The organism is Alteromonas sp. 5NW40-0090, assembly GCF_057552975.1.
Genome location: NZ_BAAJLT010000003.1, coordinates 173,015 through 230,685, shown reverse-complemented (window position 1 = coordinate 230,685; position 57,671 = coordinate 173,015). Strand labels below are relative to the sequence as shown.

The following is a 57,671-nucleotide window of genomic DNA, read 5'->3' as shown; positions in this document are numbered from 1 at the left end:
GGGCCTGGCCTAAATCGAAGTGAAATGCGTAATTACTTCAACGATAACCGCGACAGCCTTGAGTTAGACAGCCTGAATTCTGAAGTGGAATCTCGCGGCGCGACCTATGTGAATGAAGAGGATATCTTTGCCGCATATATCATGGGCAGCGTAGATATAAATAAACTTCATCTGGTAGCAGGTGTTCGCTATGAGCGTACTGACTTTTCTACATCGGGTATGCGAGTAGAGCTTGTAGAAAACGAAGAAACCGACGTGGAAGAAGTGGTAAATACGCCGTGGGAAGCAGAACGTGACTACGATCATTGGTTACCCAGTGTAAATGCCAGATACACCGTTTCAGACAAACTTCAGCTTCGCGCTGCCTACACCCACACTATTTCAAGACCAAAATTTGAAGATGTAGCGGCATTTCAAATTATCGAGAGTAAAACAGAAGAAGATGATGGCGTATTTGTGACTGAACGAGCGGCAGAAGTTGGCAACCCTAAACTTCAGCCTTATGAAGCACAAAACGTTGATCTATCGATTGAGTACTACCCGGGTGACATTGGTGTAATTTCAGCGGGGCTGTTCTACAAAAACATCGACAATTTTGTTGTGTACGCTGATGTTGCAGGCACTGCTGGTTGGGAAGGCTTTGAAGAAGTCATACAGCCGATAAACGGCGACTCTGCCGATTTAACCGGCTTAGAATTATCTTGGGTGAAAGCCTTCAACAATGGCTTTATTGTGTCTACCAACGCCACTTTTACCGACTCTGAAGCGACAACTTTCTTAGATGGCGAAAAATTTGAAACCCAATTACCGAATCAGTCAGACCGCATTGGCAACATCACTATTGGGTACGAAGCAAATGACTTCAGTGTGCGTCTAGCCACCACCTATAAAAGCGACAATTTCGAAGAGATTGATGGTGACATGCTCAGATTTGAAGATGACCATATACAGGTTGATTTCATGGCGCGCTACTACATCAACGACAGCATGCAGGTGTATTTCAACGGCATCAACTTAGGTGACGAACCCTTCTACAACTATTTCGATACCCGCAGCCAAAATGCGCAGTATGAAGAATACGGCCGCACGTTTGAGCTTGGCTTTACATGGCAGCTCAACTAGGCAGGTATATCGAAAGTAGTTTGTTAGGTTTGAAGGCCGGCGTTAGTTCGGCCTTTAGACCTACATTTAATAATCTGTAAGCCCTGCTTTAATAGAAAGGTAGAGCACGGTTTTAACTCAAGTAAGATTCAGGACAATAACAACAATGACCAATCAGCGTCACACCAAGGTAGTTTTTAAAACCAAAGCTACCGCAGCGGTACTTTCAAGCGTACTTCTCACGTTATTTAGCTGTGCAGCCTCAACTACTTCAAATAGCAGTGCAGATACCACTTTTGCGCACAGTGAAAGCCAGCCACAAGAAGCAGAAATTCAAAACAGCGCCTTACCGCTAACAAAGCTAGCAAACGGCCTAAGCCTAACGCTGCACTATCGAAACTACGCCAACCATCTCAATAACCAGAAAAAAGACGCTAACAAAGACCCCCATGCCAGCAACACCAGCATAGACACTCAACATGATGCTTACATAGACACCCATGTTAGGGATGCTTACATAGACACCCATGTTAGTAACGCTTACGCAGACACCCACGCTATCAATATAAATATTAGCGAACACAAGGGTATTTCACTGAGCAACTCTGCAGGGAAAAAACACTTCATTGCGGGACATTACAGCTTAGCAAGTGCCGAAGTTGTGGAATCTAATTCAAAACAATGGGTGTCTTTGGTCGTGTTTAATAACAACACTCAGCACATAGAGGTGTATCGCATTGACACTGCATCTCTTGAATTTGCTCAACCGCAAACCAAGATAACTAAAGGCTCTGAAGCCATTTGTGCTTCAACGTCAAGCGCTGGCGAACTGCAAATTATCAATATCGATGCTACAGGCACGCTGAATCAGTATGAAATTCATAGCGGGCGCTTTTTATCGCTGAGAGACTTTGCGATAGGTCCAGGCATTAAAAGTTGCGCTATAAATGCCAACACCGACACGCTATACCTTGCTGACGAATTTGCCGGTGTGTGGCAATTAGATACCAATATTGAAAGTGAGCTAGCAAAAACCCTTATTTTTCACGATCAAGATGTTGCCGTTGAAGGTGTAGCCACCCTATCTTCAACCGCGATAGATGGCTTGGATATCGCTGCCTGGGTAAGCCCGGATGCCAGCGGAGTATGGCTTAAAGCGCCATGTCTTACACAATTTTTCCCGCTAATGAATACGGCCAACGAAAGTAACTCAGACGATCGCCAATTAAAAGCAAACAACAAGTCTACTTCTATTCAGCCTGAGCTCGTTCACCTGTCGTTAGATGAAGATGGCAAAAATGTTTCTCTTGTTGTTGACGATGATGAATCAGGCGACGTGTTTTCTGCCGAACTTCCCTCAAAACTAATCGCAGCTTTACTTAATCGACAATGCGGCACCAATCATAAAGCGACCTCGCCAAAAGAAAATTACCTAGAGGGTACGCATATACAAAGCATAACATCGCAACATGCAGATCTTACCGTGAAGGTTAAGCCCGATGTTGAAACTTACCCAGTGGAAAATCATGGTGACGCCGCTGACGACCCTGCCATTTGGGTAAACTCGAATACCCCTTCACAAAGTCGCGTAATCGGCACCGACAAAAAAGGCGCATTGAATAGCTATGACTTAGCCGGCAAGCTAGAGCAAAGCCTTCCTGTTGGCAGAGTGAATAACGTTGATGTGGGATACAAGGTAGCTGTGGCAGAAACCAAAGCACAGCAAAGCGATGCATCATTCATTGATATTGCAGTAGCATCAAACCGGACGCAAAACAGCTTGTCTGTATTTGAAATAGATAAGCTTGGCACTATGACCCACCTTGGGCATATAAGCACTACACTTCATGATATTTACGGCATGTGTTTGTTTGTGTCAGACGGAGTAGCTCATGTATTAGCTAACGACACCAGTGGCCGCTTCGAACGCTATCGCGTGTCTATTGCTTCCAACAAAAAAGTTGATGGACACTTAACACAGTCCTTTTCACTGCCCTCACAGCCAGAAGGATGTGTTGTAGATACTAAAACAAGAACTGCCTACTTAGGTGAGGAAGGTGCTGGGATTTGGGCCTTAGATATAACGACAAGCAGCAACCAGCCTCAGTTCATTGCTGAGATAGAAGCCCCCGTAGAAGCTGATATTGAAGGGCTGGCTCTGTTTGACGTAGATTCGCAAACTTACCTAATCGCATCTAGTCAGGGTAATAACAGCTATGCCATCTATCACATACATAATGAAAACCCTGAAGAATTGGAACTGATGGGGCTTGTTCAAATTGCAGCAGACAAAGACAAGCAAATTGATGGGGTTTCAGAAACAGATGGACTGGAGGTCACCAACGCAAACTTGGGAGGAAGGTTCACTGAAGGGCTTTGGGTAGTGCAAGACGGTAGAAACGTCATGCCAAGCGAAACCCAAAACTTCAAGCTAATTGCTGGTACGTCACTTAAAGATGCGATCACAAAATTAGCGAACGCCAAGCCATAACACCACTAAAAAATATAACGAATAATACGTGCAGCAAATAAAAAGGAGGCGCTAAGCAAAGCCTCCTTTTTTATATAGAATAAGCCTACCGGCGCTTTAGTATTATGCTCTGTTAGCCCAGCGCCGCATCTTCACCAAAGCGTGCACTTGCGATGCTTAACACTAATATGCCAAGTCTTAAAGTACTAACTGATTGGGATTTAGCCTAAACGACGTTTAACCCGCGCGCTGGTAGCCATCATTTAATTGAACATCAATAGCACGCAATACAGCAGCTCGGTTAATTGAGCCTAAAAGCACGCCATCATCGTCTACGACAGGGTAAACCCGAGGTTTTTCTTTCAACAGCAATTGTGCCAACTCTATTACTGACATATAGGGTTTAACTGAAACCACGGGCGTTTTCATGATTTCCCCTACCCTACAAATTTGCTCGCGATAGTAGCTTGACGCAATCATTTGAGCGATACAGTCTTGCTCAGACAAAAAGCCCACTACCTTGCCTTTACTATCGAGTACCGGACCACCACTTTGCCCACTGGCTAACAACGCTTCGACAGCCTGCGCAACGGGCATATCGACATTAAGCTTCACTGGGTGAGTATTCATATAATCACTGACTTGCAACGATTCCATTTTCAATTCTCCAGCCGTGGCGCCTAATGTGACCGATACTGCGACTTATTTGGCGTTACGGCACTTCAATTATTTTTAACCACATGTGAAAGCAACTTTCCCCCACACTTTAAGATTAGACCTTTCGTTGCGTACAAGCCAGCACATTTAACATTAAAATAACAAATGGATTTTTCAGTGGTTAATCTTTGTAGATTGCCACTTTCACATTACCATTTACATCAATGCTAGCGCGGTACATACCCGCAGAATTAAATGGCATTGCTACGTTGCCTTTTGCGTCAATAGCAATTACACCGCCATCACCACCAGCTTTAACTAACACATCGTTCACCACGGTATTCGCAGCATCGTTTAACGACAAACCTTGGTACTTTATTCGGGCACAAATATCAGCCGCCACGTTGTATCGAATAAAATACTCACCATGCCCAGTGGCCGATACCGCACAGCTTTCATTGTCGGCATAGGTACCTGCCCCAATAACAGGCGAGTCTCCAATACGTCCGTATCGTTTAGCCGTCATTCCGCCAGTGGATGTTCCGGCAACAATATTACCCTCACTATCCAACACCACCGCCCCGACAGTGCCAAAGCGTTCATTGCCTTGCTGCGAACCGTAACCATTAGAAACCTGCTGCATACGCGCTTTCGCTTTATCTAAAGCCTGCTTGCGAAACTCGGTATCAAAAACGCTATTGTCTACCTGCTCAAGGCCGTTTTCTTTTGCGTAGTCTTCAGCCCCTTTACCGGAAAGCATTACGTGTGGAGATTCATTCATTACCAGTAACGCTGCCTCAATTGGGCTTCTTATTGTTTTCACACCCGCTACAGCACCTGCATTTTTGCTGCCGCCATGCATAATAGACGCGTCAAGTTCGTGCTCACCGTCGAAGGTGTACACTGCACCAATACCAGCGTTGAACAACGGCGAACTTTCAAGAATTTTGATGGTTTCTACTACCGCAACCTCACCTTTTTCGCCGTTCTGTAACAATGTGTAACCATGCTTTACCGCATGAGTTAATACTTTCTTGTAGTCCGCTTCTTTCTCTGGCGTCATCGATGATTTTAAAATGGTGCCTGCACCGCCATGAATAGCGATAGCTACAGGTGGTTTTCCTTGCGGTTCGAGATCTGCCGCCAATGCGGGAACACTTGTGAAAGCTAAAGAAACCGCCAGGGTGCTTATGGTATACAGAGTGCGGCGAATTCTATGTGGTTGGCAAGATAAGCGAGATGAGAACAAACGGGTTACTCCTTTAATGAAAAATACCGCTTCATGTATTGGTGTATGAAGTCAGTGCGTGGGACATTATTATGCTATTCACAATAGCGTACGATGACACAGAAACGACAGACAAGCTAGGCCACGTCAAGAAGCTCTAAAAAGGTATTAAGATCGTCGCCAATGGAAGGAAGCAGCGCTTTTACTTTCACCCAATCGGCAACTTTTGATAACTCCCACAAAGCTTCGAATTCTTTTTGCAGCTGCAAAGCGCCGATATCAGCTGACATGCCTTTAAGTTTAAGTGACAAAACTTGCACTTGCGTAAAATCTTGCCCTTCAACCGCCTTTTCCAAAAGCTTAAATTTCTCTGGGGCGCTTTGTGAATATAGGTCACACACCCGAGTAAAAAGCGCCTTGTCCCCCATAATACGTGCGATAGCATCGTCCTTTTCCCAGCATTCATTACTTAACGCGCTAGCCTTCTGGTTTGGCACGCTCTCAGGTTTAGCTGAAAGCTCACTGGGTTCAGCGTTTGCTAGGACATCGTCGCTCATATTGTGTCTCCCTGTTTCATTGAAATCATCGACCGCATCAACACTCTGTTTAACTTCATTATCTATCGCACTGAGTAGGCTATCCACCAGGGGTGGGCTATTCTCATCATTAATACCTTGTTTTGCATTTTCTAAAGCTGGGCTTTGGATACCAATAATCTCGGTGCTTGCCAGTGATGTAACCTGGTGAATTAGCCACTGCCTCACTTTGGGTATGAGTACATCAGCAATTATGGGTTTAGTGGCAAAGTCGTTCATTCCTGCCTCTAAGCACTTCTCTTTTTCACCAAGCATGGCGTTTGCAGTCATTGCAATAATCGGCACATTTACATGCATCATTCCTGCTTTACCCTCACGAATAGCACGAGTAGCCTCGTAGCCATTCATGTTTGGCATTTGGCAATCCATTAATATACTGTGGATTTGGCGTCCTTTACTTTCACATTTTTGAAGAAAAGCAATCACTTCTTCCCCGTCTGCGCAGGTAAATAACTTAGACGGTAAACACTCCAATACACCTTTAGCTACCTCTCTATTAATCATGTTGTCGTCAACTATCAGAAGACGTGTGTCCTCTATAGAGAAAGGTGACGTACCTGCATCTTCGCCACTAAGAATTTCATCTTCCTGTTTATTACATTCGCTTTTTGCCTTGGCATCTACTTTTATCCTGCCATCGTTTTGAACGGCATCTAAACCTTGTTTTAACGTAACAAACGTAGAGCGAAACAAGGGCTTGGGTAAATACAATGGGGTGAAATTCGTAAACTCATAAGGTGCGCCCTCTAGTTTTTGAAGAATAAATACCATAGGCATACTGCTAATATTGTTATCCCTAGCGTGGCGCTGCCAAATCTTGTCAATTTCACCAATTAATACGCTCGATTCATCAATTAATAGCGCGTCATAATCACGCCATTGAATATCATCCGCCTGACCTTCTAGCACTTTTGGCGAGGCGCCAACATGCTCAGCTAACTTAAAGATATGTGATTGTAGAGGTGAATATTCTGAAGCAACACCGAGGCTTATATTGCTAAGTAGCGTTCTCTCAGCTTGCTGAATCTGGACAAACTCCGTTGTTCTGTCTGAGCTTGTATCAGGAATTGAAATATAAAATGAAAAAGTGCTTCCCGTTCCTAGCTCAGATTCAAATGAGATATCGCCACCCAGCAACTGACATAGCTGTTTACATATGGATAAACCTAGCCCAGTTCCGCCGTATTGAGTTGCTACAGACGCATCAGCCTGCGTGAACGCAGAAAAGAGTTTAGGCTGATTGTCTTTCGCAATGCCGACGCCCGTATCTTGTATACTAAAATGAAGCTGCTGCTTACCAGATACCGATTCACTTAATGCTAGTTTTAATTCTATATGGCCATTTTCAGTAAACTTGATGGCATTGTTTAGCAAGTTACTTAATACCTGGTTAATTCTATGAGGGTCGGAACTGATTTCTATCGTCGGAACTTCAATGGTATCGACAAGTAACTGTAACCCCTTGCTTGCGGCCTTTACGGCGAACACTTTGGAAATTGACTCAATGAGGTCGATTAAATCGAAAAACTGATGGTTTATATCCAGTTTCCCAGCCTCTATTTTTGACAGGTCAAGTACATCATTTATCAGCACGCTTAAGTTATTACAGCTAATTTCCATCATCGAAACCAGTTGCTCCGCTTTTTCATTAAGAGGTTGCCGCTTCAATAACGCAAGAGAACCTACAACACCGTTTAAAGGCGTACGCATTTCATGGCTAATATTCGATATAAATGAACTCTTTACCTTGCTGGCCTTGCGTGCCTCTTGCGTTGCTTCTACCAGTTCTTTTGTTCTGCTCACCACTTTTTCTTCAAGCTTTAGGTTTACTCGTTCTATGGCATCCTTCGCTTTATGTTCGTCTGTAACATCGCGGATGACGACGGCAACACCAGAGAACTGTGACTGCTCGCCCCATATTGTTGAAGCAGTTATCAATAATGAATGTTCATATTTTTCATCATCAACGTAAGGCTTAGTAAAGGTGACTTGTTTGCCTCCTTTAGCAAGTACATCTTCAAGCCCTAGCAAAGACAATGGCTTAAAAGTCGAATAGTGGTGGTTAATGATAACCTGAGAAGGGATGCCAAAAAGTGACTCGGAAGCTTTATTCCAGCTTTTCACTATACCCATTGAGTCTACGCTAAATATAGCGTCCTTCGAAATATCTACAATAGCGACGGACTCACCGCGCACTTTTGCCAATTCAATATTCTTACTATTGCTGCGATACACAAACAGCAAAATGCTTATGAAAATAATTGAAACGATACCAATTACACTGTAAACACTTAAACGTTTTTCGTTTATTAACGCGCTGACTTGGCTTTGAGGTAGCAGTATATGAAGGTAAAAAGGCGTGTCACGATGTCTTGCACCAATAGCAAACGCCCGAGAAACCGCGAATTGCAAACCCTGCGGTTCGTTTTTAGGCATTATTTTCGAGCGCCCTATACTTTGCGTTACTGAGAACTCGCTCTGCCAGGTTACTGCGGGGTTTAAGTCTTTAGAAAACGATTTTTGACTGTCGGGGTGTAATACGAAATATCCATCTTGGTCAGTGACATAAAGCGCCTGATTTTCCATTAGTGCTTTAGTCATTTGGGAAAGCAAATACTGCGCATTGACGTTCATAATAATGAACCCGTAGCGCTCTCCCTCATCGCTAAGAATAGGCAAGGATAAACGAATCACACTTTTATAAGGGTACTCAAGTTTGCCATGTTCCCGATTCAAATTGATATCAGATATATAAAACTCGTTCTTGTTACTTTTTACGCTTTCAGTGAAATAATCGCGAGACGCTTTTGCCTGCAAATCAGCGTCACGGGCAATTAAAACGCTCCCGCCCTTGCGCTCAACCCTTAGAAATTCGGTCCCCTCTTTATCGGCCTTTATCACTCTTAACTGGTCTATTTCCTCGTTATTTTCGATAAAGGCAACAAAGATAGTTTCTAGGCGATGCTTCCATTGTTCAAGAGTAGTGCCGTCTTTAGGGTCTACATTGCTATTCTGGGTTGCACGAACAATACCGCTTATTGGAGGGGTCTGATGCAGAAATTTAAGCGCATTAAGGTATTTTATTACCTGCGTTTCTGCTACGTTTTCTGTATTCAACGTACTTTTTTCTAGCGTCTGAAAAGCCTGGCTTTCAGCCGTTGCTTTTATGTTACTTTCAAACAGACTTACGACCAGCACAATTAGCACCGCAGCGAGGGCGATGGCTAACGTAAATATGCTTTTCGCTTCATTGAGCGCAGGCTTTGATGATAGGAACGACAAGCAGGTAATTTCCGTATAACTTGTAATAACTTAAAGCTAGTAAGTGATTTCTTGTTACGCAAGTTGACGAGGTAAAAAGCACTGAAGGCTCCGAAAGTCGTAGCACTTACAGCCCAAAAGCCAAATTTATAAATTCTGCTTCAAACCTTTGGTATATAAAATCAACAGCATTTGGTATTCAATTTCTCGCAGTGTACACTGCGTGCAATATTTTTTTGATAAGCACTGGTGGTTATGCACACACCTACATTTTTGTGGTACGACTTCGAGACATTTGGCACAAGCCCACAAAAAGATCTTCCTTGCCAGTTTGCCGCGGTAAGAACAGATATGGACTTGAATGTTGTAGACAAGCCCATCAATATTATGAGCGCCATTGCCAATGATTACTTACCTCATCCAGAAGCCTGTCTAGTCACGGGCATCACGCCGCAGCAAACTATTAGAGATGGCTCGAACGAGGCTGATTTTGCCGCGCGAATTTACCAAGAAATGTCAACGCCAAATACCTGCAGTGTAGGGTTTAACAGCATTCGCTTCGACGATGAAGTGTCGCGCTACTTATTTTACCGTAACTTTTACGACCCCTACTCTCGAGAATGGCGTAATGGGAATAGCCGTTGGGATATTATTGATGTAGCAAGAGCATGTTATGCATTAAGACCTGATGGGATTAATTGGCCGCAGCGAGAAGATGGCACGCCCAGCTTCAAACTTGAGTCGCTTACCGAGGCAAATAATATTGGGCACGAAAACGCACACGACGCGCTTAGCGATGTTTACGCAACTATATCACTTGCCAAATTGATAAAAGAGAAGCAACCCCGTTTATTTGAGTACGCACTTTCGCTTCGCAATAAACACACGGTGATGCAGCAGATTGATGTGAGCAAACCCTCTGTACTTCTGCATATATCGTCTAAATTACCTGCATCTCAGGGTTGCTGTACCTGGGTGATGCCTATCGCAAAGCACCCTACCAATTCAAATGCCATCATTGCTATAGACTTGTCGCATGATATCGACAGCTTAATAAACGACTCAGCCGAAGACATTGGTCAGGCGCTATATGCGCCAGCAGATACCTTCTCAGACGCAAAAGAACGGCCTGGACTTAAACTTATTCATATCAATCGCTCGCCTTTCATCACAACTGCCAAAGCCATGACGGAAGAAAACGCTGTCAGGTTAGGGCTAGATCGTGAACGCTGCCTTAATAATTACAAGACCCTTGCAAGCACACCTGAGCTGGTAGCTAAGCTTGTTGAGGTATACAACAAAGAAATCAGCAGTTCAGAACCAGATATAGATCATGCTCTATATAGTGGTGGTTTCTTGAATGACGAGGATAGACGCTGGTGTGAGAGTGTTATCAATGCAAAGCCTGATGACCTTGCGACGCTTAGCGAAAAAACACAGCACGAGGGATTGCGCAAACAGCTGTTTAGGTATCGGGCACGAAACTTTCCAAATACGCTTACCGCAGATGAAATGACGAAATGGCAATATCACCGTCAAGCACGCCTTACAGACCAGACGTTTGGCGGCTCGATTACCATAGAGAACTACATGATAAGGCTTGAGTCATTGGCCCACGAGCACAGCGACAACCCTGACAAGCAGGCTATATTACGCGCGCTCTATCAATATGCTAAAAACCTTTGACGGAGGTTTTAGAACGTCATAAATTAAAGGTGCTTGGACAAAGGCGGTAAAGGAAAAAACGTAATCAAGAAATTGATAACCTCCGCCGATAATAACAATACACGTGCGCAAGGGAATAAGATGTCATGAACGGCGTAACAATAAGTTTCGATAAATCAAGAACCTATATCAACATCATGCTAAACCCTTCTGAGTTTACATCAGAGGTTGATATGCGTGAGGTTAGAAAGCAGCTAGAAACCGGTGAAACCAAGCGCCTTTATGTGTCTGAGAAATCACTTAAATCAGCCTGCGACACGGCGAACCATTACTTTAAAACCGGTGACGGCACCGTAGTGCAAGAACGCATTGGCGAACGCAAAAACGCCGAAATTGAATTTCGAATTCCAGAAGACGGCATGATGGCAAATTTAGTTCTTACCACGCCGTACGGCGGTAAGCTTCCTTCCCTTGCAACAGTAAAGTCGCTAGCCGTTAAAAATAGAGTTGTTCGCGGTGTCAGCACTAAAAAAATAGAGGCTATGCTGAAAGCAGCTAGAAATGCAGCACCTGGCACAGTTTTAGAAGAAACCATTGCCAAAGGCCTTCCCGCTAGAAATGGCAAAAATTCTAAATTTGTTCCACTTGTCCCCAACGCGCTAGAACGCGTGCTTAGGCCACAAACCAACGAAGGCGAGCGGGTTGATATGCGCAACTTGGGCGAAGTCATTTGCGTGAAGGTAAACACGCCTGTTCTGCGCCGTACACCGCCGACAAAGGGCCGTACAGGCTTTGATGTGAAAGGAAACACTATTCCTGCTGTTCAAGGAGAATGGATAGATTTCAAAATGGGGACAGGAACGGTAGTGTCTGATAGTGACGCAAACCTATTAATGTCGTCAATTTCAGGAATGCCGAAATACCGCGATCAAGTTATGAACATTGATGACACCTTTATCTGTAATGGCGTAAACGTTGGTACAGGGCACGTAAACTATGAGGGTGCTGTATTAGTCAATGGCGATGTTACCGAAAAAATGCAAATTAAAGCAGCGGGTGATGTCACAATAAACGGCTTTGTTGAATCGGCTTACATTGAATCTGGTGGCGATATTATTATCACTGAAGGCGCCATGGGAAAGGTGAATGATAAGCAAGGTGATTTCCAGTGCAGATTGGTGGCAGCGGGAAGTATTCACGTTCAGCATGGGCAAGGTATCGATATCCAGTGCTCTGGCAATATTACTGTCGGAAGACAGCTTGCCTACAGCCGCCTGCGCTGTGGCGGAGCGGTAATTGTGGGGCAAATTGACAAGCCTATGGGGAATTTGTTTGCTTGTGACATTATAAGCCAAGACCGTATTGAAGCGGGTACCCTGGGCGCCGTATCCGGCAGTACTTTAAAAGTTGATTTCAGCCCTGGTTTTAATCAGTTGTTAGAGCGTAAAGACTCGCTTGACGAACTATTAAGGCAAATTCGCGAAAACAACTTAAAACACAAAGAGAAGATTGATTTAATTCAAGCAAAAAAAATACCTAAAGAGCTACAGCGTAAAGCCGCTGAAGCCCTCGAGCTTTTTAACAACGAAAGTGCATTACTTGAGTGGTTAGAAAACAAAGCGAATGATGTAAAAGCAGCGAAAGAGCACTATCAAGCAGATATCAAGCTTATTGCTAATAAAAGGCTCTACCCTGGTGTTTCTGCAAAGTTAAATAACAGAAACTGGCGTTCTGAAAGGGAATATGACCGCGCTAAAATTCATTACGACTCTCATCAATGGCATTTTGAGCCAATCATTTAGTTAGTGCTTAGCTTTAATTTAACCTTTTAAAGCTAAGCTCCTTTCGATTTTAATCAAGTCGTTTAATTCTTATTCCCTACTGAGCAATGCTCACATTACCATAGCCTTGTCGCTTAGATTGATAAACGGCTTTAATGGTGCGCTCCAGCCAATCGGGAAACTCTTCTGCGTCTCGCAATTCAGACATACCAATAGCAACATTGAATTTATCCCCTAAAAGGAAGTGTGCAAGTAGGCATTCAAGTAGCCTGTCTGCGAGGATTTTTGCTGAATCTAATTGGGTCTGAGGGCAAAGCACCACAAACTGCTCCCCATTGAATCGAGATACAACGTCTACCTCTCGTACCGTATTAAGGCAGTTTTGGGCTACCGCTTTTAACGCGTCTTCTCGAATAGACGGATCGTGCGTATATAAACCTTCATTAACAGGCGTTAAATCGATGGCAATTAAGGTTGCAGTAGTATGGAAACGATGGAAACGTGAAATCTCTTCTTCCGCACGTTGGATCATATGATTACGATTATATAACCCAGTAACATCGTCGTGTGCCGAAAGAAAACCTAATGTTTTGTTTTTTTCCAGCAAGTTAGCTTGGAGCGCGCTTATTTCCTCATTCTTTTGCTGAATTATGCGCTTGTACCCACCAACATGACGGTTTCTCGAAATTAGCCATAGCAGCCCCATTAATACAATGATAGAGCTCAGTATCATTACAATATAATTGCGGCTGTATCGAATTTGCACATTATTCCATTGTTTATAAATTTCTACTTTTCGTGTCTCTGGAATGCGTTCTATTGCAGTGTTTAATTTGTCGACCAAGTAGCTGTAAGACTTGTTGATACCGAATGCTAGAGAGTCAAAAGGCTCAGCGTAACCTACGATGTCCAAATCTTCGAGTTCAAGATTGTTAATGTGCATATTTACGCTCATCAAAGAGCCTACCATCACATCAAATTCACCGTTTACTAGTTGCTTTAACCCCTCTTCTTCAGAAGGGATTAGCTTTAGTCGCAGACCAGGATAATAGCGCGAAATATACTCGACCTGACGATATCCCTGCACTATCCCAACTGTGCGGTTACCAATGCCGGAATAACCTTGTAACATCGGCATCCCTGCACGGGCAACAAGCACGTTGGGCGCTTCAAAATACGGCATACTAAAATCTAAAAACTGCTTGCGGTAATCGGACGTGTTCAACATAGGAATAACCTGGCATTTGCCTTGTTGAACAAATTCTAAGCTTTCCTGCCAGCTTTGTGTTGGGACGAGCTTAAACTTAAGGTCAGCAAGTTCAGCGATAAGCTGCATGTATTGGGCTGAAATACCAACGTGGATCCCATTTCTTATCGCTTCATAAGGCGCCCAGTTAGGGTCGATACAATAGGTTACTTCGCTTGCTTTTTGAGAGGCTGCTGGTTGCTGGGATTCCGACTGTGAAAGCGTACTAAAAAAAGTGGTTACCAGTAACAGCACCGTGCTGAGCAGGTTTTTTCTTGTTTTTTTCAACTGCACACCCAAAAATTGTAAATAGATCAACAACAAATCAACCGCGAAGTATTAAGGGTAAATTCAAAAAATGCAATAAATTCGCTTATTACATCATTCTTTGACTACGTAACACTCTGTCGCTGCTTGAATATAGCCTGATCATATCGCTTTTCCTTTATAATTGCTGCCAGTGACATAACGGCTTTTTCAATATCAGCAAAACTCAAATACAACGGCGCAAAGCCAATGCGAAGAATATTAGGTGCACGAAAATCGGCAATAACACCTTGCGCAATCCAGGCTTGGCAAATGGCATAGGCATCCTCATGTGCAAAGGCAACTTGGCTTCCTCTGTTATCCAGCGGCGGGCTTACAACTTTGAGTTCCTCTAGAAGACTCGCCCTTTTAGCCTCAGCTATGAAAAATGCCTGTAGTTTTTTCGACTTTTCATCGATAGCCTTCAGTGACACATCATCGAATACATCAAGTGCTGCATCTAAGATGCTCATGCCTATAATACCCGGCGTTCCGCACAGGTTTTGTTTAACAGAGGTATCGGGTGTGTAGTCGGGAGAAAAAGAAAATGGCGAGTTGTGACCCATCCAACCAGATAACGGCTGTTTGTATCTAGCCTGATGGCGACGAGCAACATAAATGAAAGCTGGCGCACCAGGGCCGCCATTTAAGTACTTATAGGTGCAACCTACAGCAAAGTCTACGTTACAATCATCTAGGTACACAGGGAATGCTCCAGCACTATGGGCCAAATCCCACAGCGTCAGAATTCCCTTACTCTGCGCCTGCTCAGTAATAGCTTTCATATCAAGCTTAAAGCCACTTCTAAAATTGACTTGAGTTAGCATTAGTACCGCAATATCGTCGGTCAGCTGAGTGCTAATATTACTTTCATCCACATATCGAATGCTGTAATCATCGCCCAATAAATCCAGCAAGCCTTGCACCATATAAATATCGGTGGGGAAATTATCCCTTGTTGTCGCAATCACTTTTCTTTCGGGGTGCATTTTCAATGCAGCGCTAAGTACCTTAAAAAGGTTAATCGAAATCGAGTCGCAACATATCACTTGCCCTTGTTTCGCACCGACGAGCGTACCTATTTTGTCACCCACCTGTTGCGGTAATGAGATCCACTGATGTTTATTCCAACTTGTAATAAGACTTTCACCCCACTGCATGTTGACCACCTCACTTGCCCGCTTTTCTGCGCTTTTTGGCAATGGTCCTAGTGAATTACCGTCAAGATAGATTGTATTTTTTGGCAGTAAAAAGGCGTCCGCTTTACAAGAAAGTGGATCTTTTTCATCAAGTTGCTTGGCAGTAAAAACCTTATTTATCATGTTCACCTAAAACCTCAAGTAAAGCATCAAAGGATGATGAGTCGGGGTGGAGCCAGTCGAAATGCCCACCGTTTGTTATTATTCTATTTTTTGCGCCGGGCATTGTAGCGTGGTGTTCGGGAACAATGCTATCTTTGTTACCTTGCAGTAAGGTGACGGAAGGCTGAATATCAGTAGCTACTGGCGTGGCCAGTTGGTACTCGTGTTCCTTTTCAGAAGGTAAGCCCTGCATAAATTGAGGCGTAGCGGTCTGACAACTATTGTCTCCAAGTGCATAACTTTGCACATTCGTAATAGCGGCAAGCCCTATCACCTGCTTGATGTTTTTGCCTAAATCACTGCGCGAAAGTTTCTGTACAGCAAGCAAGGCAAGATGGCCACCTGCGGAGTGACCTAGCACAAAAATATTGCTGTAATCATCTGCCGTAACTATTTTTTCTAGCGATGCTTTCACTGCTTTTGTTACATCATTCAGGCTACTAGGCCAGCCACCTCCCTCATCGCCAACACGCCGATATTCTATTGCGAAGACACCCATCCCTAACTCCGCCAACCCGTTATAAAATCCTTTAGCATGGTCGTATCCGTATGCGTTTAGCCAGCATCCACCATGCACAAAAATTATGGCGTCCCCAGCAACTCTACTCTGAACACCATTGCGGCCATGCCACACATACACTGTCTGAAGCGGGTCTTCGCCATAACTGAACTGCGAATCATGCTCCCTCGTTGGCAAGACACCCAAGGCAGAATATGGAACCTGAGTCAGGAAGTGTGAGTTTGCATTCGATTCTAGGTTTGGATGGATATTGGCGTGGGTGTCATTCGAAGAAACATTCAAGGGCGACTTCCGTTGATTAACGTGGGTGTCTTTGTAATTTAAAGCTGTTTGAAAGACATCCACCACAGAAGAAGCAGCGACGTTAGCGTGAGTAATCGGCGTTGAGTTTGAATGGGTGTCATTCAAACCATCATTCGAACCAGAGCTCAGTTTATTAGCGTGGATGTCTTTGTAACTTACCAATTTATTAACGTGGGTGTCTTTGTAACTTAATATGATATCCGCTTTCTGTATTGGCATCGCGAGAGTATAAGTTACAGGTGCAAAAGTAACGAGCGCCGTTAAGATTGTTGTACGGATTAGGATGAGAGGAACTTTCATATTTGTCGATTTTATTTTTATTAAACCACAGAGTACCAGCGATGTGATGGTACTCTATGATTAATTTTTTGACATATTTACGATTATTTCAGCCTATAGCATTTCAATTGCAAGCGCTACGCCTTCGCCACCGCCAATGCATAGAGATGCGATTCCTTTTCGCCCCCCGCGTTGTTTAAGTGCATGTAGTAAGGTTACCAAAATACGCGCACCTGATGCGCCAATGGGGTGACCTAATGCACACGCGCCGCCTTTCACATTTACTTTACTTTCATCTAGTCCAAGCTTCTTGACTGCTAACATGGTTACCATGGCAAATGCTTCGTTAATTTCGAAAAGATCGACTTCTTCTTTCGTCCAACCTGCTTTATCCAGCACGTTTTCCATAGCGCCAACAGGTGCAACGGTAAAGTTTTCAGGTTCAATAGAGTTTGTGGCATGGGCAACAACGCGTGCAAGGGGAGCTAGACCCAACTCTTTTGCTTTACTTTCGCTCATTACAACCAGTGCCGCTGCACCGTCAGAGATCGAGCTTGAATTCGCAGCCGTAACAGTACCGTCTTTTTTGAAAGCCGGTCTTAATGTAGGGATTTTTTCAGGGCGAGCGGAACCTGGGCCTTCATCGGTATCAACAACAGTATCGCCCTTACGAGACGAAACTGTAACGGGAACAATTTCATCGACGAAAGTTCCGCTGTTTATTGCTTCATGTGCCTTGGAAAGCGAGCTTAGTGCAAACTCATCCATTTCGCCGCGAGAAATATTTTCTATATCAGCAGTGTCCTGTGCGAAGCAGCCCATTGCTTTGCCGTCATAGGCATTTTCCAGACCGTCTAGCATCATATGATCAAGCACTTGACCATGACCCATACGATATCCTGTTCTAGCTTTAGGCAACATGTATGGTGCATTACTCATGCTTTCCATTCCGCCTGCCACGACTGCTGTAGCACTGCCAGCTTTTATCAAGTCGTGCGCCATCATTACCGCTTTTAAGCCCGAACCGCATACTTTGTTGATAGTTGTCACACCAGCGCTTAATGGAAGCCCCGCACCCAGTGAAGCTTGACGCGCAGGAGATTGACCAAGACCAGCGGGTAATACACATCCCATTATAACTTCATCAATTACAGAGACATCCATCTTTTCACAGGCTGCTTTAATCGCAACTTCTCCAAGTTTGGTCGCAGTAAGCGAAGACAAATTACCGTTGAAATTACCCATTGGTGTGCGTTTAGCCGCGACAATAACTACTGATTCGTTGCTCATAACCGTGCCCTTAAAATTCATTTAAATTATAGAGTTAAGTGAAGAAAACCACGTAGATGTATACAAAAGTAAACACCCCTAACAGCTACAACGCCTTACCTTCACCATGAAAAATTGACGTTAGTAAAATGTTACTTTACCTTAACGTAAAATGTAATTAACGTTAACGTAAACCTGTACTAAGTATGTGTCAACCAAACACTACGTTTTAATCTCACGGTAAGTAAAACCACCGTCCTTAAAACGATAGTGCTATTGCAATGACACCCAACCTACTACAGAGAATTTAATTACAAAGACACCCACGTTAAAACAGAGGTGTTAAACAGCGCTGAAATACAAGGTACGTGTAATGAGCAAGTACGACGACGAAACAACATATGCCATAGGCGAACTCGCTCGAGAGTTTGACATTACTCCCCGTTCAATTCGTTTTTACGAAGAACAAGGCCTAATGTCACCTTCAAGAACGGGACAGAATCGCGTTTATCTGAACAAAGATAGAGTGCGCTTAAAGCTAATCTTGCGAGGAAAACGACTGGGATTTTCCCTTGCTGAAGTCAAGACACTGTTCGACATGTACGACACTAACCCCAATTCGGCCATTCAGTTAGAAGCCATGCTTGAAATGACTGAACAGAAAAGAGCGGTGCTTAAACAGCAGCTAGAAGATATCCAGATGCTAATGTCTGAACTAGATGATGTTGAAGCACGTTGCCGTGAAGAACTCGCAGAACTTAAACGAGGAAATATCGCATGAACACCTCCTACCCTACTTTAAATTTTGGACTTGGCGAAGACATCGAGATGTTACGTGATCAGGTCTATCAATTTGCACAAAATGAGATTGCTCCTCTTGCTGAACAAGCAGATGCAGATAACCAATTCCCAAACCAATTGTGGACAAAGCTTGGCGATATGGGCCTATTGGGCGTTACTGTTTCAGAGCAATACGGTGGCTCTGATATGGGCTACCTTGCGCATACAATCGCAATGGAAGAAGTAAGCCGCGCATCAGGTGGTATCGGTTTGAGCTATGGCGCACATTCGAATCTTTGTGTTAACCAGATCTTCAAAAACGGTAATGATGCTCAGCGTGAAAAGTACCTGCCTAAATTAGTAAGCGGTGAACATATTGGTGCACTGGCGATGAGTGAGCCTAATGCAGGCTCAGACGTTGTTAGCATGAAGCTGAAGGCTGAAAAACGCGGCGACAAATACATCCTTAACGGTAACAAGATGTGGATCACGAACGGTCCTGATGCACACACTTTTGTTATCTACGCCAAGACTGACCCTAACGCGGGGCCAAGAGGGATCACTGCGTTTATCGTAGAGCGTGACTTCCCTGGCTTCAGCCGCGCACAGAAACTCGACAAACTTGGTATGCGCTCATCTAATACCTGTGAGTTAGTTTTTGAGGATTGCGAAGTACCTGCGGAGAATATTCTGGGCAAAGAAGGTGAAGGTGTTCGCGTACTTATGAGCGGCCTAGATTACGAGCGCCTTGTTTTATCTGGTGGCCCGCTAGGCATTATGCAGTCGTGCATGGATATCGTAGTTCCTTACATTCACGACCGTCAGCAGTTTGGCCAATCAATTGGTCAATTCCAGCTAGTACAAGGAAAAGTAGCTGACATGTACACGCAAATGAATGCTGCACGCGCGTATGTTTACACCGTTGCACAGTCATGTGATCGCGGTGAAACAACGCGAAAAGATGCTGCTGGCGCTATCCTTTATTCGGCGGAATTAGCAACCAAAATGGCGCTGGATGCTATTCAACTGCTTGGCGGTAATGGCTACATCAACGAATACCCGACGGGACGCTTATTACGTGATGCCAAGCTTTATGAAATTGGCGCGGGAACGTCTGAAATTCGCCGAATGCTTATAGGCCGCGAGCTATTTAACGAATCGAAATAACACGGAGTTCTGGGTGTAAAAAACTTCGTTTGAAACAAGGAAAGCATAGGCATTCCCTGTGTCACAGAAGTTAGAAAGACACCCACCCTACTCCATTTTAATTAGATTTAGAAAAGCTGAACTTTATTAATAGGCTAATGAATTGCAAAGACACCCGCCGCAGCGAAAGCGCTTAGCATGGGTGTCTTGCTAATCATCTTGCTAACTAGTGGCTAACGCGATAGCCGTCGCCTATGCCCAACACAAGGAGGGGTTATGCCCGTTCTTCGCTCAAGTATAAATACGAAATCTGAAACATTTATCGCAAATGCCGAACACATGCAGGCTCAGGTAAATGATCTCCTCGAAAAAATCGAACAAATTTGCCAAGGTGGCGGTGAAAAAGCGGCTGAACGCCACGTGTCTCGAGGAAAACTTTTACCTCGCGACAGAATCAATGCACTGATTGACCCAGACACGCCCTTTCTAGAAATAGGCCAATTGGCAGCATGGGAAGTGTATGAGGACTATGTACCTTGTGCAGGCGTTGTTGCCGGTATAGGTATTGTTGCTGGCATCGAATGTATGATCGTAGCTAACGATGCCACCGTCAAGGGCGGTACTTACTACCCTTTAACCGTAAAAAAACACCTTAGAGCGCAAACAGTTGCAGAGCAAAATAACCTACCATGTATCTACCTAGTAGATTCAGGTGGTGCTAACTTGCCCCGTCAAGATGACGTATTCCCAGACAGAGAGCACTTTGGTCGCATCTTTTTTAATCAAGCGAATATGTCTGCTAAGAATATTCCTCAAATTGCGGTAGTAATGGGTTCCTGTACAGCCGGTGGTGCTTATGTTCCCGCCATGGCTGATGAAAGCATTATCGTTAAAGAACAAGCGACTATTTTTCTGGGCGGCCCACCGCTTGTTAAAGCTGCAACGGGTGAAGTGGTTACCGCAGAAGAGCTTGGCGGCGGTGACGTTCATACTCGAATTTCAGGCGTTGCCGACCATCTCGCCAACAACGATCACCACGCACTCTCATTAGCGCGTAATGCTGTGTCCAGACTAAACAGAAAGAAGCCAGAATGCCTGGACGTGGCCGAGGTAAAACCTCCACGCTACGACACCAAAGAAATTTACGGCATTGTGCCTGCTGATAGTCGTCAGACATACGATGTAAGAGAAATCATTGCGCGTATTGTGGATGACTCAGACTTTGATGAGTTCAAGCCGCTTTACGGCACAACCTTGGTTTGTGGTTTTGCACGCATTTTCGGTTTCCCTGTAGGCATTGTGGCTAACAACGGCATACTTTTCGGTGAAAGCGCGCTCAAAGGTGCTCATTTTGTCGAACTATGCGCCATGCGAAAAATTCCTCTCGTATTTTTGCAAAACATCACAGGCTTTATGGTCGGTAAGCAATACGAGCACGGCGGTATCGCAAAACACGGTGCAAAAATGGTTACCGCCGTCGCATGTGCGAATGTGCCAAAGCTCACAGTGCTTATCGGCGGAAGTTTCGGTGCAGGTAACTACGGCATGTGCGGCAGAGCCTATGATCCACGCTTTCTTTTCATGTGGCCAAACGCTCGAATCTCTGTAATGGGTGGTGAACAAGCTGCTGGCGTTCTCGCTCAGGTTAAGCGCGACCAAAAAGAGCGCTCAGGCGAGTCATGGTCGGCAGAAGAGGAAAAGGCATTTAAACAACCTGTCATCGACACTTACGAAAAACAAGGGCATCCATACTATGCGTCTGCGAGACTATGGGATGATGGTGTTATTGACCCTGCGGATACTCGATTAGTGCTTGGTCTATCGCTTTCAGCGACACTTAACAAGCCTATCGAAGACACCCAATTTGGCATATTTAGAATGTAGGAGTGCAGGTAATGGAACAATCCGTGATTTACAGCGTAGATGAAAGAAACATTGCCACTGTTACTTTAAACAGAGCTGAAAAACATAACGCCTTTGACGACGAAATGATAAACGAGCTTACTCGCGTTTTTAAAAAAGCGGGTGAAGACGCAAACGTTCGAGCTCTTATATTACGAGCGGAAGGCAAAAGTTTCAGTGCAGGGGCCGATCTTAACTGGATGAAAAGAATGGCCAGTTATACCGAAGCGCAAAATGAAAGTGATGCACTTGCACTAGCAACCATGCTGCAAACGCTTTATAAAATGCCGAAGCCTACAATAGCAAGAGTACAGGGCGCAGCTTTTGGCGGCGCAGTTGGTTTAATTGCCTGTTGCGATATTGCTATTGGAAGTAAGCTCAGCAAATTTTGCTTAAGTGAAGTTAAAATTGGCCTTATTCCGGCAACCATCAGCCCTTACGTTGTTGAAGCAATGGGCGCACGAGTATGCCGACGCTACTTCCAGACCGCTGAAGTATTTTCTGCGCGTAGGGCAAGACGACTTGGACTTCTGAGCGAATCAGTTACCGAAGACGAACTCGATAGCACTATCGACAACATTTTATCAAACATACTGAAAAACGGCCCCCAAGCAGTGGCGAAAGCAAAAGACTTAGTGCAATGGGTGTCTACTCAAGAGATTAACGATGCGCTTCTCACAAAGACGAGCAAACTTATCGCACAAGTTAGGACATCTGAAGAAGGTCAAGAAGGTTTGTCAGCCTTTTTAGAGAAGCGCAGTGCTTCATGGGTGGAGGTTAAGAATGATAAATAAATTACTAATTGCAAACCGTGGTGAAATTGCATGCCGCGTTATAAAGACAGCCAACGCTCAAGGTATAAAGACGGTAGCCGTCTACTCTGACGCCGACAAAAATGCCCTTCATGTACAAATGGCTGATGAAGCTGTTTATCTAGGGCCATCTCCGTCGAAGGAAAGTTATTTACGAGGCGAGTTGATCATTGAAAAAGCAAAGGAGCTTGGTGTAGACGCTATCCACCCAGGCTACGGCTTTCTCTCGGAAAATGCTGAATTTGCGAATCTATGCGCCAAAAACAATATTATCTTTGTAGGCCCACCAGCATCTGCAATTGAAGCGATGGGATCTAAATCTGCTGCCAAACACATTATGGAAAAAGCAGGAGTTCCTCTGGTGCCGGGCTATCACGGCGACGATCAAAGTCAAGCGGTATTAAAAGGCGCGGCCGATGAAATGGGCTATCCAGTTCTACTAAAAGCCGCTGCTGGCGGTGGCGGTAAAGGCATGCGCCAAGTGTGGAGTGAAAAAGAGTTTTCTCAAGCATTAAACGCAGCCAAACGTGAATCTATGGCGAGCTTTGGTGACGACCACATGCTGGTTGAAAAGTACCTGACGCGCCCTCGCCATGTTGAAATTCAAGTTTTCTGTGACACCCACGGCAACGGCGTATACCTTTTTGAACGTGATTGTTCGGTTCAACGCCGACACCAAAAGATTATTGAAGAAGCCCCTGCTCCCAATATGTCTCAGACAGTGAGGGAAAAAATGGGTGAAGCGGCAATACTTGCGGCGAAAGCCATCAATTACGTAGGTGCAGGAACTGTTGAGTTTTTGCTTGATGAAGACGATTCATTTTACTTCATGGAAATGAATACACGCTTGCAAGTAGAGCATCCTGTGACTGAGATGATCACCCGTGAGGATTTGGTTCACTGGCAATTGACTATTGCCGAAGGAAAGCCCCTTCCTAAACAGCAAAGTGAACTCACGTTAACAGGACACGCATTCGAAGCGCGCATTTATGCCGAAGATCCAAACAACGAGTTCCTACCTTCTACCGGCACACTGTGCCTTTTACGTACGCCAAAAGAAAATGACGTAGTTCGCGTTGATACAGGTGTTGTTGAAGGTGATGAGGTCAGCGTTTTTTACGACCCTATGATTGCAAAGCTTGTGGTTTGGGGAGAGAACCGTGAGATAGCGCTCAAACGCCTAGTTAGTGCTTTGGGTGACTACTATATTGACGGTGTAAGCACAAACATCGACTTCCTAAAGCGTGTCGCTACCCACCCTGCATTCGTTGCTGCTGAACTTACAACTACATTTGTAGATAAACACCATGATTCGTTGTTTAGTGCGACCGCTAACGAAGAAACTAGCAATGACACCCATGCTAACATTCCCGCAATGGCATTACTTTCACTATTAAATAGAAAGGCTTCAGGAAGGAATAAGACCCCAGCGGTGTGGTCAACTGCCGGTGCGTGGCGGGCTAATGCAAATCACATAGAAACCCTCTCTTTGCTTTATAACAAAGAAGAAGTGCATGTAGAGGTCAAACATCAGCGTAGCGGAAGTGAAAATGTTTGGGAGCTATCTGTAGACGACAATACGTATAACGTAGACGGAAAACTTGTAGACAATAATTTGCAAGCAACGATTAATGGCTACAAATCAACATTCACGTTTTCAAACAATAACGATACGTTCACTCTTTTTAACAAAGACACCCATGCTACGTTCAGCATAATCTCAGCATCACTAGGTGATGATAGTAGCGATGCTAATGATGCTAACTTCAGTGCCCCGATGAACGGAACCATTGTGGCACATTTGGTCGAAAGAGGAGTGCAGGTCAAAAAAGGCGAGCCTATATTGGTCATGGAAGCGATGAAAATGGAGCACAGCATCATTGCCCCACACGACGGTTCAGTTGAAGAGTTCTTTTTTAATGCCGGTGAATTAGTTGACGGTGGCGCCACACTTTTAGCATTTTCAGCGAAAGAAGCTTCAGAGGGCTAATGCGATGTTTCCAAATGCAGTAAGTATTGTTGAAGTTGGCCCCCGAGACGGTCTTCAAAATGAAAAACAAGCGTTAAGTGCTGACCAAAAAATTGAACTTATAAGACTTCTTTCACTAACTGGTCTTAATCGTATCGAAGCAGGAAGCTTTGTGTCTCCTAAATGGGTACCACAAATGGCGAACTCAGATGCGGTTTTTAAAGCGCTTAACCTAGAAGACAAGGTTCATTATTCTGCATTGACCCCCAACGTTAAAGGCTTGGAAGCAGCTATTGAAGCGGGAGTGAAAGAGGTTGCAGTATTTGGTGCAGCTTCTGAATCCTTTTCACAAAAGAACATCAACTGTTCTATAAACGAGAGCTTAAAGCGTTTCGAGGCCGTGTTTGACCTGGCCAGCGAAAACGACATAAAAGTGAGGGGCTATGTTTCATGCGTAATGGGGTGCCCTTACGAGGGTGAAGTCTCACCTAGTGCCGTAACACAGGTAAGTAAGGAACTCATTGACATGGGGTGTTACGAAGTGTCCCTTGGCGATACTATCGGCGTAGGCACACCAATGTCTACAGGGCTGTTATTAGATGAAGTCTTGAAAGAGATTAATGTCAGCAAAGTTGCCGCCCATTTCCATGATACATATGGACAAGCGTTAGTAAATTTATATACGGCTTTGGGGTACGGTGTGGCGACCATAGATTCAGCTGTCGCAGGCCTAGGGGGCTGCCCATATGCCAAAGGAGCAAGTGGAAATGTTGCCACTGAAGATGTTGTTTATATGCTCAACGGTATGGGGATCACAACTGGGGTGAGTATTGAAAAACTACTATCGGCGTCTTCATATATATCTGAAGTTTTAGGGCGCTCACCCGTATCGAAAGCAGCCAATGCGCTTTTAACTAAATAGTCATTTTTTATTCAGCCTCCTTTATTACGTAGACACCCATCTGAAGCATATATGTCGCTGATATGTTGGGTGTCTATGCAACGCCCTGATATGTTGGGTGTCTATGCAACGCCCCACTGATGTATTGGGTGTCTTCATAACGATCCACCTTTTATCAAACAACCAGTTTTCAAGCGTAAAACCGCCCTCTCGTTCAGGTCACAGCCTTGCCCATGCAATGGTAAGGTTAAAATCATAAATACTAACTAGATGAATAATTAGACATGGCACAAAGCAGGAAGTCACTTATTAGCCTTCAAGACACGCCTTATTACCATTGTATCTCTCGCTGCGTAAGACGAAGCTACCTTTGCGGGTTCGACCGCGTTAGCAAAATCAGTTACGAGCACAGAAAATCCTGGGTTGAAAAAAGGCTGTTGTTTTTAGGCAAAGTATTCGCCATCGAAATCTGTGCTTACGCAGTAATGAGCAACCATGTACATATTATTTTGTGCGTTAACAAAAACGCGGCACTTTCCTGGTCAATAAACACGGTGTTAAAACAGTGGCATAAAATGCACAAAGGTACCCTTTTAACGCAAAAATACATGAAAGGCGAAGTACTTAGTGAAAGGGAGTTAGAAACGGTGAAAAGTACTGCTGAAGTGTATAGACAAAGGCTCTTTGACATTAGTTGGTTCATGAGAAACTTAAACGAGTTTATTGCAAGGAAAGCGAACGAAGAAGATGATTGTACAGGCAGGTTTTGGGAGGGACGCTTTCGATCTCAAGCACTGTTAACAGAAAAGGCCTTATTATCGTGCATGGCTTATGTTGATTTAAACCCGATACGAGCAGGAGCTGCAGCGAGCCTAGAAGAATCGCTTAATACGAGCATTCATAAAAGATTGACTCTTCGTATGTCTAACAATAAATCCGAAGAAGGATTAATACCATTTAAATGCCAAAGAATGAGTCAAAATCGACGCTGTTTAAACTTCTCTCTGCAAAGCTATTATGAGCTTTTAAACAGCTCAATTAAATCACTGCGTGACCACGACGAGAACGCCTCACCAGGGGAAAATCACTCGCAGCTTGAGCTAGTTGGCCTAAACCAAACTCAGTGGACTCAGGTAATAAGACATTTTGAAAGTGCGTTCTCGATCGCTGCTGGGGATACGGCCTCTATGCAAAGGTTTAAAATACACACTAATAGGAAGCGAATGGCTAAACAAACATCTGCCACGCTTTGCTTTGACTTTGCCTAGACTACTTTTCAGACGGAAGAATAAGCGTCATAACGACTGCAATCAAAAGCATGCCAGTCATGATATAGACCACAGAGAACGGTAGAACAGGCGTTAACGCTGCATAGAGCGCACCAAATGATAACAATATTATCCCTATTGCAGTGTTAGAGAAGCCAACAAGTTCGGTTCTTTCATGGCCATCTTTAACATCTAAGCTATAAGTCTTTCTACCTGTTCGTACACCTGTGTGAGCAATTGATAGCAGGAAAAACAGAATTGCTGAAGTAATAATTGAAGTGGACTCTAAGAAAAGAAGCGCGCCACATGCGCTCAATGCTAATATCCCTGACAATTGTAGAGTTAACCGAGCGCTTTTATCTGCGACTTTTCCCCAAACAATAGACGATAGGAGCGCTGCCAAAGCTTCAGAGCCTATATATATAGGAAGAAGCTCTTTCGCGTCTCCACTTCGTTCAATCATGAAATAGGGAGCCACGAGTGCCGAATGGACAAAAAGCCCTCTTACAAAAATGAACTTATAAACAGTAGAATCAAAATTAACATTTAGTGCTTGCCCCTCGTCTCTTCCGGTATTTACATGTGTCTTCACCGGCCAAACACATATCAAAGTCAGCACAAATGAGAGCAGGCTTCCACCTAAAATAAACAGTAGAACATTGGACGATAAAGCCTCATCGAAAATAACTAAAGGTATCGCTATTGCTAAGGTCACAACACCAGATACAGTAGACGCTATCCCAATAAGGTTACCCCGCTCACCCTTTTTCGCAACATCAGCCTCCATGTCTTTAACGGTTAATGAACAAGCAGAGCGGCCTAGACTTAGAAGTACTAGTGCAAAAAGAAGCAGCGCTCCCGCTGTAAAGCCAGAAAAATACACGACAGATAACAGCATTCCGAGTACTGAGAATGCCTGCACCACCATACCCACACGCCATACGATATGCCTTTGAGTATGTTTGCGAAGATAAATACTGATAAAAACCTGAGGAAGAAGTGCACCCGACTCTCTGATTGGTACTAACCAGCCCACCATCCAAATCGGAGCCCCAACGCTTACAAGAATTGCGGTTAAAGTTGTTTTAGCTGAGATAAGTAGGTCAGCGAGCTTGTTAAGAGAGAGGCCCGCTACAAGAAGATTTTTTTCTTTCATAAACGATAGGCGTGTACCGTAATTTAGTGTCTTTATTACGGTACGTTAATATATCTAGATCAGAACCTTATGTTCATTAACCATTGTTCTCAACGAGTACCTTAAGGTTTTCAAGTCCCATTTCGAAGTCGGGCCCAATCATGCTGTCCATCATTAAGACAAAAAGTTTATTTATTGGGTTATTATCAACAGAGCCTTCATCTCTCCAAATTACTGTAGAACCATTATCTGTAGACTCAATTTCAACCACACCTGATGAGCCCATGTCAAACTCAGGGAAGTATAAGCGATACAGAACACGTTTATTGTGTTCTAGTTGCGTAATTTCCATTTCACCATTGCCTTCTGTCTCGCTTTTCCATTCCGAGCGCATGCCAATTGCTCTGTCAGGACCAGAATAGTCAAGTTTCATATTTGGATCACGTTTGAACCACACGCCCCATTTTTGCCACTCTCTTAAGTCCACGACATACGGATATATTTCAGATGGCTGAGCATTAATATTGACTTTTCTTTCTACACTATAATCATTAGGAATAAAAAAGCTTGTAACAACAAACAATAAAATTACAGCCCCCACGACAACTAATAGTTTTTTTAACGCTCCCATCTGACACTCCAAGACAAATCAATGAACCAAATATAACATCTAATTAACATTTGTCACCTAAAGTCGCTTTGACCTCTTTTTTGATCTTTGCGTTAGATAGACACCCATCGCAACATTTTCATCGCAATTCCCCACACTAATGCTGAGTAAACTATTTATGTCTTACGGTGGATGTCTCTACAAAAATATGACAACCACGAGCTTCCGTTAACATCGTATTTGAACGGGAGTCTTCTACGTTTTTTGAAATCTAAATCATATTGACTATTCTTATCTCACAACAACAAGGCACCAATGCATTGCTCTTAGCAAATATCATTATGCGATTGCACCGTTGGATGGGTGTCTTGCTTAATTTATCTTTTGCTTATTTCATGTAATAGAGCGTGGGTGTCTTTTTTAGGATTTTTATAATCGTTTTGATGATTAAAGTTGAACTTAGGATGGGTGTCTTGCTAATAAAATTCGTACGATCCACATAAATTTAAAAAATTTAACCATTTCATCACAATGCAAGAAAATCCGGCTGTTATTATAAAACATCTTGTGTAATATGGGTTTAGGTTATCAGGAAAGTCTGTTCATACGGGCCTATCGTGCGTAGCGCACTCAATCGCAACACTTCGTTTTCTTTTTATATTTCTATCGATACACAGTTATCGCTTTTTTACAGGAGTTTATAGGAAATGGCAGATCAAAGCTCTCGTTACATCAGTAACCTTACTCGCGATACATATGCGCTTATTCTCGCTGGGGGCAAAGGTTCAAGATTACACGAGCTCACTAACTGGCGAGCCAAGCCGGCGCTTTATTTCGGCGGTAAATTTAGAATCATCGACTTTCCTCTATCAAATTGTGTTAACTCAGGGATAAGACGAATTGGCGTAGTAACACAATACAAGTCTCATTCACTTATTCGTCATCTTGTTAGAGGTTGGGGGCATTTCAAAAAAGAATTGGGGGAATCAGTAGAAATCCTTCCCGCCTCACAGCGCTTTTCTGATAGTTGGTACGAGGGCACGGCCGATGCGGTTTTTCAGAATATTGACATCATTCGCGACGAACTCCCCAAATACGTTATGATCCTTTCCGGCGACCATATTTATCGTATGGATTACGGTGATATGCTTGCGAAGCACAAGGAATCTGGCGCAAAAATGACGGTTTCATGTATGTCCGTACCGCTGGAAGAAGCGGCAGGCGCGTTTGGCGTGATGTCTGTAGACGACAATTATCGTATTAACGGTTTTGAAGAAAAACCAGCCAACCCTACGCCGTTGCCTAATGATCCCACTCGTTGCTTAGCGTCTATGGGCAATTATGTATTCGACACAGAATTTTTGTTCGAACAGCTAAGAGTAGACTCTGAAAACATGGGCTCTCAGCGTGACTTTGGTAAAGATATTATTCCTTCAATAATTGCTGACCACCCAGTTTACGCCTTTCCATTTGAACAAAGCGGTGGCGATAACGCGTATTGGCGTGACGTAGGTACCATTGATTCTTTCTGGGAAGCCAATATGGAAATGGTGGCGCCAGTGCCTCAGCTGAATTTATACGATAGAAAGTGGCCCATATGGACCTATCAAGAGCAACTTCCACCAGCAAAATTTGTCTGGGAAGACCACGACAGACGAGGTGAGGCCATTAACTCTGTCGTTTCAGGTGGCTGTATTATATCCGGGTCTACACTGCGCTCTTCTATTTGTTTTTCTAATGTTCGAGTACATTCTTACGGACTTATTGAGGATGCGGTTATTCTTCCTGACGTAGAAATTAAGCGCCATTGTAAATTGAAAAAAGTCATCATAGACCGCGGCTGTGTGATACCCGAAGGAACTACGATTGGTTACGATCATGAACAAGATAGAACGCGAGGTTTCCGCGTTTCTGAAAAAGGCGTAGTACTCGTAACCCGCGAAATGCTAGGGCAGCCTGTAGGTGGCCTTAGCAAGTCAACAAAGCAAGATTGATAGTCGCGTCAGGAGTTAATCAGATTGATATTGGCGCCTTACACCAATATCAATCTCCCCATCCAGGCTAAGAACAAACAAAAACGCTGACCAACCTTCTTACCTTAATCTCTTACATCATCTCGCTGCACTGATAACCTAAGCCAAAACGTAGAACTCTAACAACTACTCCGCACTATTCCACTGCTCTAGTGTTTGCTCTATAAAGCTGGCCACTTTCTCAGGATGCTCCAACGGAAACATATGACCACCTTCTAAAACTACATGTTCAATCGCATTGTGCTTCATAAGGCGTGAATACATTTCAGGTTTACATACATTACTCTTGTTACCCGTCGCTAATATTGCCGGGCACTTCAGCTTGCCTTTGTATTTACCTAAGTTGTGAGGAACATTGCGGAATAACTCTGCTTCCACATCCGCTCGAAACGTAAGCGAGATTTTGTCACCTTTTACCGCTGTCACAGATTTCACGTAATCGCGAACACATCGCTTATCCATATCCCTGAAAAGCGCTTTTCCATGAAAGTATGACACCATATCCGTGTTGCTTGGCCAACTGGTATTGCGCGTCTGCGCTAACTTTGCCGGCGTCAATTTATTAATTAACGGCGTATGTTTTGCGAATTTGAAGAAGTAGCTAAGCGGACCAACCACTAACGGCGGGTCGAATAAAATAACGCCTCTGAATAATTCAGGTGCCTCGCACGCTGCCATGTAGGTAATTACAGCACCAAATGAATGTCCGATTCCATAGACACCGCGAGCATCGGTATTCTCTCTTTTTATATGTTTGATTAACTCTTGAACTTGATTACGCCAGTTGCCATTTACCGGAAGCTGAGGGTCGTGACCAAAACGTTCAACATGCAAACGGTTAAAGTGGCTAGGTAGCGCTGAAAACATGGCATTATAGCTTCCTGCAGGAAACCCGTTCGCATGGGCAAAATGAAAACTCAACTCGGTTGAGGACACCAACATACTCCTTAATATCCAAATAACAAAGGGGCTTTAAATCAGCCCCTTAGCACGATTGTTCGATATTACTATACGCCCCTGGCTTCTGCCATTTCCCAATCTTTCACTATCTTAGTGCTTGTCCATAAAAATACGGCAATTGAAATAGCATAGGGTACGACTAAGTAGAGCAGCGCTTGTCTCAAAGCTTCTGTCTCGCCAAGTGACGGAACCAGTGATTGACTGATTATACCTGTCAGTGTGGGCCCGCCGCCCAATGCAATAATGTTCAAAACAAAGAAGAACAGTGCCGTCGACATAGCCCTAACATTAACTGGTGCAAGCGTTTGTGCCATCGCGAAACTCGGTCCTAAATAAGAGCCACTCGTAAATAGCAACAATGCCATAAGCCCTACCGACAACCATAAATCTTGCACCTGTAATGATGCATACAATGCAGGAACCCCAATAATAAGGGCAATGGCTGGTAACAAGGCATACGCTTTCTTGTTATGCTTCCCCCATCTGTCAGCAATGTAGCCGCCAAGCCATACGCCCAGTGCATAGGCTGTTCCGTTTATGATGCCAAATACAATAAGCAGTTGTGTAATATCCAGCCCTGCAAACGCGCGCACGTAGTAATCAATAACCCAAGTCGATATCGCATAGTTACCGAACGAGCCAAAAGATATACCGAGCGCCATTCCCCACCATGTTGGAATTTTCAGCAGCATTTTCAAAGATGACTTTACGCTTGGCTTGTTAGCTTCATCGGCCGTTGGCGCTGAGACCGTTCTTGCAGGCTCCTTAACCGTAAGCTTTAACAAGATAGCGAGCAACACACCGGGTATACCAACACTGTACATTACCGTACGCCAATCGGCTGAACCGCCCTGTAGAAAAAATGCTGAGGCAAAAAACGCAAGCATTACACCAAACGGAATACCTAAAGAATATATTGCCAGCGCACCTGCACGTTTTTCTTTAGGGAAAAGATCGGAAATAATGCTGTGTGACGGTGGACTTCCCCCGGCCTCGCCAATCCCCACGCCGATACGTGCAATAGCAAGTTGCATATAGTTTGCTGCCAAACCAGACGCAGCAGTAAAGCCACTCCAGAGCGTTAGAGAAATAGCAATAATATTCACTCGGCTGTAACGGTCGGCGAGCCAAGCGATCGGAATGCCCATCACCGTGTATAGAAGCGCGAAATAAATGCCTTTAAGCCATCCGAGTTGGGCGTCGTCTAATCCCAAGTCAGCTTTTATAAAAGGCGATAATATCCCAATAATTTGCCTATCAATAAAGTTAAAGGCGTATACCAAGGTTAATATGAATAGAACGTAATTGCGGTAACTTCTAGATGCTCCGGCTTCACTAGCTGGATTACCTTCAACGTGCGTATGGGCCATAACAGTCCTTTTAAGTGACGATAGCCCCAGTCTACGCACTGGGTAAAAAAATAAACAACTAATTGTTACTTATTTGTTAACATAACGAAAATTTCTAACATAGGCTTTTCGTTCTATAGCGCTTAAGGTAGGATGACGACCACTTAACTCATCAGACCAGATGCACAGCTATGACAGTAGATGAATTACTCAATATTCCCCAATTATCACAAACATCGGAAAACACTTGGAAGGTTGAAGGGCTCGTTATTCCTAAAACCTGGGGACAAGGAAGAACCGCGTTTGGCGGCATCTCTGCCGGTATGTTGTACACGGCAGTAAAGCAACAAGTTACTGATAACCGTGTTTTACGTTCGTTTACTACAAATTTTGTCGGCCCTCTATCTCTTGAATCCCCCTTTTCTATCGAAGTTACCCTTTTAAGAACAGGGAAAAACGTCTCACAATATACTGCACATGCCATTCAGGACGGCAAAAGCTGTGTTTTCTCACAAGCTTGCTTTGGCGTGGCAAGAGCTTCAGGTATAAGCGTTGAGAATACAGAAAAGCACGATATGCCTTTGCCTAACAAAGCAAAATTCATCCCGCAGATACCAAAAGTAACACCGAAGTTCTTGCGCTACTTTGACTTAGCTATTGAAGATGGTGGTATACCATTTACCCGACGAAAAACCAGTCATTACCACGGCTTCATGCGATTTAAGCAAGCACCAGAGGCCATAACTGATGCACACATCATCACCATGATAGATGCATGGCCGCCGACGCTTTTACAAATGATGAAATTGCCAGCTCCTGCTAGCACCGTGAGCTGGAATTTAGAATTCATTCATCCACATAAACCGGTAAGCCCCACAGATTGGTTTGGTTACAAAGCGCATACCAGACAGGCAGCAGATGGTTATGGCCATACAGAGGCGACAATTTGGGACAAAGATAACGAAGTCATTGCAATTAGCAGACAAACCGTAGCGATTTTCGATTAATCGCTACGGCAATGGCGTTTGTCTAAGCTTTAAAGCCTAGTAAAGCATAAACGCGTTAGGGTTAAACAGTGAGATGACCGATATACATTGTAAATTGGTTATATCTAGCGCGTCTTCCAAATCTTCACGTTCGAGCGATAACGCTTCGTGAAGTTCAGGCTTCAAGTTGTGATAGCTTGGGTAGATTTCCGGATTTACGTTATCTAACGCTAACACATAAGACAGCTGAAGAATTTTCTCTTCTATACCCGTTACCGCGTCCTCGCCTTTGTGAATATTGGCAATAGGTGAGTGAATCGAGCTTGGGATACCCCACTTTTCTATCAGTCTTGCAGACAGCTCTGTGTAGGTGAACCCTAAAACGCCAAATTGAAGCTCCGCAGGGCTTACACGGGTATTAAACGCCTGACAACGAGTAGCAGATTCGGGCATAACCGAAACCGTTACCAGTTCTCCTATGTTGTGTAGCAATCCTGATACGAAAAGACGCTCTGGCTCACGAATATTGCGCATGTCGGCAAAGTACTTCGCAAGCAGTCCGCAGGAAACGCTCTGTTCCCAGAATTTGTCGAGGTCTATAGATTGACCGTCGACATCACTAAATGCCTGGCTTACACCATATGCAAGAGCAAGGTCGTAGGTAGAGCGCGTGCCCACGACCTGGATGGCTTTTGTTACCGTATCTATTTTATTAGGAAACCGATAAAGCGCCGAGTTTGCCACTCTGAGTAATTGCGTAGCCAATGACGGGTCGAAAGCAATGATGTCACCAATGTCGTCAATGCTTGAAGCTTCATCATCCATACAAGCTTTAAGTCGAGTTACCGAATCAGGTAACACAAAGAGGTCTTCCGCTTTCGAAACTAATTCATCTAAATTCATTCGTGCACTCTCTTCAATGCAGCCTTTATGATCATCGTGTTAAGGCACCTCCATTCGCCTTACTCATGTAAGGTATAGGCGGTAAAACCCAAGAGGTCAATTATTATCACCTAGTAAAAAAGTATGATTTCTTTACTAATCAGAAAGTTAAAAAAACAAAATTGAATCGTTTTTCATTACTACTCATTAGCTAGTATAAGTGTTTTGTTCAAATTTGAGCATTATCAATTATGCCAATACCGTAGACTGTGGAAACATTTTGGCGTTCTTTAACCCGCCCGGAGACTCACGTATTATAACGAGCCGCGAATTAATACCTAATCAAAATACAATTTCTAAGAAAAACTTAGGGTAACTACCTACAAGAATTAGAATTTCTAAGGAACACACCTTTAACATAATGACAATTGCAATTTTGTGGTAGCATCTCGTGCGTAAAAACAGTGTTGTTCCCCCTATTTCTTTACGTAAAAGTTGTAAATTTACCATGTTAAATGTTGTCGTCATTGGTTATGTATGGCCCGAGCCAAACTCCTCGGCTGCTGGGCAGAACATGCTGTCTATCATCAAACGTTGCCTAGCGGCAAATTTCAACGTGACGTTTTTAACCGCTGCCACAGATAGTGAACATAAAGCAGATCTAGAAGCAATCGGCGTGAGCGTGAAGCCCATAGCGTTAAACTGCAGCTCGTTTAATACCCTTTTAGAGCAAATATTGCCGGATGTCGTCATCTTCGACCGCTACATGACAGAGGAGCAGTTTTCTTGGCGTGTGAAAGAGGTTTGCCCCAATGCTCTTCGAATTCTTAATACCGAAGACCTTCACAGCCTCCGCCAAGCAAGACACGATGCGGTAAAACAGCACGATGACGCTCGTCTGGCGCACCTAAATACCGAACTCGCACAGCGGGAAGTCGCTGCCATTATACGAAGTGATCTCACCTTAGTGATTTCAAAACGAGAAATGGCATTATTGAAAGAACATTACGCAGTACCAGAATCCCAGCTTCAGTACCATCCGCTTGCAGTTGGGAGAGCTATCGACACTATTCCATCGTTTAAGGAACGCTCGCATTTCGTTCATATTGGCAACTTCCGTCACGCGCCAAACTGGGATGCAGTGTTACAGCTAAAGCAACACCTTTGGCCTTCAATCAAAAAGGCGTTACCCCATGCCGAGTTGCATATATACGGCGCCTATCCACCGAAAAAAGCGACCCAGCTTCACAACGAGAAACAAGGTTTTTTAGTAAAAGGATGGGCAAAAGATGTTGAAACGGTAATGGCAAACGCTAAGGTGCTGATAGCTCCATTGCGATTTGGCGCAGGAATAAAAGGAAAGTTACTTGATGCTATGCGCTGTGCCACGCCAAGTATTACAACCTGGATAGGTGCAGAAGGTATTATCTCAAATGATCAAATTCTTGATACTGATGAAAACGCAGATGCTAGGCTGTGGCCCGGAGCGCTTTGCAGCACGCGCATATCCGAATTGAACGCAGTTCAAGACTATGTCGATAAAGCCATCGCCCTCTATAACGATGAAAACAATTGGAATTTGGCGAGTAAAATGGGCAAGAGTGTGCTTAGCTCATTTGAAAACAAACAGCCAGATGTGCCATTCATTGAAAGGATATGTGACTTACAGCAAACCCTAGACAAGCACAGAAGCAGTTTGTTTATGCAAAGTTTGTTGTGGCATCAAACACTTACTGCGAGTAAATATATGAGCCAATGGATTGAAGCAAAGAACAAGTGAGTCGGAGAGTAAAGGAGGCACCTGCAGGCTCAGCGCCTAAATGCTTTTCAACCGAGAGATGACAGACAAGATCCCATTTCCGCGCGACTGACTAAGGTAACGCCCTAATTGACAGCGAGACAAATATTCTTCGAAATCGAAATTACGACGCTCCTCATCAGTCAATACATTGGCTTTTTCAAGTAATACAGCAAGCACACCGCGAATAACTTTACTTGGCGAATATGCCATTAAGCGACTTTGTTCAGTGAAATAAGCCAACCACACGGGGCTTTCGCACCCATTAACGGCAGTATCGGACGTGCGTTCATCTATAGGAAGAGGCGTTAATGACTTGCCCGCTAGCATAAGCGTGCGCGTAAAATCATCCCACCCCTTTGAATTGGCAAGTGAAGAAGCCAGAGGAAGCAAGGTGTCATCCGTACTCATTTGCTACACGCCCAGCTTAATTACCGTTTAGTTCAGAAGCCAAATCTTCTGCAGTCATTACAAGGTTTTCAACATCACTGGTAGTTGGAAACATAACCAACTCCACACCGTTTTTAGTAAGGCCTGGCAACCAAGTTTGTGCAAACTCTTCAAGTGATACACTCACACACTGGCCTTCTATGTCGTTTATATCCACAAACTTTTGCGCTAAATCGCGATGAGGAAAAACGGGTAACTGAACACTATCACCACCTTCGAACATTACGAAACCTTCAGTACCTTGTACCATCCAAATTTCGTTTGCTTTTGCAATATAGCTAACAACAAGTTCTTGACGGTCTTCCGCATTTAGTTTCATGGCTTGTTCGATGACCGCATCGCTTAACTTGTCGGCAATTGTTTCTGGAAACACGTTTATTCACCTATCTCAAAATTTGCGGCAAGTATACCCTCCCCAGCACAAGGCGCAACGCAATAGTCGCCAAAATATTTCTTACAAAGACACCCATGCTAAAAAACCAGAGCATCCTTACAAAGACACCCACCCTAACCACTCGCTCATAAAAAGTTTCGTTAAAACATAAACGGCTATTCAATTCCCTACCCGTTACAGTGACACCCATGCTAAAGTTGTTCACCATCACGAAAAGTTTAAAAAGCTATAACGCAAAGATCTGTACCTCATGCGAAACCTATTTACTGCTCTAAAGCAAGACACTCACGCTAACCACAGCATTTTGGAAAATACGTTTCCTTTTTCCATCTATCACAACGACAATGCATTTGATGACACCGCCTATCTCGCCATTTTGAAGATAATGACATTGTTCCATCAAGCGACTGCTGACGCTGTTCAGCAAGCTGAGAGCAGTGCGCCTATTCTTTCTCGAGTCTCAAATATGATAAATAGCAACGCAGTTCTAAGTGCTCTGAATGCTGACATTCAAACGCTTTGCGTTGACACCCATGCCAAGACATCTGAAGCCTTATCATTACAAACGTCTAATCAAGCCCCCCACTGTGAGGGCTTGTCAATTCCAAGCTGCAATTCGTCGACTAGCCAAGCCATTGCAGCCATTTACGTATGGTTAGGCTCCTCAATGGGAGCAAATATCATCGTAAGAAGGTTAAACGCGATGGAACGAAACGTACCCACGAATTACTATCAAGCCATGGCAGGTTGCGCGAAAGCGTGGGTGTCTTTCAAACAAGAAGTTGAATCTCTTGTACCTGAACTCGCTACAAACGAAGAAGACCTTATTGTAGATATAGTTGAGGATGCAAATGCGTGGTTTGAGCATTTGATTTCACTAGCTGACGTTATAAAAGGAGAGAAAAAGCTTAAGGTAGACGCATTGATTTAGAGTTAAGCGAGTTAGCACCTTCACAGGCTTTACGATTCAATAACGCCCTTCAATAGGGTCTTTTAGCCTTCCTTCAGTCTAACATTGCCTGCGGTTAGGCTGATGCAACCAAACGATTTTTATAACCACTCAATTCCAAAGCTATAAATAAACTTAATCTAGTCAAGCGGCTGAATGCATTAATATAACGTTGGTTCATCGTTAAGCGGTCGCTCAGTTTCTGGTAGACTTAAACCAACCTAGAAACAACATAAATATAAATCATGAAAGTAATCTCATTTAACATAAACGGTATCCGCGCTCGCCTTCATCAGCTTCAAGCGGTTATTGATGCCCACCAACCAGACATTATTGGTTTGCAGGAAATTAAAGTTCACAACGAGCAATTTCCCGTTGAAGCAGTAGAGGCCATGGGTTATCACGTTTATTTTCACGGCCAGAAAAGCCACTATGGCGTCGCATTTTTAGTGAAGAAAGAGCCTGTTTCCGTGGCAATGGGCTTCCCAACCGATGATGAAGACGCCCAGCGCAGAATGATTATATTAAAAACCACCGATGAAGCTGGCGAGCCAGTGACGGTTCTTAATGGTTACTTTCCTCAAGGCGAGAACGAAAAGCACGAGACAAAGTACCCCGCCAAACGTAAGTTTTACAAAGACTTAATGGCCTACTTAGATGATAACCATACGCCAGACGAAAACGTGATTGTGATGGGTGATGTGAACATTTCTCATACAGACTTAGACATCGGTATTGGAGATGAAAACAAAAAACGCTGGCTGAGAACAGGTAAGTGTAGCTTTCTACCAGAAGAACGTGAATGGTTGAATACCCTCATCGACTGGGGTTTCGAGGATAGCTTTCGAACGCTTAATCCAGAGACTAATGACAGGTTTTCGTGGTTTGACTATCGCTCCAAAGGATTCAACGACAATCGCGGCCTACGTATAGACCTGATACTTGCCACCAAACCTTTACACGCTAGTCTTCATGACGCAGGCATCGATTATGAGTTAAGGGGCATTGAAAAGCCGTCTGACCACGCCCCCATTTGGGCTGAATATAAGAAGTAGTTGGCCGATTGCGAATAAAGCAGCGCCGATAAAGGAGTAACAGTGAGTTCATTACAGTTGTTTGCATGGCTGATTTATGGCGCATTTTTGTTGGGCGCAGTGAAGCATATCGACTTTACTCACTTTTCGCGGAACAAGCAGCAGCAACACCTCATTTTCGGCACTGCTGCTTGTTTATTTGTGTTGTGGTTGTTTAAAGCGGGAATATTTGAAGGCCTAGATGTGCATTTCCTTGGCCTTTCCGTTCTCACATTGATGTTAGGATTTAGAAACGCCATCATTGCCTCATTTATCGCGCTTTTAGGGGCAAACGTAACTGGCTATGGAACGTGGGAGAACTTTGGGGTCAACGGTCTATTAGGGACTATCCTTCCCATAGGCACCACCTACCTTTTCTACATGCTGTCGTTTCACCGTATACCTCGACAACTTTTTGTCTACATATTCGTGTGTGCATTCTTTCCTGCCGCCCTTTCAATTGCACTAAAAACACTCTCGTTAGGCGCCTTCTACTACATTGAAGGTACATACACATGGGATATTGTTTTTGATAATTATGTTTTGCTTATTCCGCTATTGGTGTTTCCAGAAGCACTACTCAACGGCATGGCTATTACCCTTCTTGTTATATACCAACCTACGTGGGTTTACACCTTTCACGACAGGTTTTATCTAGACAATTAAACAGTTTATTGTCTCTTTTCATTTGAAACTTTTTAAACTAATGGTTAATAAGGTTATCCTAAATTCAATCTATTATTAAAGGGTGTGTTTTATTGGTGGGCTGAGATGAAGATTCAGACATTTGCATTAAAGTGCAATGATATAGAAAGCTTAACCTCGGAATTAGCGTCTGTAATAACTAATGAGAAACCCTCATTACTCATAGGTTATGGCAATACCGATTTTCCTTTAGAAGCACTTCCATCAATGATAGGCGTTTCGACACTCCCCTTTTTTATTTCTAGCTCTTGCTTAGGCGCTTTGCTTTGCGACGATAAAACGGTCTCCGCCAAATGTGACTTAGCGCTGTTTTGCATTAATGATGATAGTGGTGCCTACGGTGTAGGCAGTGCTGATGTATCTGAGTACGGCCCGTTTGAAGCAGGAGCAATAGCGTTGCAGCAAGCACTAGCAAGCGCCGAAAGGCCTTACGAAAGCCCTGCACTCATTTGGTGTGCGCTTCCCCCGGGTGATGAAGAACTTATACTAGAAGGGTTTGCCAGCGTTGTAGGAGCAAAAGTTCCTATTTTTGGCGGCTCCATGGCAGACAATACGGTTACAGGCAACTGGCGTACGATCACAAAAACGTCAGCGGGACCTGAAACCATTGCGGTAGCCGTTTTGTATCCTTCAACACCGCTTGGTTTAAGTTATAGTTCCGGTTATAAACCTACCGAGACTGTGCTAAGAACCACAAAAGCCCAAGGGCGGCAAATACAACAACTCAATAATGAACAAGCCAGTATCGCGTACAATCAAGCAACGAATGGTCTAATCTCAGACCAGCTTGACGGTGGACAAATCTTGGGGCTAACTTCTTCAGCTCCGTTAGGCAGGCCAGTGGAATTGGATAATGGCGCTGTAAATTACCTTCTTTGCCACCCCGACTCTGTTGAACATGGTTCGTTAAATGTTTTTTCTGAAGTAAAGGAAGGCGAAGACCTTGTTTTGATGGAGGGAAACATCTCTAGCCTCACCTCGCGCGCCGAGCGCGTTATTAATAACGCAATCATGCTACTACCTGAAAACAAGAAGCCAATCGGCGTATTGATGATTTACTGTGCAGGATGCCGGTTGATGGTGGGCGATGAAATAAATTCGATGCTGGAGTCATTACAAAAACGATTCTCATCATTGCCTATTTGCGGGCCTTTTACTTTTGGCGAACAAGGGCGATTCTTAGACGGAATGAACAGGCATGGCAACCTAATGATTTCAGCAGTAGTGTTTTCTCGATGAATAAAGATTACGAAAATGTTTTAGAAGATCTTGCGCTAGTTTACCGCTTAAAACAGCAAGCTGAAGCGCATAAAAAAGAGAGCGATGCTTTACTTGAAGGTACGCGAGTACTCCTTACCGCTGAGGATGAAACAGACCTTTACAAGAAAATGTTTAGCGTTTTTAAAGGGCTTTACAACTATGAAGTATGCTTTGTCTTAGAGAATGAAAGTGCAGGTAAAATGAGGTGCATCAATAGCACTAATGATGCTTTGCTAGATACTATATGGAAAATAGACGACACGCTTTCCCGTGCCGTGAAAAGTGAACCCGTAGCTTTGTTCAACATTCAACAGCAGCCAACTTGGCAACAGCACATGTCCTTATTTGAACCCACCGTCACGTCGGTATTGTATTGTCCATTTAAAGTGCACCAACAACAGGCCGTTATTGTTTTCTGTCATCAATCATTGGGCTACTACACCCAAGAATATGTCGATATGGCAAATAGATACCGAACTTTCACTGAACAGATGGCTATGGGGATGCAGGCAAAGTTAATGGCGTTAGAAACCGTCAGGTTGAAAGAAGAAAAAGCTAGGGTAGAAAAAAGTCTTATCGATTCTGAAAAAATGGCCTCGCTAGGTTTGCTAGCCGCAGGCGTTGCTCATGAAATTAACAACCCCATTGCATTTATTAACAGTAATATTCATTTCCTTAGAAACGTACTGCCTGCACTATCACAAATGCAGGAGATCGTTCTGAAACTGGCGTCTAGCTCTAGCTCTGAAGAAAGAGCAGAAATTGCCGAAGCAGCAATATTGTGGCAATCGCACAATAAAATTGTTTCACTTAGTGACGAAATCTCTGATATTTGTGGGGAGTCCGAAGAAGGTTTAAACAGAGTAACCGACATTATAACAAGCCTTCGTTCTTTCTCACACGATGCCGATATCCCTGATGACGAAACCATCAATGTGAACGATTGCATTGCGCATGCCCTAAGGCTTGTAAACAGTGAATTAAAGCACCGCATAAAAATACAGCAACACCTGAATGACGTTGCTTGCATCAAAGGGAAAACAGGCAAGCTAAACCAGGTTCTGGTAAATCTTTTTGTCAACGCTGCGCAGGCGATGGAGGATGGAGACAAACTTACCATTTCTTCTTATGAAGAAGGCAATAATACCGTTATCACGGTAAAAGATACGGGGTGTGGCATCGAAAAACATGCGCTTCAAAAGCTTTTTGAGCCTTTTTACACCACAAAACCTACGGGAAAAGGGACCGGACTAGGCCTGTATATTTCTTTTTCTATTGTAGAAGCCATGGGGGGTAATATTGATGTTGATAGCGAAGTTAACGTCGGCACCACATTTACTCTTTCTTTCCCATCTATAGGCACTGATAAAAAAACCGCACAATCGTGCGGTTTAGATACGTCTGATAGCGATTCTTAACTGCAGAAAGCGCTATATAGCAGCTACTTTTGGAACAAAATATCCATTACGTCAGACAGCTCGCCTTTGCCTTCACGAATTTCTTCTTCTGACAAACCTGCTATTTCGTGAGGGAACACAAGCCACTCGTCACTTTCGTTAACGTAGTAATCTGGCACGATATCAGTAGTGTTGTTTTGAGGTTTGTACCATGGGCATGCAATGCGAATATCTTTTGGCATGTTTAGGCGCATAAGCTTATTAATTTGCTTGATAAGTGCATCAACACTTCGGCCTGAATCGAAAACATCGTCAACAATCAATAGCTTGTCGTCAGCATTGGCATTTTCAACCAAATAATGTAACCCGTGAACACGGATTTCTTTCGACTGTTTATTGATTCCATAGTAAGACGATGTACGTACTGCAATATGGTCGGTTGACGTATTCTTGAATTCGAAGAACTCTTGAACTGCGATACCAATTGGAGCACCACCACGCCAAATACCAATAATAAAGTCAGGGCGGAATCCGTCTTCATACACCTTTGCCGCTAAGCGAAAGGAATCCTGTAGAAGCGATTGCGAGGTGATAAAATTCTTGTTCATGACGTCTCACTGGGCAAAGTTTAAAAGACCGCGAGTATAGTGAATTTCGCGGCCTTTTGCACGGTAAATTCAACTATTTATTCGTTTTGAAGCGCTTGTGAAGGAGCTATTTTCATCGCTTTACGAGCAGGATAAACACTGGCTAAAATGCATAACAGCAAAGACAACAATGTGATGCTTATTATTTGTGCTACATCCATGTCAATTGGCAAGCCTCTACCGTCTGCAGAAAGCGCGAGTGGCGAACCTATCGCGTCCAAGATATTGTTTAAATTAAGCGTAATAATTACACCTAAAAGCAGACCAATACCCGCACCTTTCACCCCGTTGAACAAACCGTTTAATACAAATATCCACATGACTGAACTCGGCAACATGCCCTGAGTTTGAAGTACCGCAATATCGCCCTGCTTTTCCGTCACTACCATTACCAGTGCCGACACTATGTTAAAAGCCGCCACCGCAATTATGAGCAGCAGCATGAGCGTCATCATGTTCTTTTCCATTTTTACTGCGTCAAACAGCGGCCCCTGACGCTCCCGCCACGTTCTAATATTGCTTGCAGAGACACCCACCCTATCAACTAATTCATCAACCACCGCTTGGTAGTTAAACGCATCTTTTAAAAACAACCTGAGCGATTGTTCGCTCCCTTTAGGATCACGCATTAGGCGATTCACATCCGCAAGGTTCATGTACATCACCTTATCATCCATCTGCGAGCCCATATCGAAGACACCCACCACTGTCACAAGCCGTTGACTTGGCATTCTTCCAAACGGAGTATAAACACTGGCGCCAGCAACCATAACTCGCAAGCGGTCGCCAACGCGCGCTTCAAGCTTAATGGCAAGAGAGCGCCCAATTATGGCGGCGAAGCTCCCTTCCGTTAAATCATTAAACCGACCTTGTTCCATATGATTTGCAACCAACGTATGCTCAATCATCACGCCGGGTTGAACGCCGTGAATCTGCACGCCGCGAAGGTCTGAGCGAGATTGCACAACTGCCTCTGCCTCTCTGTAACCCATGGTGGTTACGACACCTTCCATGGGTGTCATGCTAATTTCTTCTATAGCTAAACGCTTCGAGTTGGACGTTTTTTGCGTGGGTGTCTCGCTAACTGACCCAATATTAACGCTTGTGGTGGGTGTCTCTGTAGCGTCGTTTTGAATGGGTGTCTTGTTAAGGCTTTCTGTTGCGATGGGTGTCTTTGTAATTTCGATATGAGGGACTATGCCGAGTATGCGCTGTTTTAACTGTCCTTCTAGGCCGTTCATTACGGATACTACGATAATAAGCGACATCAAGCCTAGCGCGATGCCCGCCACTGAAAATCGGTTGATAAATGAGACAAAACTGGTTTGGCTTGCTTTGTTAGACTTGGCATAACGATAAGCAATGAATGCAGAAAGAGGATAAAACATAGTGCCTTGCTTTTCAGTAATACGGTAATCTGCCTCACATTTAGCTATGCTTAGTGAATAAATAATTCAGATAAGTAGCCCAAAGGCGAGATGACGGGTTAACCCCAAAATAGTAAAGTGAGTATACTACGTGTGACCGGTATACTACTTATAAGTTACTAGCGGCACAAGAAATAGTGGCAGAGGAATGATGTGAGCGAACTTAGCCTAGAACAAAAAAAAGCCCAATTCGATGAGTATTTTTCTATTGCGCACAGCATAAATGCAAACGTGCGCCCTTTAGGTAAAGACGAAAAAGTACCTGATGAGGAAAACCTTGAAGACTCGATGCCCTATGCATTTCGCATTGCCAGCGAAATGGCCGCGTTAGAAGCGCAGGCAATTCGCCCCTTAAGAAACTTGGGTGACCACGCCGAAACCTTGGCCGAATACCTAAATCATCAGTCGCGAAAAATTGACCTGATGATGTCTTTTGTTTTGCATCAACAAGACGAGCCCGAATACCGCTTCAAAACTGTAAAGCTCGGTGGTGGTGGCGTAATTATTGATTCAAGTGACCCACTAGAAGCAGGCACACATGCTGAACTAAAGCTTTTTCTTGATGCCGAAGCCGCAGCAATTTTTTGTTTTGGCGAAGTTATTACTTGCGAGCAAGTTGAAGATAGTTACCATATCGCCTTTATTTTTAATACCATTCGAGAGCAAGACCAAGAGCTTTTAGTTCGCGCCAGCTTGCATATTCAGACCCAGCAACTAAGAAAACGGGCGAAAGAGAAAAAAGCGGGATCTGAATAGCCCCTGATAACAGTATATAAGCCGTAAAACTTACTCTTGCACTTAAAAAACAGGACGTCATGACAGCCACTTTATTATCGCTTCCATTACCTGCGCCTAAAAAAGAAGCCTCATCACAAGATCACAAACAATGGGGCCAACTGCAAGGCAGCAGCGCCGCGCTATGCATCAGCCAAACGCTAAACCAATACAAAGGCCCTATTGTATTAATTACCGCCGATACGCCATCGGCAATGAAGCTTGAAAAAGAAATAGCATTTTTCTTGAGCGATAATCAAAAAGATACGCCCATTACCCTGTTTCCAGACTGGGAAACGCTGCCATACGACTCCTTTTCACCTCATCAAGATATCGTTTCGCAAAGATTAGAAACGCTGTTTCGCTTTACCCAACAAGTCGAAGGCGTTTTTATTGTTCCTGTTAACACGCTAATGCAGCGCCTTGCACCTACCGACTATTTAGCGAAGTACCTACTGATGCTAAATAAAGGCGACAACTTAGACAGAGACCAATTTAGGCGCAATTTAGAGCAAGCTGGCTATCTTCACGTTAGCCAGGTGATGAGCCATAGCGAATTCTCGGTACGCGGCAGCATTATTGACCTATTCCCGATGGGTAGCGACCAGCCGTTTCGAATAGACTTATTCGACGATGAAATTGACTCTATTCGCTATTTCGATACCGAAACCCAGCGCTCTGGCGAAGCGGTAAATAAGATTCGCCTGCTGCCCGCTCGCGAATTCCCAACAGATAAAGAAGCAATCACCCTTTTCCGCCAGCAGTTTTTAGAAAAGTTCGACGCCAACAACGCCTCTGAAAGCGTCTTTTCACAGGTAAGCAAAGGCACTATGCCAAGCGGTGTAGAGTATTACTTACCTCTGTTTTTCAAACAAACCGCGACTTTGTTCGACTACCTTCACCCCAAAAGCCTGCTTCTACTTCACGGTGATGTGCAAGACGCCAGCGAGTTCTTCTGGGCCGATGTACAAGAACGTTACGAGCAATATCGCTACAACCTAGCTCGCCCGCTACTTGCGCCAGATGAGTTATTCTTACCCATCAACGAACTGTTTGGAGCCATTAAACAGTGGCCTCGTGCTTCTCTAACCAGCAAAGTACTTGAAGAAAAACAGGGTTCTACCAACCTTCAGTGCGAAAAACTTGATGACATTGCGATTAACTCGCAGAAAAAAGTACCTGCTGAAAGACTTATTAAAACCGTAAATCAGGCTACTGACAACGGGGCTAAAGTACTGTTTTGTGCTGAAACCCAAGGTCGCCGAGAAGGCTTAATCACTGTGCTTGCCAAAGCAGGCATAAAACCCAAGATTGTTGATAGCTTTAGCGACTTCATAGCAAGCCACGATACTATTGGTATCACGGTAGGAATGGTTGATAACAGCTTTCGCTGGCAAACCCAGGAAGGCGAACTGTTATTTATTACGGAAACGGAGTTACTAGGCCAAAAAGTAAGCCAACGCCGTTTACGCGATAAGCGCACCGCCACCGATGAAAGTGCCATTATTCGCAACTTGGCCGAGCTTTCTATTGGCCAACCGGTAGTGCACTTAGACCACGGCGTTGGCCGTTATCTTGGGCTACAAACACTAGATGCAGGCGGTGTAGCAACCGAATATTTGTGTATTGAGTACGCCAAGCAGTCTAAGCTTTATGTGCCTGTTGCCTCGCTTCACTTAATTTCACGCTACACCGGCGGCGACGCAGATAGCGCGCCAGTAAGCGCTTTAGGCTCTGACGCATGGACAAAGGCCAAGCAAAAAGCCGCTGAAAAAGTACGTGACGTAGCCGCTGAACTATTAGATGTGTATGCCCGCCGCGCAGCTAAGCCAGGTTTTGCCTATAAAATTAATTGGGACGATTACCAAGCGTTCTCAGACAGTTTCCCCTTTGAAGAAACGCCCGACCAAGCCCAAGCCATTGCTGCGGTTATGCACGATATGGGCAGTCCTTCAGCGATGGACCGCTTAGTATGCGGCGACGTAGGCTTTGGTAAAACAGAAGTTGCCATGCGCGCGGCATTCCTTGCCGCCAATGCTGGTAAACAGGTGGCCATATTAGTACCTACTACCCTGCTCGCGCAGCAACACTATGAAAACTTTAAAGATCGCTTCGCGGCTTGGCCGTTTGAAATTGAAGTGATGAGCCGATTTGTAAGCGGTAAAGCGCAAAAATCTGTGGTTGAGCGCATTGGCGAAGGCAAAGTCGATATCGTGGTAGGCACACATAAGTTGCTATCTAGCGATATAAAGTACAAAGACTTAGGCCTTGTGATCATCGACGAAGAACACCGTTTTGGCGTGCGTCAAAAAGAGAAGCTTAAGTCACTGCGTGCCGATGTAGATATTCTAACCCTTACCGCTACGCCTATTCCACGTACGCTTAACATGGCGCTATCTGGCATGCGCGATTTATCGATTATTGCTACAGCGCCGGCCCGTCGTTTATCAATTAAAACCTTTGTGCAGCAGCGAAACAAAGCCGTTATTCGCGAAGCCATCATGCGTGAAATATTACGTGGTGGTCAGGTTTACTTCCTTCACAATGAAGTGGAAAGCATTGCACGCACAGTGGAAGAAATTGCGGAAATTGTTCCCGAGGCACGTATTGCAATGGGTCACGGTCAAATGCGCGAGCGCGAATTAGAAGGCGTAATGAGCGACTTCTACCACCAGCGCTACAACGTGCTTGTTTGTACCACTATCATTGAAACCGGTATTGACGTACCAAGCGCAAACACCATTATTATGGATAGAGCCGACCATTTAGGCTTAGCGCAGCTTCACCAGCTTCGCGGCCGTGTAGGACGTTCACACCACCAAGCCTACGCTTACCTGTTAACGCCGCATCCAAAGCGAATGACCAAAGATGCAGTGAAACGTTTAGAAGCTATATCTCAGCTTGAAGATTTAGGTGCAGGTTTCGCCCTTGCTACCCACGATTTAGAAATTCGTGGTGCCGGTGAACTGTTAGGCGATGATCAATCAGGGCAAATCGCCAGTATTGGTTTTAGCTTATACATGGACATGCTTGATAAAGCCGTTAACGCGCTTAAAGAAGGTAGAGAGCCGTCACTAGATGATGCAACGTCAGGACATACGGAGGTAGAGTTGCGTATTCCTGCCCTATTACCTGAAGATTATATTGCCGACGTTAACACTCGCCTATCGCTATATAAGCGCCTGGCAAGCTGCACAACGCAAGACGACGTTGATGAGTTCCAGGTAGAATGTATTGACCGCTTTGGCCTTTTACCAGAGCCTGCTAAAAACTTGATAGAAGTAGCTGAAATTAAACTAAAAGCCCAAGAATTGGGCATTCTAAAAGTAGACTTGTCGGCCCAAGGCGGTACCATAGAGTTTAAAGAGAACACTAAGGTCGACCCGGGCTTTATTATCAGCTTGGTACAAACCAAACCCAACACCTTTAAGTTTGAAGGTAGCCAAAAACTGCGTTTGGTGAAAAAAACCGAAACAGCTAAAGAGCGCATCGCGTTTATTAGCGATATTATTGCCGATTTTGCAAAGGAGTCGCGATAACATGAAGTTATCTCGCTGGTGCCCGTTAGTCGCATCAATTAGCGCTGTATTTTTAACAACAATTTCAACCACGGCCCACGCCAATGACAACTGGTGGTTTGATGTGGAAGTGATTGCATTTAAACGCAACGTGGCACTGACGGAGTTAGAAGAGCAATTTTCACTGGCTGACGACCTGTCACCCCCTCGCGCTCAGGCAGACATTATCAGCGATGTAATTGCCCCCGATATTAGCTATTTAAAGCAAGGCTTAGCCGTTTGCGGTGCAGACACTGCAATAAAATGGCCAAACGAAACCTTATTTGATATCCCTTCAAAAGACATAGACTTCTTGTTACAACCTAGTGCCAATAGCGGGCAGCGAGATAGCGAGCCTTATTCATCGGCGGGTTATACCGAGAACCTTGGCTATGCAAATGAAGAAGTTGCAGGTAACGCACCAGATGCAGCCACTATCGCTAGCTACTGGACATCGTTTTTTGGCGTAAAACAAACTGCGCCTGTTACTGTACCTGCCTTTAAATATTGCGAAGAAGCAAAACCTTGGCTTAGCGCAGAGATCACCACTGTATTAAACGTAATGGCCTCAACAGAGCGTGATCCAATCAATAAGGCGCTAACAAACAATAGCGCAGACCAAGCGCCCTCAATTCAGACTTCACTGAAGCCGGCAATTGTATGGAAGGTCAACAAGCCAGACAACAGAATGCCCGCCCCAGCTAGTTTACCCATTGTGGTTGAAGGCCACGACTGGCCTCTCGCTTCAAAAGCTCACCTGCTTACTAGTGAGCAACAAGCGCTATCATCGATTTCTCGCCAAATTCGTTCGAACCGACAACTGGAACGCTTATTTCATGCGACCTGGCGTCAACCGGTAATGTTCGGCAAAAACAATGCTTTTGACGTTAGACTCTACGGCGGTCAGAACTACGCGCAACAGTACGACAAAAATGGCGACATGCTAGAGCAACAAAGCAACACAGCACTTGTTAAGTCTGCCGACAGTGAATCAGAGTTCGGCTATGACGCTACTGCAGATTTGAATAGTAACGAAGGCAGTACAACCACTCAAAGCGTAACCGAAATATCCACCACTTCAGATATCTTTGCTGATATTGACCGCCGGCTATCGAACCCACAAGCTATAAAGTATGAAGCGTTTAAGGCATTAGATACCGCCATAATTGTAGAGCAAGGCGACGACAACGCCCTAGACCCATCGCTTAGAACACCCATCTGGGAAATTGACGGCACAATAAAAGTATTCCTCAAATACATTAACCGCGTGCCGTATCTTCATGTGGATGGTGAGATGTTCTACCGCCAACCAGTGCCGCTAAGTTACTTTAGTAGTGAAGAAAGTAACGCCGCATCTGCTGGCCAAGCAACACCAACCGAATATAAGTTGGTGTCAGTCCCGTTAGCCGAACAACGACGGGTGATCAGTACTCAACTGCATTACTTTGACCACCCACTGTTTGGGTTTGTCGTGCAGATCCGCCGTTACAATCGCCCTGATATCAGCGAGTAGCATTATGCTCGCTCGCTAAAGATTGAGCGCTTTCTAGGTTGCAAAGTTTGCTAGCAGTAGTTTTTTTAGCATTGCGTTAAGGCACTGGTTAAAAGCAGCAAAAATTTAGTTAAGAGAATTGGTTTTTATGAAAATTTACACTCGCACTGGTGATAAAGGCAGTACACAGATTTATGCCGACAAAGCCGTACGTGTTGATAAAGATGATTTGGTCGTACAGAGCTACGGCGACATGGACGAACTTAATAGCCATATTGGTTTGCTAGCCGCTCATGTTGATGAAGTACATCAGCCTATGCTGCACGATATTCAGCGTAACCTGTTCCAAGCTGGCTTTGCCATCTCTGCAAGCTCTACATTAAAGCAAGCCGACGTTGAAAGCTTAGAAGGCCTGATAGACACCATTACAAGTAAAATGCCGCCCAATACGTCATTCGTACTGCCCGGCGGCTGCAAAGCTGCTGCGCAAGCTCATGTATGCCGTGCTGTATGTCGCCGTGCTGAACGCGCTGTTATCAGCCTTTCCAAGCACTACGACGTCCCCGAAGTAGTACACGCGTATTTAAACCGCTTAAGCGACTTCCTTTTCACGTTTGCGCGCTTTATGAATGTAGAAGCCGGGGTAGACGAAACTAAGGTGTAAAGTGCGGGTATCTAATTGCCAATGATGCGCCCAAGGAAACAGGCAAACATAAAATCAGCTATAAAGCAGGCAAACGTACACCGAGATAACTTACTAGCATAAATGGTGAATAAAACGGTAGGTATAACACCTACCGTTCGCTTAATTGCTTTACCAACTCAACGGCACTGTCGTACTTATCATTGAGCCCTGCAGGCAAAACCCGCCCGTAAAGCGCCATCACCCGCTCTTGCTTCTGTAAATCGCCCTGACTTAAGTTAGAAAAGCGTGCTTCTAACCCATCCAGAATACTTTCTGCCCCTTCTGGATTATTGCAAGCAAGGACCATGTCGCAGCCAGCATCTAGCGCAGCCTCAGCACGCTCAACATAACCACCAGCTAGGCTTGCACCATGCATAGACAAGTCGTCAGAAAATACAGCGCCACCAAAGCCCAATTCACGCTTAAGTACATCTTGTAGCCATTTCGGTGAAAACCCAGCCGGTTTATCGCACACCTGGCTATAAATAACATGTGCAGGCATAACGCCATCAAGCATTGCACGCTCTATTAATCGTTCAAACACCACCATATCGGTGCTACGGATCTCCTCAAAATCGCGCTCATCTACTGGTAGTGCTATGTGCGAGTCTGGCGCCACGCTACCGTGCCCTGGAAAGTGCTTGCCAATAGCAGGCATATTCACGGCTTTTAACCCTTGAATAAGGTGGGTAGCAAGGCGTATGACCTCGTTTGCATTGTCAGCAAATGCCCTGTCGCCAATAACCTGAGATACCCCGTTAATATCAAGTACCGGCGCAAAGCTAAAATCGATATCTAGAGTTTTAAGCTCGTGGGCTAATACTAGCCCACAGGCCTTAGCATAAGCTGCACTTTCATCCTGATGCTCTGACTGCTTTAAAATACTGCCCATTGCAGGTATAGCAGTAAAGCCCTCGCGAAAGCGCTGTACGCGGCCGCCTTCGTGATCGACGGCTATTAATACCGGCCGTTTTGCATAGCGCCTAATATCTTTAACCAGCGCAAAAAGCTGGCGTTTGTCATGATAATTACGACTAAATAAAATTACGCCACCCACAACAGGATGGGCTAATTTTTCCTTTTCTTCAGGCAGAAGTTCTTCGGCCTGACAATCCAACATTAATGGCCCCACGGCACCGCCTTAGTATGTGTCATAAAACATCACTTCAATTTTGCTAGTTCTGTGGTTAGGATAGAGAAAAATAGGGAGTTTTACACGTGATAAATTGGTTCAAGTGGTTGGTTTTAAGTGTTTTAACACTGCTTCTAATAGCGGCTCTGGGGCTTTATATATCGCTTAGGCTAAGCTTACCCGCGCTTGATGGCAATAGTGCCACCTATCACGTAAACGCACCTACCGAGTTAAGCCGCGACAGGTTAGGTCACGCGGTCATTAACGCAGACGATATTTTTGATGCCGCCTACGCTTTGGGCTTTGCCCATGCACAAGACCGCTTTTTTCAAATGGACTTACAGCGGCGCGCCGCTTCGGGAAGTTTGTCGCAATGGGTCGGCGACGTAGCACTTGATATAGATAAAAAAGCGCGTTTTCACCAATTCGAAAAACGTGCAAAAGCCGTGTTTGATTACCTTCCCTCTAAACAACAAGAGCTTTTGGTCCGCTATGCGCACGGTGTTAATGACGCTCTGTCGGAATACACCCTACCGCCGTTTGAGTACCTAGCCGCAGGTGTTGACATAAAACAGTGGCAACCTACCGACAGTATTCTTGTTATTTACAGTATGTATTTAGACTTACAAGGTACTCAGGTAGAACTAGATTTAGCAAGAGAAGCACTACTTTCAACTTTCGGAACTGATATATATAGCTTTATTACCCAGCCAAGTAATTATCAAGCAGCATTAGACGCCAGCGAAATCCCGTTACTTGAGGCCGAAATACCTGACTATCCAGCTTCCCTTCGTACCCTTACCAACCAGCAGAGCACGGAAAGTGACCAAAGCACTGAGCCCAGCACCGTAAAGAGTACAGATCAAGGCTCAGCTCAGCCTACTTCTACTACTTCTACTACTTCTACTACTTCTACATCAACTATTACAACCGCGAAAACTACAAGCAATCGCAAAAACAACAACACTGCCATTGCTCGGGCTCAATATAACGGAACTGAGCTTCCCGATGTCGGCAGTAACAATTGGGCGGTTACCGGAAGTCACACCGCAACAGGTGCAGGCCTTTTAGCGAACGATATGCACTTAGGCTTGCGTGTACCTATTATTTGGTATCGCGCCCAGCTTAACTACCAGGAATCGGGTAGCAAGGTGCAGGTAACTGGCGTTTCTTTACCAGGTATACCCGGAATAGTAGTGGGTACCAACGGTCATATCGCGTGGGGCTTTACTAACGCAAACCTTGATAATGTAGATTGGATAGAGCTAGATAATACAACGCCCACTAACACGGTAACAGAGCGTATTCCCCTACCCGACGGTGAGCATGAGTTTACATTTGAAGTAAGCGAATACGGCCCTGTAAAAGAACTTAACGGCAAACGGTACGCGCTGAACTGGGTCGCGCACCATCCCTTTGCTGCTAATTTGGGTATCATAAATTTCGGCGCCGCAAAGGATGTCAAAAAAGCTATTACTATAGGCAAGCGCATTGCCATTCCAACACAAAACTTAGTTATTGTAGATGAAGCCGGTAATGCCGCGTGGCTTCCTGGCGGCGTGGTTATGGATAGGCAAACGGCGTCGTTCACCGCTATAAAACAGCAAGATGCGACGGTGCCTGAGCGTGCTGCAAAACTGCCTATGTTGTTAAACCCTGAAATGGGAAGAATATGGACAGCCAATGCCAGAGTTATATCAGCTGACGACTTCAAAGTATGGGGCGACGGTGGCTATGCCCTTGGTGCCCGCGGGCAACAAATAAGAGACAGGCTCTTTGAGAAAGATACCTTCAGTGAAACCGATTTTTACGCTATTCAGCTAGATAATCACGCCCGCTTTCTTATTCCGTGGCAACACCTGTTATACGGCTTGCTTAACATGCAAGATATTGAGTTCAAACCAGACCTTGCCTATTTAAACGCGTGGAAAGAGTGCGCATGTGAAGACTCGGTAGGCTATACCTTAGTTAAACACTTTAGGCGCGAGGTAATACAAACCCTTTTTGGTGGTTTACTTTCGAACTTAGATCAACAAGGTGTAAACAGCCGCACCCTGCTACGAGGCATCGAACCAGCCACTTGGCAGCTTATCCATAGCCAACCTGATTCCTGGCTGCCTGCCGACACCGAAAGTTTCGACGAGTTACTGGTAGACGCTTACCGGCGTGCCAAACACAAATTATTAGATAAATATTCTCCGGTAGAGGCAAACATGGAAGCCTTGGCTTGGGGTAAGGTTAATGCCTTATCGGTAGAGCACCCCTTTGCTAGTCAAATTCCATTAGTAGGAAGCATGTTAAATATGCAGCAAGTGGAAGGCTTTGGCGATACCTACATGCCCGCTGTGCAAGCCCCTAGCTTTGGCGCATCGGAGCGATTTTTTGTAAGCCCAGGTCACTTAGAAGACGCCATTTTAACCTTACCTGGTGGGCAGAGCGGACACCCGCTGTCAGACTTTTTTACAGCCGGTTTTAACGACTACGCCACTCACGCGGCAACGCCCTTACTGCCAAGCGAGCCTATACACAGCCGAACCTTCTATAAAAAGGAGGTTGAATGACACCCGCAATCACACTACTTACTAAAAAGCGTATCGCACATACGGTTTTAAAATACGATCACGATGCCAATGCTGCGTCTTACGGTCTGGAGGCTGTTGAAAAACTAAACCTTAACGCCGATACCGTATTTAAAACCTTAGTGGTTAGCACAGACACCAATAAATTGGCCGTTGCCGTAGTGCCCGTAAACACCAAGCTAAGCGAGAAGAAAATGGCAAAAGCATTAGGCGTAAAAAAGGTAGAAATGGCACAGGCAAACGCGGTAATGGTTGCCACTGGATACGTATTAGGTGGGGTAAGTCCGTTGGGCCAGAAAAAGCGGTTAGCCAGCGTTATTCACAAAAGCGCTGAAGGCCTTGCCACTATGCACGTAAGCGCGGGAAAGCGAGGGTTAGAAGTGGCGCTTTCTCCTGCCGATTTAGCTTTGCTAACAAGCGCCAAATTTGCGGATATTTCGGTAAAGTAACTTTTTACAACCCAATATATGGTTAGCTGCGTTAGCAAAAACTTACAATGCAGCTTTTGGTTATGCGACTGCCGCCATTATATTCTTAAGGTTTTCGATTGGTTTGAGCCTTTTTTTAATCAGCACATCTTCGTTTATCTTAAGGATTATACCTTTCAGTAAATCAGTGGTGTTTTCTATGTGCGAGAGTGATTTAAGGTGCTCTATGTCTTCGAATATCTTACGCCCTTTTAGCGATAGGCGCTTTTCTGATCTACCTTTTGCCAAGTCACTTTGAAGGTAACTCGCTATCTTTTTTGCTGACTTTTCATCTTCAGACAATGAGTGAATGTAGTACTTCATCATGCTTGGAACAAAGTCTGTAGTTGCACCGATTTCCATTGTCGCTAAATTTAGAATATCGATTAAATGCGCAGGTAAACGCCCTTCCACTGGCTTTCGCTTTGCTTCATATTGACGTTTAACCGCAGGTGTAGATTGGTGAGGTAACACGGTTACGCTTTCACACTTATCGCATACCCCCACCAAAACCTTTTTAACCACTCCCGTACCATCACTGAAAGGAACATCTCTTAATTGAAATGTTGCATTTTCAAATGACTGGCACGTGCTGCATGCTGCTTTCTGCGACTCGCCGACTTTGAAAATTTTCATATCTTTTCCTTAATGATGGACGCTAATAAAAACGCTATTCGGCTCTACGAAATACCATTTAACATACCAATTATGACCAGCTCGCCGTGTCTTAATTATGTGTACCGTAATGCTGCTATCAAAATGATGAGGGCTGGAAGAATAATCGTTTCCTCGACTTCGACCTATAATTTCGGCAACTTCCTCAAGCGACACTTGCCCAATTGCCAATAAATTTTTAACGTCAATATCGTTTCTCTGCTCATGGGAAACGTATCCTTTATTCAGACAGTCAATGACCTGTCGCTTTATTTCCTTGTAACGCACCCAGCACTCCACATGCACGACAAATGTACGCCAAATTGCGTACATTTTCAAATCAAGCTTTCAACAAATTTATAGTACGAAAAGTAGGAAGGGGTATGAAGCTGGTCTGTGGTATAGGTTTCTGGTGAGTGTTTGAGTGCAGCGCGAGCAATAGCCTAAGTCATAGCCTAGATCATAACCTAAGCCATAACCTAAATCATAACCTAATTGGCCGCCTGCGCTAACCACTGTTTGCGTGCTTCTTCAAGCGCTGCTTCGTCAGGCTGTTCGCTTCCTGAAATAGCTACAGCAATTTGTTGAATAATAGCGTCGCGCTTTTCAATCAACGCATCAGTGCGAGCAAACAAGTCTTTGGCTTCAGGATATTGTTCTTTAAGTACATCTACATCTTCTAGCGCGTAATAGCGTGCTTCAAAGGCTTCGTTATACAGCTGGCGTTTGGCATTAAAAATTACGTAGTCTTTCGCAGTCTCTGAATTAAGATAATCCATATCTTCTGAAGATAGACTAGCAGCCTGCCCTACTTCACGGGCCTGCACCATCCATGAATCAACAGCTTCGGCGTCATCATTTTTAACAGCCTGCTTTACACCCTGCTGCAAGTCGCTTGCGTGCAGAATTTCCATTACCGTTATAAGTGGAACTTGCGCTGCATCTTGATCTCGGTTGTCTGCATCTACCGACAAATAAGCAAACCATGAAAAGGTAGCGGCAACAATAATAGCAAGAACAACAAGTGCTTTTTTCACACTTTCCTCCAAAGAAATTGCATATGAAATTCAGTGCGGGTGCACTGTTAAAAGAAGCAATACAAAAAGAGCGAGATACCCCGCTCTTTTTCAGTATTGTAACGACCTAAAGATTATTGGTCGACAGGCTCAGAGTTTTCAACTCGGCTTTTCAGTTTTTGACCCGGGCGGAATGTAACCACGCGGCGCGCTTTAATTGGAATGTCTTCACCAGTTTTAGGATTACGGCCAGGACGTTCGTTTTTATCACGCAGGTCAAAGTTACCAAAACCTGACAGTTTTACTTGCTCACCAGATTCCAGAGCGCCTTTAATCTCTTCGAAAAAAAGCTCTACCAGATCCTTCGCATCACGCTTGTTAATGCCTAGTTTCTCGAATAGGTGTTCAGCCATCTCGGCTTTGGTCAATGCCATAGTTT

The 57,671-nt window shown here is 44.4% G+C and carries 46 protein-coding genes (2 of these 46 running past the window's edge); 25 read left to right on the top strand and 21 right to left on the bottom strand.

Annotated elements, in window-relative coordinates; translation table 11 throughout:
* Positions 1-1,122: the 3' end of a TonB-dependent receptor gene (locus AC27KT_RS05015; protein WP_487127929.1), read on the top strand. The gene continues 1,584 nt to the left of window position 1, outside the view; 1,122 of the gene's 2,706 nt are visible here — the last part of the coding sequence; its start codon lies beyond the left edge, outside the window; its stop codon occupies positions 1,120-1,122.
* Between the two features lie 145 nt (positions 1,123-1,267).
* Positions 1,268-3,592, top strand: coding sequence for a phytase (locus tag AC27KT_RS05010; RefSeq protein ID WP_487127927.1), 2,325 nt, complete (start codon positions 1,268-1,270; stop codon positions 3,590-3,592).
* Between the two features lie 216 nt (positions 3,593-3,808).
* Here AC27KT_RS05010 and AC27KT_RS05005 read toward each other — a convergent pair whose 3' ends face one another.
* The 3 genes from AC27KT_RS05005 to AC27KT_RS04995 all read right to left on the bottom strand — a co-directional run bounded on the left by AC27KT_RS05005 (position 3,809) and on the right by AC27KT_RS04995 (position 9,334).
* On the bottom strand, positions 3,809-4,228 hold the full coding sequence (locus AC27KT_RS05005) for a CBS domain-containing protein (RefSeq protein ID WP_487127925.1): 420 nt from the start codon (positions 4,226-4,228) through the stop codon (positions 3,809-3,811).
* A gap of 181 nt (positions 4,229-4,409) precedes the next feature.
* Positions 4,410-5,477: an isoaspartyl peptidase/L-asparaginase family protein gene (locus tag AC27KT_RS05000; protein ID WP_487127923.1), complete on the bottom strand. Its 1,068-nt coding sequence runs from the start codon at positions 5,475-5,477 to the stop codon at positions 4,410-4,412.
* A gap of 116 nt (positions 5,478-5,593) precedes the next feature.
* Entirely contained in the window at positions 5,594-9,334 is a 3,741-nt protein-coding gene (locus tag AC27KT_RS04995; protein ID WP_487127921.1) for an ATP-binding protein, read from the bottom strand.
* Between the two features lie 234 nt (positions 9,335-9,568).
* On the opposite strand from AC27KT_RS04995, the gene sbcB reads away from it, so the two are divergent.
* Together sbcB and AC27KT_RS04985 are read left to right on the top strand one after the other, a co-directional pair.
* A complete protein-coding gene (gene sbcB / locus AC27KT_RS04990) occupies positions 9,569-10,999 on the top strand; it encodes an exodeoxyribonuclease I (protein WP_487127919.1) in 1,431 nt (476 codons plus the stop codon).
* A 125-nt stretch (positions 11,000-11,124) separates the two neighbouring features.
* Entirely contained in the window at positions 11,125-12,780 is a 1,656-nt protein-coding gene (locus AC27KT_RS04985) for a FapA family protein (protein ID WP_487127917.1), read from the top strand.
* A 76-nt stretch (positions 12,781-12,856) separates the two neighbouring features.
* Here AC27KT_RS04985 and AC27KT_RS04980 read toward each other — a convergent pair whose 3' ends face one another.
* The 4 genes from AC27KT_RS04980 to AC27KT_RS04965 all read right to left on the bottom strand — a co-directional run bounded on the left by AC27KT_RS04980 (position 12,857) and on the right by AC27KT_RS04965 (position 18,064).
* On the bottom strand, positions 12,857-14,293 hold the full coding sequence (locus AC27KT_RS04980) for a diguanylate cyclase (protein ID WP_487127915.1): 1,437 nt from the start codon (positions 14,291-14,293) through the stop codon (positions 12,857-12,859).
* 104 nt (positions 14,294-14,397) lie between these two features.
* Complete coding sequence (gene kynU / locus AC27KT_RS04975; protein ID WP_487127913.1) at positions 14,398-15,633, bottom strand: kynureninase; 1,236 nt, start codon at positions 15,631-15,633, stop codon at positions 14,398-14,400.
* Positions 15,623-16,795, bottom strand: a complete 1,173-nt coding sequence (locus AC27KT_RS04970) for an alpha/beta hydrolase family protein (protein ID WP_487127911.1) — start codon at positions 16,793-16,795, stop codon at positions 15,623-15,625. Before AC27KT_RS04970 ends, kynU begins: the two co-directional genes overlap by 11 nt.
* 93 nt (positions 16,796-16,888) lie before the next feature.
* Positions 16,889-18,064, bottom strand: coding sequence for a thiolase family protein (locus AC27KT_RS04965; RefSeq protein WP_487127909.1), 1,176 nt, complete (start codon positions 18,062-18,064; stop codon positions 16,889-16,891).
* A gap of 352 nt (positions 18,065-18,416) precedes the next feature.
* Between AC27KT_RS04965 and AC27KT_RS04960 the strand changes: the two genes are divergently transcribed.
* The 7 genes from AC27KT_RS04960 to AC27KT_RS04930 all read left to right on the top strand — a co-directional run bounded on the left by AC27KT_RS04960 (position 18,417) and on the right by AC27KT_RS04930 (position 26,821).
* Positions 18,417-18,824: a MerR family transcriptional regulator gene (locus tag AC27KT_RS04960; protein ID WP_474872743.1), complete on the top strand. Its 408-nt coding sequence runs from the start codon at positions 18,417-18,419 to the stop codon at positions 18,822-18,824.
* On the top strand, positions 18,821-19,990 hold the full coding sequence (locus AC27KT_RS04955; RefSeq protein WP_014949160.1) for an isovaleryl-CoA dehydrogenase: 1,170 nt from the start codon (positions 18,821-18,823) through the stop codon (positions 19,988-19,990). Before AC27KT_RS04960 ends, AC27KT_RS04955 begins: the two co-directional genes overlap by 4 nt.
* 255 nt (positions 19,991-20,245) lie before the next feature.
* Positions 20,246-21,853 carry a carboxyl transferase domain-containing protein gene (locus AC27KT_RS04950; protein ID WP_487127906.1) on the top strand — a complete coding sequence of 536 codons (1,608 nt, stop codon included), beginning with the start codon at positions 20,246-20,248 and terminating at the stop codon, positions 21,851-21,853.
* A gap of 11 nt (positions 21,854-21,864) precedes the next feature.
* Positions 21,865-22,665: an enoyl-CoA hydratase/isomerase family protein gene (locus AC27KT_RS04945; RefSeq protein WP_487127904.1), complete on the top strand. Its 801-nt coding sequence runs from the start codon at positions 21,865-21,867 to the stop codon at positions 22,663-22,665.
* Positions 22,655-24,673 carry an acetyl/propionyl/methylcrotonyl-CoA carboxylase subunit alpha gene (locus AC27KT_RS04940; protein WP_487127902.1) on the top strand — a complete coding sequence of 673 codons (2,019 nt, stop codon included), beginning with the start codon at positions 22,655-22,657 and terminating at the stop codon, positions 24,671-24,673. Before AC27KT_RS04945 ends, AC27KT_RS04940 begins: the two co-directional genes overlap by 11 nt.
* A 4-nt stretch (positions 24,674-24,677) precedes the next feature.
* Positions 24,678-25,574, top strand: coding sequence for a hydroxymethylglutaryl-CoA lyase (locus AC27KT_RS04935; RefSeq protein WP_487127900.1), 897 nt, complete (start codon positions 24,678-24,680; stop codon positions 25,572-25,574).
* A 263-nt stretch (positions 25,575-25,837) separates the two neighbouring features.
* Positions 25,838-26,821: a transposase gene (locus AC27KT_RS04930; protein WP_487127898.1), complete on the top strand. Its 984-nt coding sequence runs from the start codon at positions 25,838-25,840 to the stop codon at positions 26,819-26,821.
* A gap of 1 nt (position 26,822) precedes the next feature.
* Here the strand turns inward: AC27KT_RS04930 and AC27KT_RS04925 are convergent, their stop codons facing one another.
* On the bottom strand, positions 26,823-27,977 hold the full coding sequence (locus AC27KT_RS04925; protein WP_487127896.1) for an MFS transporter: 1,155 nt from the start codon (positions 27,975-27,977) through the stop codon (positions 26,823-26,825).
* A 76-nt stretch (positions 27,978-28,053) separates the two neighbouring features.
* Positions 28,054-28,587 (bottom strand): SRPBCC family protein, encoded by a 534-nt coding sequence (locus tag AC27KT_RS04920; protein WP_487127894.1) that lies wholly within the window; start codon positions 28,585-28,587, stop codon positions 28,054-28,056.
* A 686-nt stretch (positions 28,588-29,273) separates the two neighbouring features.
* Between AC27KT_RS04920 and glgC the strand changes: the two genes are divergently transcribed.
* Positions 29,274-30,560, top strand: a complete 1,287-nt coding sequence (glgC, locus tag AC27KT_RS04915; protein ID WP_487127892.1) for a glucose-1-phosphate adenylyltransferase — start codon at positions 29,274-29,276, stop codon at positions 30,558-30,560.
* Positions 30,561-30,725: 165 nt separating this feature from the next.
* Here glgC and AC27KT_RS04910 read toward each other — a convergent pair whose 3' ends face one another.
* Together AC27KT_RS04910 and AC27KT_RS04905 are read right to left on the bottom strand one after the other, a co-directional pair.
* Positions 30,726-31,535 carry an alpha/beta fold hydrolase gene (locus AC27KT_RS04910; RefSeq protein ID WP_487127890.1) on the bottom strand — a complete coding sequence of 270 codons (810 nt, stop codon included), beginning with the start codon at positions 31,533-31,535 and terminating at the stop codon, positions 30,726-30,728.
* 71 nt (positions 31,536-31,606) lie between these two features.
* Positions 31,607-32,929, bottom strand: coding sequence for a spinster family MFS transporter (locus AC27KT_RS04905; protein WP_487127888.1), 1,323 nt, complete (start codon positions 32,927-32,929; stop codon positions 31,607-31,609).
* 170 nt (positions 32,930-33,099) lie between these two features.
* Here AC27KT_RS04905 and AC27KT_RS04900 point away from each other — a divergent pair, with 170 nt between their 5' ends.
* Complete coding sequence (locus tag AC27KT_RS04900; protein ID WP_487127886.1) at positions 33,100-33,915, top strand: acyl-CoA thioesterase; 816 nt, start codon at positions 33,100-33,102, stop codon at positions 33,913-33,915.
* 36 nt (positions 33,916-33,951) lie between these two features.
* Here the strand turns inward: AC27KT_RS04900 and AC27KT_RS04895 are convergent, their stop codons facing one another.
* Entirely contained in the window at positions 33,952-34,797 is an 846-nt protein-coding gene (locus AC27KT_RS04895; protein WP_487127884.1) for an HDOD domain-containing protein, read from the bottom strand.
* Between the two features lie 487 nt (positions 34,798-35,284).
* Here AC27KT_RS04895 and AC27KT_RS04890 point away from each other — a divergent pair, with 487 nt between their 5' ends.
* Positions 35,285-36,556, top strand: a complete 1,272-nt coding sequence (locus AC27KT_RS04890; protein WP_487128153.1) for a glycosyltransferase — start codon at positions 35,285-35,287, stop codon at positions 36,554-36,556.
* A gap of 36 nt (positions 36,557-36,592) precedes the next feature.
* Here the strand turns inward: AC27KT_RS04890 and AC27KT_RS04885 are convergent, their stop codons facing one another.
* Together AC27KT_RS04885 and AC27KT_RS04880 are read right to left on the bottom strand one after the other, a co-directional pair.
* Positions 36,593-36,985, bottom strand: coding sequence for a SufE family protein (locus tag AC27KT_RS04885; protein WP_487127882.1), 393 nt, complete (start codon positions 36,983-36,985; stop codon positions 36,593-36,595).
* A gap of 16 nt (positions 36,986-37,001) precedes the next feature.
* Positions 37,002-37,397, bottom strand: coding sequence for a DUF2750 domain-containing protein (locus tag AC27KT_RS04880; RefSeq protein WP_487127880.1), 396 nt, complete (start codon positions 37,395-37,397; stop codon positions 37,002-37,004).
* A 271-nt stretch (positions 37,398-37,668) separates the two neighbouring features.
* On the opposite strand from AC27KT_RS04880, the gene AC27KT_RS04875 reads away from it, so the two are divergent.
* The 5 genes from AC27KT_RS04875 to AC27KT_RS04855 all read left to right on the top strand — a co-directional run bounded on the left by AC27KT_RS04875 (position 37,669) and on the right by AC27KT_RS04855 (position 42,823).
* Entirely contained in the window at positions 37,669-38,349 is a 681-nt protein-coding gene (locus AC27KT_RS04875; RefSeq protein WP_487127878.1) for a biliverdin-producing heme oxygenase, read from the top strand.
* Between the two features lie 263 nt (positions 38,350-38,612).
* Positions 38,613-39,422 carry an exodeoxyribonuclease III gene (xthA, locus tag AC27KT_RS04870; protein WP_487127876.1) on the top strand — a complete coding sequence of 270 codons (810 nt, stop codon included), beginning with the start codon at positions 38,613-38,615 and terminating at the stop codon, positions 39,420-39,422.
* A gap of 42 nt (positions 39,423-39,464) precedes the next feature.
* On the top strand, positions 39,465-40,106 hold the full coding sequence (locus AC27KT_RS04865) for an energy-coupling factor ABC transporter permease (RefSeq protein WP_487127874.1): 642 nt from the start codon (positions 39,465-39,467) through the stop codon (positions 40,104-40,106).
* Positions 40,107-40,211: 105 nt separating this feature from the next.
* On the top strand, positions 40,212-41,384 hold the full coding sequence (locus tag AC27KT_RS04860) for an FIST signal transduction protein (protein ID WP_487127872.1): 1,173 nt from the start codon (positions 40,212-40,214) through the stop codon (positions 41,382-41,384).
* Complete coding sequence (locus tag AC27KT_RS04855; RefSeq protein WP_487127870.1) at positions 41,381-42,823, top strand: sensor histidine kinase; 1,443 nt, start codon at positions 41,381-41,383, stop codon at positions 42,821-42,823. The genes AC27KT_RS04860 and AC27KT_RS04855 overlap by 4 nt, the downstream gene beginning before the upstream one ends.
* Positions 42,824-42,846: 23 nt before the next feature.
* Here AC27KT_RS04855 and AC27KT_RS04850 read toward each other — a convergent pair whose 3' ends face one another.
* Complete coding sequence (locus tag AC27KT_RS04850; RefSeq protein WP_474872722.1) at positions 42,847-43,410, bottom strand: phosphoribosyltransferase; 564 nt, start codon at positions 43,408-43,410, stop codon at positions 42,847-42,849.
* Between the two features lie 77 nt (positions 43,411-43,487).
* Complete coding sequence (locus tag AC27KT_RS04845) at positions 43,488-44,837, bottom strand: FtsX-like permease family protein (protein WP_487127868.1); 1,350 nt, start codon at positions 44,835-44,837, stop codon at positions 43,488-43,490.
* Positions 44,838-45,029: 192 nt separating this feature from the next.
* On the opposite strand from AC27KT_RS04845, the gene AC27KT_RS04840 reads away from it, so the two are divergent.
* The 4 genes from AC27KT_RS04840 (at position 45,030) to AC27KT_RS04825 (ending at position 51,363) form a co-directional block, all read left to right on the top strand.
* Positions 45,030-45,632 (top strand): PilZ domain-containing protein, encoded by a 603-nt coding sequence (locus AC27KT_RS04840; protein ID WP_487127866.1) that lies wholly within the window; start codon positions 45,030-45,032, stop codon positions 45,630-45,632.
* 59 nt (positions 45,633-45,691) lie between these two features.
* Complete coding sequence (mfd, locus tag AC27KT_RS04835; protein ID WP_487127864.1) at positions 45,692-49,189, top strand: transcription-repair coupling factor; 3,498 nt, start codon at positions 45,692-45,694, stop codon at positions 49,187-49,189.
* A 1-nt stretch (position 49,190) separates the two neighbouring features.
* Entirely contained in the window at positions 49,191-50,720 is a 1,530-nt protein-coding gene (locus AC27KT_RS04830; protein ID WP_487127862.1) for a CsiV family protein, read from the top strand.
* 127 nt (positions 50,721-50,847) lie between these two features.
* Positions 50,848-51,363, top strand: coding sequence for a cob(I)yrinic acid a,c-diamide adenosyltransferase (locus AC27KT_RS04825; RefSeq protein ID WP_487127860.1), 516 nt, complete (start codon positions 50,848-50,850; stop codon positions 51,361-51,363).
* A gap of 130 nt (positions 51,364-51,493) precedes the next feature.
* Here the strand turns inward: AC27KT_RS04825 and nagZ are convergent, their stop codons facing one another.
* Entirely contained in the window at positions 51,494-52,504 is a 1,011-nt protein-coding gene (nagZ, locus tag AC27KT_RS04820) for a beta-N-acetylhexosaminidase (RefSeq protein WP_487127858.1), read from the bottom strand.
* Positions 52,505-52,602: 98 nt separating this feature from the next.
* Here nagZ and AC27KT_RS04815 point away from each other — a divergent pair, with 98 nt between their 5' ends.
* Together AC27KT_RS04815 and ybaK are read left to right on the top strand one after the other, a co-directional pair.
* The gene (locus AC27KT_RS04815; RefSeq protein ID WP_487127856.1) at positions 52,603-55,077 is read left to right on the top strand and encodes a penicillin acylase family protein; all 2,475 of its coding nucleotides are present in this window, start codon (positions 52,603-52,605) and stop codon (positions 55,075-55,077) included.
* Entirely contained in the window at positions 55,074-55,544 is a 471-nt protein-coding gene (gene ybaK / locus AC27KT_RS04810) for a Cys-tRNA(Pro) deacylase (protein WP_487127854.1), read from the top strand. Before AC27KT_RS04815 ends, ybaK begins: the two co-directional genes overlap by 4 nt.
* 60 nt (positions 55,545-55,604) lie before the next feature.
* Here ybaK and AC27KT_RS04805 read toward each other — a convergent pair whose 3' ends face one another.
* The 4 genes from AC27KT_RS04805 to pheT all read right to left on the bottom strand — a co-directional run.
* On the bottom strand, positions 55,605-56,198 hold the full coding sequence (locus tag AC27KT_RS04805; protein ID WP_061094791.1) for a hypothetical protein: 594 nt from the start codon (positions 56,196-56,198) through the stop codon (positions 55,605-55,607).
* Positions 56,199-56,707: 509 nt separating this feature from the next.
* Positions 56,708-57,253, bottom strand: a complete 546-nt coding sequence (locus AC27KT_RS04800) for a hypothetical protein (RefSeq protein WP_487127852.1) — start codon at positions 57,251-57,253, stop codon at positions 56,708-56,710.
* Between the two features lie 113 nt (positions 57,254-57,366).
* Positions 57,367-57,666, bottom strand: coding sequence for an integration host factor subunit alpha (ihfA, locus tag AC27KT_RS04795; protein WP_012518129.1), 300 nt, complete (start codon positions 57,664-57,666; stop codon positions 57,367-57,369).
* Between the two features lie 3 nt (positions 57,667-57,669).
* A protein-coding gene (gene pheT / locus AC27KT_RS04790; RefSeq protein WP_487127850.1) for a phenylalanine--tRNA ligase subunit beta crosses the window boundary here: on the bottom strand, positions 57,670-57,671 show a 2-nt sliver of it. Its footprint extends 2,386 nt past the window's final position; only 2 of the gene's 2,388 nt are visible here; its start codon lies beyond the right edge, outside the window; its stop codon straddles the right edge of the window (only 2 of its three bases are visible, at positions 57,670-57,671).

Bases quoted from the DNA above. Each gene is read 5' to 3' on its own strand.
- AC27KT_RS05010 (WP_487127927.1), top strand. From the start codon at position 1,268: ATGACCAATCAGCGTCACACCAAGGTAGTTTTTAAAACCAAAGCTACC.
- AC27KT_RS05005 (WP_487127925.1), bottom strand. From the start codon at position 4,228: ATGGAATCGTTGCAAGTCAGTGATTATATGAATACTCACCCAGTGAAG.
- sbcB (WP_487127919.1), top strand. From the start codon at position 9,569: ATGCACACACCTACATTTTTGTGGTACGACTTCGAGACATTTGGCACA.
- AC27KT_RS04985 (WP_487127917.1), top strand. From the start codon at position 11,125: ATGAACGGCGTAACAATAAGTTTCGATAAATCAAGAACCTATATCAAC.
- kynU (WP_487127913.1), bottom strand. From the start codon at position 15,633: ATGATAAATAAGGTTTTTACTGCCAAGCAACTTGATGAAAAAGATCCA.
- AC27KT_RS04970 (WP_487127911.1), bottom strand. From the start codon at position 16,795: ATGAAAGTTCCTCTCATCCTAATCCGTACAACAATCTTAACGGCGCTC.
- AC27KT_RS04965 (WP_487127909.1), bottom strand. From the start codon at position 18,064: ATGAGCAACGAATCAGTAGTTATTGTCGCGGCTAAACGCACACCAATG.
- AC27KT_RS04960 (WP_474872743.1), top strand. From the start codon at position 18,417: ATGAGCAAGTACGACGACGAAACAACATATGCCATAGGCGAACTCGCT.
- AC27KT_RS04955 (WP_014949160.1), top strand. From the start codon at position 18,821: ATGAACACCTCCTACCCTACTTTAAATTTTGGACTTGGCGAAGACATC.
- AC27KT_RS04950 (WP_487127906.1), top strand. From the start codon at position 20,246: ATGCCCGTTCTTCGCTCAAGTATAAATACGAAATCTGAAACATTTATC.
- AC27KT_RS04945 (WP_487127904.1), top strand. From the start codon at position 21,865: ATGGAACAATCCGTGATTTACAGCGTAGATGAAAGAAACATTGCCACT.
- AC27KT_RS04940 (WP_487127902.1), top strand. From the start codon at position 22,655: ATGATAAATAAATTACTAATTGCAAACCGTGGTGAAATTGCATGCCGC.
- AC27KT_RS04935 (WP_487127900.1), top strand. From the start codon at position 24,678: ATGTTTCCAAATGCAGTAAGTATTGTTGAAGTTGGCCCCCGAGACGGT.
- AC27KT_RS04930 (WP_487127898.1), top strand. From the start codon at position 25,838: ATGGCACAAAGCAGGAAGTCACTTATTAGCCTTCAAGACACGCCTTAT.
- AC27KT_RS04925 (WP_487127896.1), bottom strand. From the start codon at position 27,977: ATGAAAGAAAAAAATCTTCTTGTAGCGGGCCTCTCTCTTAACAAGCTC.
- AC27KT_RS04920 (WP_487127894.1), bottom strand. From the start codon at position 28,587: ATGGGAGCGTTAAAAAAACTATTAGTTGTCGTGGGGGCTGTAATTTTA.
- glgC (WP_487127892.1), top strand. From the start codon at position 29,274: ATGGCAGATCAAAGCTCTCGTTACATCAGTAACCTTACTCGCGATACA.
- AC27KT_RS04905 (WP_487127888.1), bottom strand. From the start codon at position 32,929: ATGGCCCATACGCACGTTGAAGGTAATCCAGCTAGTGAAGCCGGAGCA.
- AC27KT_RS04900 (WP_487127886.1), top strand. From the start codon at position 33,100: ATGACAGTAGATGAATTACTCAATATTCCCCAATTATCACAAACATCG.
- AC27KT_RS04895 (WP_487127884.1), bottom strand. From the start codon at position 34,797: ATGAATTTAGATGAATTAGTTTCGAAAGCGGAAGACCTCTTTGTGTTA.
- AC27KT_RS04890 (WP_487128153.1), top strand. From the start codon at position 35,285: ATGTTAAATGTTGTCGTCATTGGTTATGTATGGCCCGAGCCAAACTCC.
- AC27KT_RS04885 (WP_487127882.1), bottom strand. From the start codon at position 36,985: ATGAGTACGGATGACACCTTGCTTCCTCTGGCTTCTTCACTTGCCAAT.
- AC27KT_RS04875 (WP_487127878.1), top strand. From the start codon at position 37,669: ATGCGAAACCTATTTACTGCTCTAAAGCAAGACACTCACGCTAACCAC.
- xthA (WP_487127876.1), top strand. From the start codon at position 38,613: ATGAAAGTAATCTCATTTAACATAAACGGTATCCGCGCTCGCCTTCAT.
- AC27KT_RS04860 (WP_487127872.1), top strand. From the start codon at position 40,212: ATGAAGATTCAGACATTTGCATTAAAGTGCAATGATATAGAAAGCTTA.
- AC27KT_RS04855 (WP_487127870.1), top strand. From the start codon at position 41,381: ATGAATAAAGATTACGAAAATGTTTTAGAAGATCTTGCGCTAGTTTAC.
- AC27KT_RS04850 (WP_474872722.1), bottom strand. From the start codon at position 43,410: ATGAACAAGAATTTTATCACCTCGCAATCGCTTCTACAGGATTCCTTT.
- AC27KT_RS04845 (WP_487127868.1), bottom strand. From the start codon at position 44,837: ATGTTTTATCCTCTTTCTGCATTCATTGCTTATCGTTATGCCAAGTCT.
- mfd (WP_487127864.1), top strand. From the start codon at position 45,692: ATGACAGCCACTTTATTATCGCTTCCATTACCTGCGCCTAAAAAAGAA.
- AC27KT_RS04830 (WP_487127862.1), top strand. From the start codon at position 49,191: ATGAAGTTATCTCGCTGGTGCCCGTTAGTCGCATCAATTAGCGCTGTA.
- AC27KT_RS04825 (WP_487127860.1), top strand. From the start codon at position 50,848: ATGAAAATTTACACTCGCACTGGTGATAAAGGCAGTACACAGATTTAT.
- nagZ (WP_487127858.1), bottom strand. From the start codon at position 52,504: ATGTTGGATTGTCAGGCCGAAGAACTTCTGCCTGAAGAAAAGGAAAAA.
- ybaK (WP_487127854.1), top strand. From the start codon at position 55,074: ATGACACCCGCAATCACACTACTTACTAAAAAGCGTATCGCACATACG.
- AC27KT_RS04805 (WP_061094791.1), bottom strand. From the start codon at position 56,198: ATGAAAATTTTCAAAGTCGGCGAGTCGCAGAAAGCAGCATGCAGCACG.
- ihfA (WP_012518129.1), bottom strand. From the start codon at position 57,666: ATGGCATTGACCAAAGCCGAGATGGCTGAACACCTATTCGAGAAACTA.